This is a genomic window from Thalassolituus sp. UBA2009 (genome assembly GCF_002335285.1).
GTDB classification, from domain to species: domain Bacteria; phylum Pseudomonadota; class Gammaproteobacteria; order Pseudomonadales; family Oceanobacteraceae; genus Venatoribacter; species Venatoribacter alkanivorans.
In genome coordinates this window covers 23,853-69,355 of record NZ_DDCJ01000101.1, presented here as the reverse complement: position 1 = coordinate 69,355, position 45,503 = coordinate 23,853, and the positions used below count along the sequence as shown (strand labels likewise).

Genomic DNA, 45,503 nt, shown 5'->3' with positions numbered 1-45,503 from the left:
CAGGGTTGGAATCTTGTCCCGCGCTGCCAGCGCCGCCAGATTCACTGCAGTAGTCGTTTTACCAACCCCGCCCTTCAGCTGATAAACAGCCATTGCCCGCATGATTAACTCCTTGTTAAAAATCCTGCCGCCCTGAGCGGTCAGTCAAAACTGACGTTACAGCCGCCCAGTCCACAATAGCCATTGGGATTTTTGGCCAGATACTGCTGGTGATAGCCTTCGGCCAGATAAAATGGCACATCAACCAGAATTTCGGTGGTGATATCCCCCATGCCGGAGGCATATAAGCGCTGCTGATAGTGCTCCCGGCTGGCCTCAGCCCGTGCCAGATCTGCGGCCTGCGACAGATAAATGCCGGAGCGGTACTGGGTGCCGATATCGTTGCCCTGACGCATGCCCTGAGTCGGATCATGACTTTCCCAGAACACCGCCAGCAGTTGCTCCAGCGTCAGCTGCTGCTCATCAAACCAGACCCGCACCAGTTCATTGTGGCCGGTCATACCACTGCAGACTTCCTCATAGGTCGGATGCTGCGTATGCCCGGCGCCATATCCCACCGCCGTTGAATAAACACCGGGCAGAGACCAGAACTTGCGCTCAGCCCCCCAGAAACAACCCATGCCCAGCAGAATCTCACTGACTCCGGCCGGACGTTCACCGGCGATAAGGTTACCGTTCACATAATGCTGCAGCGGCACCTGATACAGAGGTTCAGCCCTGCCCGGCAACGCCTGATCGGCTGTGGGGATAGACATCAGTTTTGGACGCCACATAATGCACCTCATTTCTCTGCGCTGATATGGCCTATTATGACCCGAAACGCATCCGATTATTCGCTCAAATTTCTGGGTACCGGCAGCGGCGGCCAACCCGACATGGGCTGCTCCGCCGCGGTACTGGAACTTAACCAGCAACCCGTACTGCTGATTGACTGTGGTTACGGCACCTTAAGTGCTTACCAGAAGCACTATAAACGCCTGCCGCAAGCGATCTTTATCACCCACGGCCATCTTGATCATATCGCCGATCTGGAGATTCTGACGGTTCAGGCACGACTGCAGGAGCACCCTCCCATACGTTTATATGTGCCGCTTACTCTGATTACCTTACTGCATCAGCGGCTGGCAACCTACCCGGGCGCCATGGCCGAAGGCGGGCACAACTTCTGGCAGTCGTTTCAGTTGCTGCCGGTGACCGATACTTTTATTCATCAGGATCTGACCTTCCGGCTGCACGCCACACGCCACCACCAGCCCGGCTCCAGCTATGCCCTGCATTTGCCCGGCGTATTGTTTTACAGTGGCGACACCCGCCCAATACCGGAAATTCTCTGCCATGAGATGAGCGGTCAGGAGCGGATCTTCCATGACTGCGGCCTTCAGCCCAATCCTTCCCATACCGGTCTGGACGATCTGGCGCGCGAATATCCACCCGCACTGCGTCAGCGCTTCGTGCTTTATCACTATGCCAATGAACAGGCCGCCGCAGCGCTGGAGCAGGCTGGCTATCAGGTCGCCCGCCCCGGCGACAGCATCAACCTTGGTACGGAAAGCAACGCATGAACACCAGCTCACAGCCACACCACAAAGAGCAGGACGAGCAGCAGCTGAATCAGGCCATCAGCACCATGCTCGACGATGCCCGCGTCAGCGCACAGCCACTGCCACAGTGTCCGCAAATCAGCCTCTGGCTGGTTGAACCGGAGAGCATGCGCCGGGCGTTCAGTCAGGAAGAAATCCTGCGAATTCAGACCTACCCCGCTTACTGGGCCTTCTGCTGGGCCAGCGGTCAGGTGCTGGCGCGGGAGATTCTTGCCAACCCGCACTGGGTCGCCGGTAAAAAGGTCATGGACTTCGGTGCCGGTTCCGGTGTGGTCGCCATCGCCTGTGTACTGGCAGGCGCGCGCGAAGTCATCGCCTGCGATATCGACCCTGATGCGCTGTTATCCTGCGCCGCCAATGCGCGGCTGAATAACGTCGGTTATCGCCTGCATCCGGACTTATTCGCCTTTGACGAAGACCTCGACCTGCTGATTGCCGCTGATGTGCTGTACGACCGCGCCAACCTGCCATTACTGGAAGTGTTTCGCCAGAAGGCGCAGCAAGTCATCGTCGCCGACTCACGCGTTAGGGATTTTCATTTTCCGCCTTATCAGGCCACCGGCCGCAGTGAATCCTTCACCGTACCTGACCTCGACGAACTGGATGAATTCCGCTGGGTAAATCTGTACCGGGCGTAAAAAGAAAAAGGCCGCGATTGCGGCCTTTTCTGTACCTCAGTATGCCGAATCAGGAAACCAGAGGAACGTTAGTCAGGGTACGCTTACCTTGACCAGGCTTAACTTCCATTTTCTTCTGTACCGAGGCGGTATAGGTCTCGCTGGTAATGGTATCAACGTAAATCCATTCACAGCTGGATTTCGCCGGAGTAAATTCCACCAGCATATAACCACGCTGGGCGGAGTTGAGGTATTTAAGGTCATCGACCAGGGTTGTTACCGCCTGTTCGAAACCAGCCTGCATAGCCGTATCAGCGCCAAAACCGACATAGGTTTCAAAGCCCGGCGAGGTGACCGAAGAGGTCGCAAATTCTACCCCAACGGAACCCGCAGCATGCTGCACCTCTCCGCTGTCATTGGCGGTATACAGATCACTGGCCCAGGCGTTATGGGTATCCCCCGCCAGCACCACCAGATTCTTATTAAAGTACTGGGCACGACGCAGAATTTGTTCACGGGCCGGGAAATAGCCATCCCAGGCATCCAGATTGTACGGAGCCGTCGCCTCAACCCTTAAACGCTCCGCTGCAGTGACGGATGGATCGCCACCTAAAATACGTCCTTTGATCGTCGCCAGCTCGACAAGCAGTGCGGCAACCTGCGCTTGGGCTGCCGAGGCATCACCACCTGCTGAAATGGTTGCCTCAATCTGGCCAAGACCGACCAGCAGTTCCTGTGGAATAAAAATACGTCCCATCAGCACCTGCTGACCCAGCACCTGCCAGATGGCGTTATTATTAAATATTGAGCCAATGGCAAACTGCTGTTGTTCACTGCCCAGCAAGCCGCGCCCCTGATCGGCCAACGCTGCTTGAAAGGCTGCCGCATCAATAACGGGCTTACCATCCACAATCGTCGTGTAATCAGAGTAGGACAGCACTTTATCGCGGGCATACATACGCGTATCCAGCATGGTCAGGTTGACCAGATTGCCGAACTCAAAGGCGCGCCAGATTTTGGCGGTATCGCTGCCGCTGCGGATTGGCAGCCACTCGTGGTACGCCTGAATAGCTGCGGCACGACGTTCTTCAAAAGAGCCTTCGTCTTCATCATGGTTTTCAGCGCCACCTTTCCAGGTATCGTTGGCCAGTTCATGGTCATCCCAGACACAGATAAACGGCTTTTTCTGATGTGCCAGCTGCAGCGCGGTATCGGTACGATATTTGGCGTAACGGGCGCGGTAATGGGTCAGGGTCAGGGTTTCAACCAACGGGTCAGGGTCACGAACCTGAGCGGCAGCAGGTGGATACTCATTAGCACCGTACTCATAGATATAGTCACCCAGATGCACCACAACATCGGCATCGCTGTTAGCAATTTCGTTGTAGACGTTGAAGTAACCGGCGGGCAGGTTGGCGCAGGAGCACACCGCCAGTTTCACACTATCCACACTGCCGACTGGCAGAGTGCGGGTCTGACCAACCGGAGTGACAGCACCGTCTTTACCGGCGAACTGGTAGTAGTACAGCGTATCGGCATTCAGGCCGGTAACATCGACTTTCACGGTGAAATCGCGGCGGCTGTCGGTGTAAACAGAACCACTGGCCACCACGTTGCTCATGGCTTCGTCGGTTGCCACGACCCAACCTACCTGAGCTTCAGCACCAGTGTCGGATGGGGTTACACGGGTCCAGATGATCACGGCATCAGCCAGAGGATCACCAGAGGCCACGCCATGACCAAATACAAACACGGTCAGGTCACGTTTATCGTCGTCATCGTCACCAAAACAGCCGGTTAATGCGGCAGGAACGGAAACTGCGCCGGCACCGGCGGCAACAGACTTTAAAAAACTACGGCGGCTCAGATCAGCTCGGTTAGACATTAGGGCACCTTGTATTGTCGTATTTTATTGTGGGCATAGGACTACATTTCTGAGTCAGAAGTATTACAAGGGCAATGTCTTTTCCAGCGCAAAATACGGTTTGGCTCAATAAAGCACTGCGCTGTCCGCTTAGGTGAATACATTTGGTACATATGAACCACTTAAAGCGGAACAGATTCACAATCCGATGTTCCCCTGCTCTGCGGTAGCTCTGAACGGCCCGATCCAGTAAACTCCTGCTCCTTTATTTTCAGTCATGGTCCAGTGCGGATGCTCGATAAAAACGCCCTCTCGCAATTACAGTCGTTGAAGCAGGAAATCCAGTTGAGCACGCCCCACTTTGAGGGCCGGGTACGCTCTACCGGTGGCCGCTTTGGTTTCGTCAATACCGACGATGGCCAGCAGTTTTTTCTCGCCCCGGATGAAATGGATAAAGTCCTGCCCGGCGACCGTATTGAATTCCGGGTTGAACCCGCAGGCGAAGGCAAAGAACAGGCAATTATTGAAAAACTGCTGAGCACCGAGCTGAACGAATTTTTCGGCAAATACATTGTGCGGGGTAAAGGTCACTTCGTGGAGGCTGATCACCCTACTCTTAATCGCTGGATTTTTGTGCCGCCGGCCAAGCGCATGAATGCAAGTGATGGTGATCTGGTAAAGGCTCATATCAGCCAGCATCCATTCCCGAAAGGTAAAGCTCAGGCAGATATCGATACCATTATAGGTAAGCCAACCGACGCCCATATTGAGCAAACCTTTATCAAGGCCAAGTGGCAGTTGCCTACTGAGTTTGACGATGCCGTCAGCACTCAGGTCGCCGAGCTGACCGCTAAAGGGCTGGACGATATTCTGAGCGAGCGCACAGACCTGACTCATCTGCCCTTTGTTACTATCGACTCGGCAGGCACCCGTGATATTGATGATGCACTCTATGCCGAAGCCCGCAGTCAGGGCTGGGCTCTGTGGATTGCCATTGCCGATCCGGCGGCGTTAATTCAGCCCGGTACAGCGCTCGATCATGCGGCCCTGCAGCGCGCAACCTCGGTGTATTTCCCCGATCAGGTTGTACCTATGCTGCCAGCGGAATTATCTGAACAGCTCTGTTCTCTGCAGGCTGACCAGTTGCGTCCGGCCATGGCGGTTGAACTGCGCATCGGTGAAGCCGGTGAGATCGAACAGATTCATATCTATAACGCCACCATACGCAGCCGCGCCAAACTCAGTTACAACCAGGTTGCACAATTAATTGATGGCGAAAGCAGTGATATTCCGGCCGAACTGCATGGTCATCTGGTGCACCTGGATAACTGCGCCCGCGCACTGGCCGCCTTCCGTAAGAACCACTGTCTGGTGATGGAAGACCGCCCGGACTTTAAACTCATCACCGATGAGCAAGGCAAGGTTAAAGACATTGTGCGTATCGAGCGCAATCAGGCCCATCGTCTGGTAGAAGAATGCATGCTGGCCTGTAACCGTGCGGTTGCCGGTTGGCTGGCAGAAAAAGGCAGTGGCTTCTTTATTGAACACGCCGGTGTCCGTACCGAACGCCAGGGTGAAGTGGCTGCGTTATTAAAAGAACATCTGCCACTGGAGAAAAAACCCAGCCTCAACAGTCTGGAAGACTATGTCAGCCTGATGCAACAGGCGGATGCCAGCAACAGCGACTTACCATTGCGTATGATTATCAGCCGCCAGCTGGAGCGCAGTAATTTATCGCTGGATGCCAAGCCGCATATGGGTCTGGGCTTTGCGTACTACACCACCTTTACCTCGCCGTTGCGCAAGTACAACGACCTGCTGATTCACCGCATTGTAAAAGCCTTGCTGACAGACAGCAGCGTGCAACTGCCGGATGAAAGTATTCTGCTGAATATCCAGAATGCGCAAAGCAATGCCCGTATGGCCGCCAATCAGGCGGAAACCTGGCTGAAACTGCTTTGGCTCGCACAACAGGATAAAGAACAGCTGTACGACGCCAGCATTGTGCATATGAACTCAACCGGTTTCACCGTACGTCTGGACAATACCGGTATCGAAGGAACAATCGACCGTCGTAAGGCCGGTAACGGCTGGACATTCGAAACCAAAACCCTGACACACCGCAACGAAGAACAACGCTTTATCCTTGGCCAGTCGGTACGGGTAAAACTGACGGACGTACAACCTCAGGCTCGTATCGCCCGCTTTGTACTGGCATAGAAGCAGTTAGATAATAAAAAAGGGAGCTAAGCTCCCTTTTTTATTAATCGCTAATCACTGTAATGGATTAATCGATTTTCCAGGTACGAACAACGGCAAAACCGTGCAGCTCAATCCATTCGTCCAATTGACGTGGATTACGCTTAATTTTTTCGACTTTTTCCTGGGTAGCCGGATTACGGTAAGTACCTACCGGCAGCTTTGGTTTTGGCAGAGAAGATTCTTTCTCGGTTTTAACGGCTTTTGGTCCGCGTGGCGCAGTGCGGGCAAAATGCTTTTTCAGATTGTTATAAATTGACGAAGGGTTGTCCTGCTTGGCCATACCAACCAGCCAGGCTTCAATCTGCTCTGAGCGGGAAACGTACAGTTCTTCTTCCGTCAGACGATTCTGATTACACAGACGTTTAATGGTAACGTCGAACTCTTTCAGGCCTTCCAGCTTATGTTCCTGATCTTTACGCAGTTGCTCCAGCTCCTGAATTTTTTGCTGGTGCTGTTTAATCTGCTTATCAATATCAATGTCAAATACGCTCACTGCTTAACCTCTGTGTGTTAACGGCATAGTAATACGACTGATATCTGTAAATAGGATATCAATACTAAGAATAGGGTATTCACGCGGACTATTACGGCAAACGCCGTACAGTTCGGAGATATTACGTTCCGCCGTGATTATAGCGGTGCCGTCATATATTAAACAATCAATAAAACTCAACATATAAATGACAACAGACTGTTTTATAAACACATACGAATAACGCAGGAACTTATCGGTTAAAGCACCAATAAATTGCACGACCTTGTCATGAGACAATGGAATCTATGAATAAGCGCAGGGCCTCTTGTGCAATCAAATGATAAACATTATCATCTTTTCTGTTTACTCCTTCCCGCCGGATCAGCATGACATCGCAAACTCTTGATCAGCTCAGCGTTGGTACCCAGGCCCGTATCATCGGATTTACCGCCACCGAAGCCAACTTCCGCCGTAAACTGCTGGCCCTCGGGTTGATGCCGGGTGCTCAGATCGAAGTACGGCGCTTCGCTCCGTTAGGTGATCCGATGCAGATTCAGCTGCGCGGCGCCTCTGTCAGCCTGCGTAAGCAGGAAGCCTCCATTATTCAGGTAGAAGTCATCGTATGAACCGAGCTGTTATTGGTGTCATCGGCAATCCGAACTGCGGTAAAACCACCCTTTTCAACGCCCTGACCGGTGCCAAACAAAAAGTGGGCAACTGGCCTGGCGTAACCGTTGAGCGTAAAGAAGGCAATCTGGTATTGCGCGGTGTCAGCCATAAACTGGTCGACCTGCCCGGCACCTACGCCCTCGACAGTCACGACGATGAACTGTCGACCGATGAAAAAATTGCCCGCGAATTTGCCTTAAGCGGCGAAGCCCAGCTGATCATTAATATCCTTGATGCCAGCAATCTTGAGCGTAATCTGTTCTTAACCTCACAGCTGCTGGATATGGGCGTACCGGTTATCTGTGCCGTTAATATGCTCGATGTTGCCGAGCGCGAAGGTATTCATGTTGACACTCAGCTGCTGTCACAGCAGCTCGGTGTGCCGGTGGTACCTATTGTTGCCTCTACCGGGCGCGGTATCGAAGAGTTGTGCCGCATCCTGGCCCATCATCTGGAACATGCCACCGTTGCCACGCCACTGCTGCGTCTGGATAGCGACTTTGAGCAGGCCGTTAACCAGCTGAAAGAACAACTGCAGGAAGCCGTGGCCAATCCGTTCTGGAGCGCTACCCGCGTACTGGAAAACGACATCTACGCCAGCGAAGTGCTGCCGGTCGAACGCCGCACTGCCGTTCTGGCATTAGCCCAGCAACTGCGTCAGTCGCTGGAAAAACAGCATGGTCAGCCGATTGACGTATTAATGGCCAACAGCCGTTACCGCTCGATTCAGCATATTCTGCAGCAGTCACTGACGGTCAATACCAAAGGCCGGACACTGAGTGAACGCATCGACGACTGGGTACTGAACCGTTGGCTGGGTATACCGTTCTTTTTTGGCGTGATGTACCTGATGTTCACCTTCGCCATTAACATTGGCGGTGCCTTTATTGATTTCTTTGATATCGCCTTTGCCACGGTGTTTGTTGACGGCACACATTATCTGCTGGATGGCATCGGCGCCCCGCAATGGCTGGCAACCCTGCTGGCCGATGGTCTTGGTGGTGGTATTCAGCTGGTTGCTACCTTTATCCCGGTAATCGGCGGTCTGTACCTGTTTTTATCGGTGATCGAAGATTCAGGCTATATGGCCCGCGCGGCCTTTGTGATGGATCGCCTGATGCGCGCCGTCGGCCTGCCGGGTAAATCTTTTGTGCCGCTGATTGTCGGTTTCGGCTGTAACGTACCGGCGGTGATGGCCGCACGCACCATGGATACCCATAAAGACCGTCTGCTCACCATTGCCATGGCGCCTTTTATGTCCTGTGGTGCGCGCCTGTCGGTGTACGCCCTGTTTGCCGCCGCGTTCTTTACTGAAAACGGTGCCTTTATGGTGTTCAGCCTTTACGTGCTGGGCATTGTGATGGCCCTGCTGACCGGTATTGCGCTGAAGAACACGCTGTTCAAACCCGACCTGACCCCCTTCGTTATGGAGCTGCCGGCTTACCATATTCCAACGGTCAAAGGCATTCTGATCAAAACCTGGGAGCGGCTGAAATCCTTCTGTCTGCGCGCCGGTAAAACCATTATTACCGTGGTAGTGGTACTGAGCTTCCTTAACTCACTGGGCAGTGACGGTTCCTTCGGTAACCAGAATAAAGAAAATTCAGTGCTGTCGAAAATTGCTCATGTGATTACCCCGGTCTTTAAACCGCTGGGCGTACAGGAAGATAACTGGGCTGCCACCGTCGGTATTATCACTGGCATCTTCGCCAAAGAGGCTGTCGTGGGCACACTGGATGCGCTGTACAGCCCGGAGACCAGCGCCGACAGTGAATACTCGCTCAGCGCTGGCTTGCTCGAAGCACTGCAGACCATCCCGGATAATATTGCCGGCCTCGCCGATAACCTGCTTGATCCGCTCGGCCTGAGCCTGATCAGCGCCGACCAGGGTGAAGAACAGGGGGTACATACCACCACCTTCTCGACCATGGATGCGCTGTTTGGCAGCCAGCTGGCCGCTTTCTCCTATCTGGTATTTGTACTGCTCTATACCCCTTGTGTTGCGACCCTTGGCGCGATGGTCCGGGAAGCCGGTTTACGCTGGATGCTGTTTGTCGCTGGCTGGAGCACCGGGCTGGCCTATACCACCGCAGTGATTGTGTATCAGCTTGGCAGCCTCCCTCAGCACCCGCTCAGCTCTGTGCTGTGGGTAGGTGGCAGTATTGCTTTTATCGCTCTGAGTCTGTGGCAGATGCGCCGCTACGGCCAGCAGCACAGCGCCCGTCTGATACCTCTTACCCCCGTCTGATTTACAGATCATGTGCTGCGGTGACTGAGCTCACCGCAGACAGACCTTTTTTGACAAAAGTTCCCCTTCAACTAAGAAACAAGTTCTAGGCACTTCGCCATGCCTGCGTTAGAATGCGCGCGCTTTTTTTCGAGGAGTTCACAATGGAACTTATAGCCGACCAGGGACATTTATTTATCATCCTGGCCTGCATTTTCGGTGTATTTATGGCCTGGGGAATTGGTGCAAATGATGTTGCCAATGCCATGGGAACGTCAGTTGGTTCCAAAGCCATCACCATCAAGCAAGCTGTCTTTATTGCCATTGTCTTCGAATTTGCCGGTGCGTTTTTTGCCGGAGGCGAAGTCACCGCAACCATCCGTAAAGGGATCATTGATCCGGCGGTCATGTCGGGACACCCCGAGCTGCTGGTATTCGGCATGCTGGCTTCTCTGCTTGCGGCAGGAACCTGGCTGTTAATCGCCTCTTATGCAGGCTGGCCGGTATCCACCACGCATTCTATCGTCGGTGCTATTGTTGGTTTTGCCGCCGTCGGTATCTCCATGGAAGCCGTTGAATGGGGCAAGGTTGGCAACATCGCCGCCAGCTGGGTTGTATCCCCAGTGATTGCCGGCTCGATTTCTTACGTCCTCTACAAAAGCGTCAAACATTTTATTCACGACACCAAAGACCCTTTTGCTCAGTCCAAACGTCTGGTGCCGTTCTACATTATGCTGGTCGGCTTTGTTATCTCCATGGTAACCCTGCTGAAAGGCCTCAAACATCTGGGTCTGAAGCTGGATTTCACTGATGCTATCTGGATCTCCCTGCTGATCGGTGTTGGCGTTATGGCGATTGGCCGTTTCTTTGTCAGCCGCATCCATGCCGATCCGGAAGTGTCTGAAGAGATCCATCTGGCTAACGTTGAAAAAGTATTCGCTGTTCTGATGATCTTTACCGCCTGCGCCATGGCTTTTGCTCACGGCTCCAACGATGTGGCGAATGCCATTGGTCCGGTTGCCGCGGTATACAGTGTGGTCAGTCACAGTGGTGAAATTGCCGCCAAAGCAGCGGTTCCTATGTGGATTCTGCTGGTCGGCGCGGTGGGCATTGTGATTGGTCTGGTGACCTTTGGTCATCGTGTGATCGCCACCGTCGGTTCCGGCATTACCGAACTGACCCCTAGCCGTGGCTTTGCCGCCACCCTGGCTGCCGCCACCACCGTTGTTGTTGCTTCCGGCACCGGCCTGCCAATCTCCACGACTCATGTTCTGGTTGGCGCAATCCTGGGTGTTGGTCTGGCCATGGGTACCGATGCCCTGAACTACCGCAAAATCGGCTCTATCTTCGTTTCCTGGCTGGTAACCCTGCCTGCTGGTGCCTTACTGTCGATTATCTTCTTCTTTATCTTCCGCGCGATCTGGCTGTAACCAGCCTGCGGTTGATAGTAAAGCGCCTGTATGGCGCTTTTTTTTATGCCTGTAATCTGTCAGGCAGCGAACTCATCACCTCTCCTCACAACCCCCTTAAGACCGGCCAGTGCAGGTCACCTGCGGCCAGCTTCTGGGTTGAATAAAGCGGCTGTGGCATAACTGGATCATGACGCTCTCAAAAAAATATGGTACATATGTACCACCAATAAAAAGAAACATCAGTGATCAGCCCCATGCTTATAGCGGAACAGTCCATGACTCAAATGTATTTTCAGAATCTGACACGGGGTTTACAGCAGGCTGGTATCTGCACCCCCACACTGGTTATCGATAAAGAACGCCTGGATCGCAACATTGATCATTTGATCGATGTGCTTAACCGCGGCTTCGATTACCGCATTGTGGCTAAGTCGCTGCCTTCCATTCCAATGCTGCAATACGTGATGCGCCGCACCGGCACTCAGCGCTTAATGAGTTTTCATCTGCCGTTTCTGATGCATCTGGTTGAACATATTCCGGCTGCAGATGTATTGATGGGTAAACCCATGCCGATTGCCGCCGTACGCCATTTTTATCAATGGCACAGCCAGCAAACCAGCAGCATGTGCTTTGCTCCGGAACTGCAGCTGCAGTGGCTGATCGACAGTAACGAGCGCCTGCAGCAATACGCAGCTCTGGCCCAGGAGCTTAACCTGCGCTTGCGTATCAATCTGGAAATTGATGTAGGGCTGCACCGTGGAGGCTTTCAGCCTGATGAATTGTTTGTCCGCGCGCTGAAAACCATTGCCGCCTCTCCTCTGCTGACACTGTCAGGTCTGATGGGCTACGAAGCTCATATCAGTAAAATTCCGGCCTTTCTCGGCGGTAGCGAAAAAGCACTCGAACAGGCAAAGAACAGCTATCGCCAGTTCACCACACTGATTACAGACACCCTTGGCAGTGACGCTCTGGAAGGGCTTTGTCTGAATACCGGCGGCAGTTCAACCTATCCGCTCTACGAGCAGGACAGCATTGGTCTGGTTAACGAAATTGCCACGGCCTCAGCACTGGTTAAGCCGACCGATTTTGATGTATTCACACTGGAGCATCACCAGCCGGCGGTCTTTATTGCCGCACCGGTATTGAAGGTGGTTAAAGACCCGGAAATCCCGATGGCCAGTGGCTTATCCCGTCTGCTGCGGGTATTTGGCCGCCTGCCTCATCAGGCCTGTTTTATTTATGGCGGCAATTGGCTGGCGCAGCCCTGCTATCCTGCTCCGTGCCAGCGCGCCAGTATTTTTGGCCATTCCAGTAACCAGGAACTGTACGAGTTACCGGACGGCCATGACATTAAACCTGACGATTATCTGTTTTTCCGTCCGACCCAGAGCGAATCCGTATTCCTGCAATTCGGCAATATTGCTTTGTATGAGCAGGGCCGGATCAGCGAATGGTGGCCGGTATTCAGTTATCCGGACAAGTTCCCGCCCACCAGCCAGCTGCAGAGCCTGCCGGGCACAGAAACCCTGAATGCCTGACCAGCCATTATCCCTACAATAAAAATACCGAGGAATCATCGTGTCTGCTGTTATTACCCTGATTGCCTACCTGCTGGTACCAGCGCTGTTGGTTGTTCTTTGCCAGCGTGTCAGCTGGCTGGATAAAGCCGGCGTGGTTGTGCTGTCATTTGCCAGTGGTATTGCCCTGGCCGCCACCGGAATGTTGCCGGACCTGGCGGGTGCCGAAACCCTGAAGACCGTACAAACCAATCTGTCAGAAATTGCCATCGCACTGGCCTTGCCGCTGCTGGTGTTTTCCATTGATGTAAAAGCCTCATTCGGTATGGCCGGCGACACGATGAAAAGCATGGGTGTGGCCTTAATTGCCGTCATTATTGCCAGTGCCGCCGGGGCTTTTATTTATGCGGATTCGCTGGCCAACGTCTGGCAGATTGCCGGCATGTCGGTCGGCGCTTACACCGGTGGTGGGCCGAATATGGCCGCCATCAAGACCGCTATCGAAGCCGATGAAAATATCTTCACCACCATGATCACCTACGACATTCTGTTGTCGGCACTGTATCTGATGTTTGTGATGACACTGGCCAAGCCGATTTTCAGCCGCTTCCTGCGCCCTTACCGCAGTCAGGGCGAGCACGCTTATCACACTGAAGAAGAAAAGTTTGGTCATATGGCCGATGAAACCGCCAACGCCTACAAAGTGCTGGCCAATGTAAAAGCGCTGCCAAAGACCGCTCTGGCTCTGCTGCTGTCCGCCGTCAGCGTCGGTATCGCGGTGGGCGTGGCTTCACTGGTGCCGGGCAGTATGAGTTCTGCGGTGACCATCATTACCATCACCACGCTGGGCGTGCTGGCGTCTTTTGTGCCGGCCATCCGCAATCTGCCCAACAGCTTCCAGCTGGGGATGTACCTGATTCTGGTGTTCTGTTTCACCACCGGTACCATGACCGATACCAGTATTGTTACCAACCTGAACGTCGACCTGTTTGCCTATATCAGCATTATTCTGGTCGGTTCACTGATTCTGCAGGCCATCATTTGCCGCCTGCTGAATATTGATACCGACACGTTTTTAATCACCTCATCGGCCGCCATTATGTCGGTGCCTTTTATTCCGGTGATTGCCGGAGCGCTGAAAAACCGCGAGATCATTCTGCCGGGCTTTGCCGCGGCCATCATCGGCTATATCGTCGGTAATTATCTCGGTGTCGGCGTCGCCTTCTTTACCCGCTGGCTGCTTGGCGCCTGATATGTTCAGTCGGTGCGCGAACAGCGACCTGCAGAATAAAACCATCCTGATCGCCGGCGCTTCCGCCGGCATGGCCCGCCAGCTCGCGCTGTTGCTGGCACAGAGGCCTAACCGCTTTATTCTGTTTGCCCGCCGCCAGCACGAACTGCAGGAGCTGGCAGATCAGTTACGCGCACAGCAGTGTGAGGTACTGACAGTCTGCGGTGATGCCTGCCGGGAAGAAGACACTAACAATGCCGTATCTCTGGCAATGACTCAGTTCGGGCGTATTGATCTGGCGTTGCTGAATGTCGGTGCTGGTCCTGAGCAGCGTATGGCAGAAACCTCCGTTGCCGATATCCGCCAGTGTATGGAACTGAATTACCTGAGTCTGGCGAATTTTCTGCCGCCGCTGATCACTGCCATGTGCAGCCAGCAGGCGGATAAACGCGGATTACGTGGCACCATCGCTCATACCAATTCTCTGGCCGGATTCATTGGCTTACCCATGCAGGGGCCGTACAGCGCCGCCAAAGCCGCCGCCCGCTTGCTGATGGACAGCTGCCGGGTTGAGCTGGAACCTGAAGGGCTGAAATTTATTTCGCTGTATCCGGGCTTTGTGCAGACCGCACGGGTTAACCAGTACGATATGCCCGCCCCTTTTGCCATCAGCGAAAGCAAAGGCGCAGAACGGATGCTGCAGGGCCTTCTGAGTGGCCGTGACGACTATCTGTTTCCCGGCCCGTTAAGCTGGCTTATCCGTCTGGCACGTGTCCTGCCCAAATGCGTCAGTAAGCGGCTGTTGCGGCGCGTACTCTGAAAATGCACCGCGTACTCTGAAAATGCACCGCGTACTCTGAAAATGTGCCATATGCTCTGAAAATGTACCGTGTGCTCTGAAAATGTACCGTGTGCTCTGAAAAACGCACAGACAAACAAAGCGTTATACTGGCCACCTTATTCGTGGAGCCATTTATGACCAGTCCAACCTATCAGCGCCAGAATTTTCCCGACCGCATCGTACTGGAACCTTCAACACCAGCCGACAGCTGTATTATCTGGCTGCATGGTCTGGGCGCCAGCGGTGATGATTTTGTCCCGGTGCTGCCGCATTTGTTACAGGCTTTCAATACCACTCAGCCCCCCGTGCTGCGCGCCATTTATCCGCATGCACCACAGCAGCCCGTAACCATTAATGGCGGCATGGTGATGCCCAGCTGGTACGATTTACTGGCCACCAGCCCCAGACGTCAGATTGATGGCCAGCAACTGAGCGACTCCGTACAACGCATTCACACCCTGATCGATCAGCAAATTGCCGCGGGTATCGACAGCCGCCGGATTCTGCTGGCCGGCTTCTCTCAGGGTGGAGCCGTTGCTTATGAAACCGCCTTCAGCTATCCGCAACCACTGGCCGGGTTAATGGCGTTATCAACCTATATTGCCCGCCCGCTGCAGATAAACGCCGCCAATCAGCATCTGCCGGTGCTGATTGCTCATGGTGATTATGATGCCGTGGTCAGCCCGGAGCTGGGCGAAGAAGCCAGCTTATTGCTGGCACAGTCAGGTATCAATGCAGAAAGCCACCGTTACCCGATGGCACATGAAGTGTGTCTGCAGGAAATTCAGGATTGCGGCCGCTTTGGCGACCGCTGTTTAAGCACAAGGGTTTAGGTGCTATTTCGGGCTGAGCACAAACTCAGCCGCCAGGCTGGTCAGTTTGCCGGCCAGCTCCCGCTGCTCTTTCGCCGTTTTTCTCATAAAGTTAGACGTCGCGACGGTGTGCTCGGCAATTTTATAAATACTGCGCACACTGCCTGCGACTTCCTGATTGGTGGCCACCTGCTCTTCGGCCGCTGCGGCTACCTGATCGCTCATATCACGGATGGTTCGCACCGCACTGCGGATATGGCCCAGTTCCTCGTCCAGCGATGAAGCCAGTTTTACCGTGTTCTGTACCGCTTCCTGTGATGATTCTACCGCCACAAAGGCCTGTTTCGACTCCTGCTGAAAACGGCCGATAATGCTTTCAATTTCTGAGGTTGAATCCTGTGTACGCTGCGCCAGTGTGCGCACTTCATCGGCGACCACAGCAAAGCCCCGCCCCTGTTCTCCGGCCCGCGCAGCTTCAATAGCAGCATTCAGTGCCAGCAGGTTGGTTTGCTCGGCAATGGATTTGATCACATTCAGCACACCACCAATGGCACCGCTGCTGTCGTGCAGGCTGCGGATCACCGTCGATACCTGATTCATCTTTTCATCCAGCTGACCGATGTAATTCAGACTGCTTTGCACCGCTTCGCCACTTTTGTCAGCCGTGTGGTTAGCCGCATCCGACTGATCAGCGACCCGCTGGATATTGCCGGCAATTTCTTTGGTGGCAACCTCCAGCTGACCGATTGCGGTAACGACCTTCGCGGTTTCATTCTGCTGCAGATCCATTCCCTTGGTACTGAGTGAAATGGTGACGTGGTTCTGCATGGAAATCAGCGTCAGCTGCTCAGAGATCGCGGTGATGTGTTCTACCATCGATGCCATCCGCGCCATCATCTGATTACAGGCGCGTGCGGCTTCGCCCAATTCATCATCCAGCAATACCGGCACCCGCTGGTAAAGGCACAGATCATTTCCTGCGGCGGTCAGGCCGATATGCAGTTGTCGTATCTGCTGGTACAGCAGATACGACAACCAGAAGGCCAGCAATGCGGTAACACTGACGGTGATAACAGCAATCAGTATTCCCAGCCAGAATTCCTGCCGGGTGTCCTGCAGAATCCCGCTGGCATTATCCAGCAGCGCTTGCTGCTGCCCGTCTTCCAGAATTTTTAATGCCTCAATTCTCTCTGTCGCTGCCGCAAACCAGTCGGTGGGAGATACCCCGAAGCCGCTGTCGCCCTGCAGCGCTTTTTCACGTAAACGTGAGACGTTCTGCACTGCAGCTGACTGCTGGAATTGACGGTACGCTGCCAGAGCCTGAGCATCCGCAATGCGTTCAAAGCTCTGCAGAAATGCATCCTGCTCCGATACCAGACGAACAAAGCGGGCGAACAGTTGTGGAGTAAAAGCATCTCTGGCAAATACATTACTTAAAACCGCCCGCTCAATACCTGCCCGCTCTTTGCCCTGCAGAAAACTGTAATACGCCTGCAGCTGGCGCACGGTTTCACCATGGCCGGTAAATTCGCTGGCCAGTGCCGGTACAATCAGCAGCCGGTCTATGGTTTGGGTATAAAACGCCAGAACATCAGGCAACGCTGCGGTCTGCGCCAGTACACTCTGGCGCAATGTATTGAGCGTTTTCAGATTAGCCTGTGCATCATTGATGGCCTGATTCAGCTTGGGGTAAGTATTGAAACTCTGCTGTTGCAGAAAGTCGCTCCAGCCACGGATGCGCTCATCCGCTATGCGCTGTTGCTGCGGCAACGCCTGAGCAAACGTCTGTCCTTTACTGCCCAGAAAACCTGCGGACATACCACGCTCTTTCTGCAGTTCGTGCGCCAGCGCACTGTTCAGTGCTGAAATCTGCACCAGTGCCTGAATATCGGACAACTCCTGCATGTGATTCAGATTGCTGAGCAACCAACGCCCCTGCAACGACAGCAATGCCAGTAAAGGCACAGCAATTAACAGCAGTAATTTGCCTTTTACGCTTAATGATTTCAGCAGTCCCATGCTGAGTCTCCCTGTGAATCCGGTGTCTGGCATTCAGAATAGACAGATTGACAAAACTCACAGGTAGGGTGATTGACAGATACGACAAAAGCCTCAGATATCTGTACGAACTGGCGGGTATATATCCAGAAATAAGGCTGATATGGCTGGCGGAGAGTATTAATCTGACAAACCGGCTGAACGGGCGCAGTTACGGCCATCATGTTTGGCACGATAAAGCTGTTCATCGGCCATATTGAGCAGGTTTTCAATACTGGAAGTGGAATCCGGCAGCAGTGTCGCAACACCGGCGCTGATGGTCAGGTGCTCACCAGCAGACGACATGGCATGGGGAATATTCAGCGCCCGGACGGAATCCAGCAGACGCTGTGCCAGTAACGTGGCTCCGCCATTATCAGTATCGGGCAACAAACAGGCAAACTCTTCCCCGCCGTAACGGGAGAGGCTGTCATGCGGACGCTGTAATGCAGAACGCAGAGCATGGGCAACATCGCGCAATGCTTTATCACCGGCCAAATGCCCGTAGTGATCGTTATATTGTTTAAAATGATCAATATCGATAAGAATCAGCGACAACGGCTTCTTATCCCTCCGTCCCTGACGCCAGTGCAACTGCGCCTGCTCATCAAAACGACGACGGTTTGCCACACCGGTTAAGCCATCCTGCATTGCAATTGAATGCAGAATATCACGCTGCAATTTCACCACCACGTGAGTCCTCACCCGGACAGAAACGAGCGCAGGGTTGATTGGCTTGGTTATAAAATCGACGGCACCCACATCAAATGCCCGTACTTCGTCGACGACATCCTGCTGTGCGGTAACAAATATCACCGGGAAGTTTTCCAGCGTCTGGTCGGCCTTTAATGCTGTGCAAACCTCATAGCCATCCATATCCGGCATCATAATATCAAGCAGCATAATATCGGGTGGGTTCTCGCTGCACATATCCAGCGCCTGACGGCCACTGGTGGCCATAAAGACGTCAAATTCTTCTTTCAGGATTTCATGCAGCGTGCGGATAACCAGTGGCTGATCATCAACAATCAGCAAACGTGGTTTATGCGCCAGACCAGGGATTAACTCCGCCAGTGTCTTTCCTGAATTCATTCCCACTCCTGCACATCGGTTAATGTGTGCTGTGCTGCCCTGAAATCCAGCTGCTCAATCTGCTCCAGCAACTTACTGAATTTTAGTGTATTTCCGGGAAAACGCGCCCGCGGCCATTGTTCAATCAAGGCCAGTGCCGCCATATTGTTTTCCCGCAGCAGGATACCGAGCTGAGTTAACGCTGCGCGCCAGCGTTCGGCCGGCCAGTTATCACTCGTTTGCTGTTGTGGTTGTTGTTCTTTCTGCTGCTGAGCATCAGCAGAAGAAATCATCTCCACCAGCGCCTGATGTGAAACCTGCAGCAACTGCTCAAGCTCAGCGAGCAGAGCTTCACCATCGGAATCCTCGGCTGCAACATTATCTGCAGCACTTATTTCTTTAAATTGCTCTTCCAGCTCGCTGCTGCGCCGCGCCAGGGCAACAGCCCCCATGGTTGCGGCAGTACCCTTAAGGGTATGCAGGGTCGCGCTGCTGTCCTGCCAGAGCCGCTGCTGCCATTGCTGTCTCAGTGTCTGCAGCAGTGCGCTCATATCCGTCAGGAAGCGTTCGGTCATACTGGCCAGCAAACGGCGGTTATGGCCAAAGCGCCGTAACAGGGTGTCCATATCCTCAACTATAGTCATTGCCACAGGCTCCGGCGCTGAAGGGACCCCAACCAACTGCCGCAGAACATGTACCAGATCATCCAGATTGACTGGTTTACCTACGTGGGCATTCATTCCTGCAGCAACACAAGCCAGCCGGTCAGCTTCTGAAACATTAGCCGTCATCGCCACAATTGGCAGCCCGGCAAAGCGGCTGTCAGCACGGATACGCCGTGTGGCTTCCAGACCATCGATATCCGGCATCTGCATATCCATAATCACGGCGTCATAGCCCCTGTTCTGGCTGACAACCTTATTAACACCCGTTAAACCGCCTTCAGCCAGATCCACAACAGCCCCTTCTGCCTGCAGGAGTTCAAAGGCAATTTCACGGTTAATTTCATTATCTTCCACCACCAGAATTTGCAGGCCCGCAAGACGCTTCTCGCTTTCTGAAGGGAGCACAGAGGATGGTTCAGGCAGGCGCAGTGCACGGGCGACGGCCTCTGACAGCTGCACCGGAGTCAAAGGCTTGCTGAGAAATTCGCGGAATGGTGGATTGTCACTGCAGAGAACCTCACCCAGAAACTCCCGTCCATAGGCGCTGATCAGTATTACCGCCGGTGCCTGCTCAGCCAGAGCATCGCTGATGGCCTGAGCCACTTCCACTCCGTCAGCATCCGGCAGACGCCAGTCCAGCAGCACGGCCTGATAAGGTTTTCCCTGGCGATGAGCGGCAACAACCGCAGCCACTGCTGCGTTACCATCCGGTTCCAGATCAACCTGCCAGCCCAGTGAACGGCCATCGCGCTGCAGAAGTTCTGCACTCAGAGGGTGATCTTCCACCAGCAGAATCCGCGGTTCCGCTAGTGCCGGAGCGAAAACCGGCGGCTTATAAGGTTCGGCCAGCACAACAGGTAATTCCAGATCAAACCAGAAGCAGCTGCCTTTACCCAATTCGCTGCGCAGATTCAGTTCAGAGCCCATCATCGCAGCCAGACGTTTGCAAATCACCAGGCCCAGGCCGGTACCGCCAAAGCGGCGACTGGTTGAAACTTCTGCCTGGGTGAAACCTTCAAAAATACGCTGTTGATTCTCCGCAGAAATACCAATACCGGTGTCTTCAACTTCTATACGGAAGCAAACATCTGCAGCCACCATTTTCAGCTGCCGCACACGGACTCTGACGTATCCGTTCTGGGTGAATTTCAGCGCGTTACCAGCCAGGTTAATTAATATCTGTTGCAGACGATTGCTGTCTCCCAACAGGGTTTGTGGCAGCGACAGATCCAGATCAAATACCACCTCGACCGGCTTACTGCCCAGATTGCCAGAAATCACCACGGCCAAATTGCGCATGATTTCATCAAGGTTAAACGGGTGAATATCGAGCTGCAGTTTGCCCGCTTCTATCTTTGAGTAATCAAGAATGTCATTCAGCAGGCTGAGCAGCGAACCTGCTGCACTCTGTGACTTAGTGACATAGTCCCGCTGCCGTGCGCTGAGGCTGGTCTGTGCCACCAGTTTCAGCATGCCCAGTACAGCATTCATCGGAGTACGGATTTCATGACTCATATTGGCCAGAAACGCTGATTTTGCCGCACTGGCAGCATCCGCAGCATCTTTGGCTTCACGCAGGCGGGTTTCGTACTGCAACTGCTCGGTGATATCGCGGTTAATCCCGGTTACCCGCAATAAGGTGCCATTTTCCAAGCGCTCAACCGCGGCTCCGGCCTGAATACTGCGTTCACTACCATCCGGCAGCACAATGCGGAAAACCGGATCATAAACACCGCGGCCTTCGACTGCAGCCTGCAATGCTTCCTCTGTGCGGGCCAGATCATCCGGATGAAGGCGCATCCGCCAGTGTTCATAATTCAGACCATTGCTGCGCAGGCTGAGCGGTTGCTGGTACAGCTCAAACATACGGTCGTTCCATTGCAGCTCATTATTTTCCGGCGTCCAGGACCAGACCCCTAATTCGGCAACCTCAGTCGCCATTGCCAGCTGAGCGGAGGTTGCCGCCAGAACCTTCTGCTGCGCCCGTTCTTCACTGATATCGGTCATAATACCGACAACAATACGCTCCCCTCCCAGGTTCATGGCACCAAGGCTGATCTGTACCGGAAAGACGCTGCCATCTTTACGCCGGGCCTGAATTTCGCGGTTAATACCAATCACCCGGTTGCCGGTCATTTCACGGAAACGCTGCATATAAAGGTCGTGACGTGAGGCAAAAGGTTCTGGCATTAACAGGCTGACATTCTGGCCAATTACCTCCTCAGCCAGATAGCCGAACGTTTGTTCACCGGCCGGATTGAACGAGCGGATGGTGCCAAAACTATCGATGGTAATAATCGGATTAACTGCGGTATCAAGAATAGCCTGAGTAGTCACCAGACTTTTTTCCAATGCTGCTTCACTGGCTTTACGCGCGCTGATATCGACTGCAATGCCCAGATAACCAACGATCTCACCTGCAGTATCGCGCATCGTCGTTACCGACAGGCTGACCAGCAAACGCTGACCGTTTTTGCGTATGTAGGTCCATTCGCGGGTTTCGGCACCCGTCCGTTCCGATTGATGAACAAAGACGCGAAAGCCGCGAATTTCTCTGCCATATTCGCGCTCCAGTTCAACCGAACGGGCTTCAATCTCTTCTGCGGCGTGCAACACCGCCGGCGACTGAACACCGACAAATTCTTCCGCGCGATAGCCCAGCATACATTCAGCCCCCTGATTAAACAGAGTGACGATACCGTTCTTGTCGGTGGCAATAATTGAAACTTCAGAAGCGGAATCAAGCACGCTTTGCAGCAGCTGACTGAGGCGTTGTGCCTCGCCGGCACGCTCTTCCACCTGACGTTCCAGATTGGTGTTCAGCTCGAGGATTTTCGCCTGCGCGGCTTTTTGTCCGGAGATATCGCGGACGCTTTCCGACACCCCTACCACTTTACCTTCCGTGTTGCGGATTACGGCATAGGAAACCGACACATCCAACAATGAACCGTCGGCACGGCAGCGTTGTCCCTCCTTCGGCAGCAAGTGTTCCCCCTTTGAGGCAGCAACGCATACCTGATGCTCTTCTTCCTGTAATTCAGGTGGAATAATCAGCTCCATTAACGGGCGTCCCAGGGCATCCGCTTCAGCAATACCAAACATTCTGGCCGCTGCCGGATTCCAGCTTTGTACATGACCATGACAGTCCTGACTGATGATGCCATCGGCCGAGCTTTCAACGATGGAGGCCAACCTTCTCTGCTGCGCCAGAAACTCTCTGCGCCGCACGCGGCTGTTGATCTGCATCGCCAGCAGCGCACTGATAAGCACACTGATAAGAGAACCCAGGGCAAAAACAATCGCTGGTGAAGGCAGATTCAGTTCACGGATAAAAGAGGGATAAACCCTGAAGCGGAATTGCCAGTGGCGACCGTAAATGGTGCGCTCAATCTGATAGCCGCCAATATTTGCAACCGCAGCGGGGGTTTGGTTATTAAAAAAACTGACCGGTTGCTGTGCATCGGTAATATCGACAATTTCCAGCGCCAGCTTATGCTCGTGCAAGCGCAGATCTTCCATCACCTCTGCCATTAACAACGGCGCATAACTCCAGCCATAGCCAAACTGTTCACGCCCGGCCTGGGTCTGCGGCGTTTTACCGCCCTGATAGACTGGCATAAGAATCAGAAATGACTGTTGCGGGCTGCCGGTTGCCTGCACCAGCGTAATCGGTCCGGTTAGGCGTACCTCACCACTGAGCAGGGATGACCAGGCGGCTTCGCGGCGATTATGTTCTGACGCAATATCCAACCCGACCGCCGCGTCATTACGCTCTACCGGCTCAATATACTGAATAACAAAGCGTTCACCGCCATGAGGGGTGAGCTGGCGGATACGGAAGTCCGGCCAGCCATCAGCCTGAGCTGTCTGTATAAAACGTGTTTCATCAGCTTCCGCCACCCGGCGAATAAAGCCGAAGCCGCGGGCGCCGGGGAATTCTTCATCAACATCGCGGGTGGCACTGTAACGCTTTACCAGATCGCGGCTCAGGTCATCACCCGCAGTAAGAATGGCGCCGCGCATACCTCTGAGACCGTATTGATAAAGCTCAATGCGACGCTCTACCTGAGTGGTCAGGCCATGCGCCTGCCTGTTCAGCGAGTCGTGCAGACGCTCTGCATTTAACTGCCTGATTTTGACCGACAGAAACAGGCTGATCAGCAGCCCCAGCGTCAACGCCAGCAATACCCAGCGCCAGAGCTGGCGATGCTTCCCTTTGGTTATAACGTTCGGCACGCAGACGTCTCCTTATTGTCCCCCAAAAAAGCGCCTTCGCGCGCTATCGCCAAGCCTTTTAAGACTAGCTACCCCTGCAGGGATCACCAGCGGCTGAACCCTTTCCCACCTTCTGGTATCCTTGCGCCTCTTTTTTGCCAGAACGCCAATGCCAGCGTTCAGCCGCAATGTTCATCCGCAAACAGGAGCGTACCGTGATCACCATGTACGGCATTAAAAACTGCGACACCATCAAGAAAGCCCGTAAGTGGCTGGAAGACGCCGGTGTTGAATACCAGTTTCATGACTACAAGAAAGACGGCTTAAGCCCTGAATTACTCGATGGCTGGATCAGCGAACTGGGCTATGAGGCCCTGCTGAACAAGCGCGGCACAACATGGCGCAAACTGGCAGACGACATCAAAGACAATATTGATGAAAGCAGCGCCCGTGCAGTGATGCTGGATAATCCGTCCATTATCAAACGCCCGCTGCTGGATACCGGCAGCCGCAAAGTACTTGGCTTCAGTGTTACCGAATACACCGACCTGAACTTCTGAACTGACTTAATTAAATAGAACGCGCATCAGCGCCCGATCTGAGGAATGACTATGACAAACGCATTTGCCCTGGCCATTGGTGTCGGCACCAAAAACAGCAAAGGTGACTGGCTCGAAGTATTTTACCCGCAGCCACTGCTGAACCCGGCCGCTGCCCTGATTGACGCGGCCAAAAGCGCTCTGGGCTATGAAGAAGGCAACGTTGCCCTGGATGTTGACGGTGGCGAACTGGAAGCCTTTGCTGCGGCACTCGACAGCGCCGATCCGCTGCAGGCTGCCCTGGCCCGCGCCTGCACCGAAAGCGAAAAGCCGGTTGTGGTGACTATTCTGGCCGCCGATGAACAGGCTACATCCACGCCTGAGGTTTACCTTAAGCTGCACCTGCTGTCTCACCGTCTGGTAAAACCACACGGTCTGAATCTGGCCGGTATGTTCGGCCTGCTGCCCAACGTGGCCTGGACCAATAAAGGCGCAGTCGACCTGGATGAACTGCCGGCCGCACAACTGGAAGCCCGCCTGAACGGCGACCTGCTGAGCGTAAACAGCGTGGATAAATTCCCGCGCATGACCGATTACGTGGTACCGAAAGGCGTGCGTATTGCACACACCGCACGTGTGCGTCTGGGCGCTTACATTGGCGAAGGCACAACCATCATGCACGAAGGCTTTGTTAACTTTAATGCCGGTACTCTGGGCGTTTCTATGGTTGAAGGCCGCATCTCTGCCGGTGTTGTGGTCGGTGACGGTTCTGATCTGGGCGGCGGTTGCTCGACCATGGGCACACTGTCTGGCGGCGGTAACATCATTATTTCTGTCGGTGAAAAATGCCTGCTCGGCGCCAACGCCGGTATCGGCATCCCGCTGGGTGACCGCTGCACCGTTGAAGCCGGTCTGTACATCACCGCCGGTACCAAAATTCAGGTGCTGGACGATCAGAAAAACGTGGTTGAAGTGGTTAAAGGCCGTGATCTGGCCGGTAAATCCGACCTGCTGTTCCGTCGTGATTCCATCACCGGTGCCGTTCAGTGCGTTACCAACAAGAGCGCCATTCAGCTCAACGAAGAACTGCACGCCAACAACTGAGGCAGCAGTATTTAATGCGGCTGAGCGTTCTGCTCAGCCCGTTAATGAGCCGCAAACCAGTGCGGATGCTGCAGATACCAGCGCACGGTATCCAGCATCGCAGCGGCAAAATCATGCTGCGGCATAAATCCTAATTCCCTGCTGATTTTTCCGGCATTAATGGCGTAACGCATGTCATGCCCCGGCCTGTCCTGCACATGGGTAATCAGCTGTTGCGAACGTCCGGCGATGGCACTCAGGGCCTGCGGATAACGTTCTGCCAGCGAGGCATCGCGGGCAAACTCATCGTTGAGAAGGCCGCACAACAACTGAATAAACTGCAGATTGGTCTGTTCATTATGGCCGCCGATATTGTAATTGCTGCCTGCTTTTCCGGCGCCAAGAATACGATCGATACCTGCTGCGTGATCCTTTACATATAACCAGTCGCGTACCTGCTGACCATTACCGAATACCGTTAAAGGCCGCTCAAACAGAATGTTGGTAATCATCCGTGGCATCAGTTTTTCCGGATACTGGTAACGGCCGAAATTGTTGGAACAATTCGATAAACTCACATTCAGCCCGTAGGTTCTCGCCCAGGCATTTAACAAATGATCAGACGCCGCTTTGGTGGCGGCATAAGGATTACTCGGCTGATAACGGCTGTGCTCGCTGAAAGGTTCACCCTCTTCACCCAGATCACCGAACACTTCATCGGTTGAAACATGATGAAAACGATGCGGCAACACCGTATCGCCCGCCTTAAGCGGCTCTTCAATCCAGACCTGCCGGGCTGCCTGTAACAAATTCAGCATGCCGACAATATTGGTTTCGACAAATTGTTCCGGTGCACTGATCGAACGGTCGACGTGGGACTCTGCAGCAAAGTTAACGATCGTATTCAGGCGATAAAAAGCCAGTAAATATTCAACCAGGCTGCGGTCGTTAATACTGCCCTGCACAAATACGGTATTCGGCCGTTTTAACGCCTCAGCTAAATTGGCTTTATTACCGGCGTAACTGAGGATATCGAGCACCACAATAAAATCCTGCGGATGCTCTTCCTGCCAGTATTCAACAAAGTTGGCCCCGATAAATCCCGCACCGCCGGTTATCAGTAAACGTTTCATCAGAGAGATTCCAGACTACGCTGCAGGCTTGCGCGCCAGCAGACAGGTTGTCGTTGCAGCCGGGCATTTAATGCCGCCGGCTCCAGTGCGCTAAACGCAGGACGTTCGGCGAGAATCGCCGGATTATTTGCAGCATAGGCAACACTGCTGAGCGGGGTAATTTCGACCTTTTGTGTTAACAGCCCAAGGCTAAGCGCCTGCCGCTGTATTTCACAGGCAAATTCATACCAGCTGGCCACACCGCTGCCCGCCCAGTGATAAACACCCTGTAATTGCCCGTTATAAAGCAGCCACGCAGACTGCCAGATAACTTCAGCCAGCTCTGTTGCGGAAGTCGGTGACCCGTACTGGTCATCCACCACCTGCAGATCACGACCGGTCTGCATCAGGCCAAGCATGGTACGTAAAAAATTATGGCCATAATGGCTGTACAGCCAGGCGCTGCGGATAACCAGCAGATCGTCTTTTAAAATACCTACCGCCTGTTGTTCACCCGCTAATTTAGACTGACCGTAAATATTCAGCGGGCCGGTTTCAGCCTCCGGCGTCAGCGGTGTATTGCCGCCTGCGGAAAACACATAATCGGTGGAAAGATGCAGTAAACGCGCGCCCTGCTGACGACAGATTTCTGCCAGTACCGCAACGGCCTGAGCATTTACGCGGTACGCTTTTTCTGGCTGAATTTCTGCCTGATCGACGGCGGTAAACGCGGCGCAGTTAATCACCAGCTGTTGTCCGTCACAGGCCTGGCGCAATGCGTTGTCGTCGCAGATATCCAGTGCCTGATGATCACAGGCGCGCAGTCTGACCCAGTCCGGGCAGCTTGCCTGCAGACTCCGGCCCAGCTGACCACCGGCACCGGTCAGTAATACGTTAACCGGCGTCATACGAAATAATCAGCCTGTTTAAACGAGGTACCCCGTGCGTCTTTTTCAGACAATTTTGGCTCGCCCTGTAACGGCCAGCGGATAGCAAGATCCGCGTCATCCCAGCGCAGAATGCGTTCACTTTGTGCGTGATAATACCCGCTACAGCGATACAGACATTCGGCCCGTTCACTCAGGGTATAAAAGCCGTGGGCGAAACCCGGCGGCACCCATAACTGGTGGCGGTTGTCAGCGGATAATTCGAAGCCCTGCCAGCGGCCAAAGGTTGGCGAAGAGCGGCGCATATCGACAATCACATCAAACACACGGCCTGCCACCACACGCACTAATTTGCCCTGCGGTTGTTCCAGCTGGTAGTGCAGACCGCGCAAAACCCCCTGATGGGAAGCTGAATGGTTATCCTGCACAAAAACCGCGCCGCCGGTCAGATCGTCCAGCCATTCCTGACGGAAGGTTTCCATAAAGAAGCCGCGCTCATCTTCATAGAGTCTGGGTTCAATAATGTACACATCGTTAAAGACGGAAGACGGCGTCAGCATGGTGGTATCCACAAAAGAAAGCGGCAGCGGAGTAAATAAATACGAAGCGCGCGCGTTATAGCACGCGTCCGCGTAAACCAACAGCCTGCCGCGACCGGAAAGCATAAGGGTCAGGTTTATTCTACCTGCAGTGTACGCCGGTCTAACTCGCCCTGCGCATCCATCACCACCACTTCCTGTTCACCGGTCACGCTGAAGCGGTAGCTGAGGGTTTCGGCCTCACCACTGCTGCCAACGTGCAGCCCATTCACATACCAGTCGCGCTGGCCAAGACCGCCCTGAGCGTGCAGAGAAATTTCCGGTAAGGCAGCGCTGCCGCCGGCACGGGTACGGCTGGAGCGCAGAATCAGGCCATCCTGAATACCGGTAATCTGCAGTGGCTCCAGCGCCAGCGCCGGAGGCTCGCTGCAGCGCGGATCAACGGCGGGTAAACGGTTACGCAGGCGCTGACTGGCCGGCAGCCAGTGTTCCAGCGGTCGTGGCCAGAGTGCCAGCTGATGCGCTATGCGTGCGGGCACATCACAACTGCCATCAACCAGCAGGCCGCGCTCGCTGGTCCAGTAGGTTAACGGGTTACGCCATAAACCATCGCTGCGTTCATCGCGTAAGGTCGGCGGCAGCTGACGCCGTACCAGCCAGGCTTTATGGGTCTGGAAGCACTGATCGGCCGGCGTTTCCGCGGCACTCTTACCCAACGGCCAGCAAATGGTTTCCTGACTGACCTGCTCTGGCTGCGGCAACAGCTCAGGTTTATGTTCGATGCGGTCAAATAGCTGGAACAACACCGGCAGCGCACTGAGCGCACCATAATGTCCGGGCGATGGCGTACCGTCCGGACGGCCAAACCACACACCAATGGTATAAGCCGGTGTTACCCCAACCGCCCAGGCATCACGGAAGCCATAACTGGTACCGGTCTTCCAGGCGATGCTGCGGTCGTTATCCTGCAGGGCATAGCTGCGCGCACGGTCCGGACGCGGACTGCGCAACATATCATTCAGCACCCAGGCGGTTTCTGCCGAAAATAACCAGCGTGAGCCGGCAGCCGATGGTGACTCTTCCGTCAGATAACGCAGCGGCCACACCTGCCCCTGATTAGCGATGGAGGAATACAGCTGCACCAGCTGCGCCAGCGATAACCCACCACCACCCAGCGCCATACTCAGGTTGGCTTTACCGTCACCGGGAATACGGTAGCGTGCTCCGGCATTGGCAAGAGCGGCGGCAAAGTGCTCCGGAGTAACGGCTTCCAGCACCTGCACGACCGGTAAATTAAGCGACTGCCGTAACGCCTCAGTGGCCGACACCGGGCCGGAAAAATGGCGGGTAAAGTTTTCCGGCTGATAGTCGGTAAAATAACGCGGTACATCGCGCAATAAACTGGCGGAGTGAATCAGCCCGTCTTCTATCGCCAGACCATAAATAAAAGGTTTTAAGGTTGAGCCCGGCGAGCGCTGCGCCTGCACCATATCGACATGGCCAAAGCGTGAATCGTCGGCAAAATCGGCCGACCCGGCATAAGCCCGGACTTCGTGGCTGGCATTATCCAGCACCAGAATGGCGGCAGAATGACTGGGCGGAAAACGCTGAATTTCCTGCGCCAGATAATCTTCTATCTCGTACTGTAAATCGGCATCCAGCGTGGTTTTAATCAGGCTTTTATCGGCATTTTGCCGGCGTAATTCCCGCGCCAGTAACGGTGCCAGCTGCGGCGTATGCGGCTGATAGGCCAGCACAGGTTCCAGCAGCGCCTGCTGATAATCCGTCGCTGTAATCACGCCAAATTCCAGCATCCGCTGCAGCACTTTATTACGTGCATTTAACGCCCGCTGCGGATAGCGGTCGGGGCGCAGGCGTGACGGCGCCTGCGGTAATACCGCCATTAATGCCGACTCGGCCAGCGATAAGTCCAGTGCCGGTTTATCCAGATATAAACGGCTGGCCGCCCCTACCCCTTCAATCACGCCGCCCATGGGCGCGTAATTTAAATACAGGGTGAATATTTCCTCTTTGCTGTAATGCCATTCCAGCTGCAATGCCCGCAGTGCCTGTTCCAGCTTGCCGCCGACGGAACGGGAATGCGGGTGAAAACGCCGCGCCACCTGCATGGAGATGGTCGAACCACCGGATACCACACAACCGCAGCGCCAGTTTTGCCAGGCGGCACGCAGCAGCGCGAAAGGATTTATTCCGGGGTGATAATAAAACCAGCGGTCTTCATAATTCAGTAATGCATCTTTATAAAAAGGCGATACTTCGCTCAGCTCTACCGGATAACGCCAGACGCCATTGCTATCGGCAAAGGCACGCAACGGCCGTTCATGGCGATCAACCACCAGCTGGGCAAAATCATTCTGCGCGCCTTCTGTCTGGCGTTGTGGATCGGGTACGGCCAGTGGCCATAACCAATCGGCACTTTTTAACAGCAAACAAAAAAATACCAGCCACAGCAAAAAGCGGGCTGCCCTGTTCTGTGGCAGGCGGAAAAAACGTGCCGCGTTAAACGCGGCACGATTGGCGGGTATGTTACTCACTCAGAGGACTCTTCTGACTGACACTTCAACATCAGAGAATCAGGGCTGAGTAACAAACAGAATATCCGGCGTGGTACCCAGCGCACGGGTTTCCGGGTCGTACATATCTTCAACCAGCGGCACCGGCACCTGATAATTACCCGGCGTTACCGCCCGCACCAGATAAAATACCCGGGTGGTGCTGTAAGAATTGGCATCAATGGCGGCGACATAACGGTCGTCACGGTATTCCTGATGAGAAATACGCGAACGACGCTGCCATTCGGCCACCGGCTGAGTATCGATATTGATTTCATCCAGCTTGATCGATGCGCTTAAGTTCTGATTTTCCAGCTCCAGACCGGCCGGTAATAAATCCACCAGCAATAAATCAGGGCGGCGTTTATCCGCTTTTACTTCCAGCTGCACCAGCATCAGCTCACCGACTTTCATGCGCAGTGCACCGTCATCCGCAATAATTGCCTGACCATCGGTGGTGAAATAACGGCGCTGAATACTCACACCATTACTTTCTGCCGGCGGTGCCAGTTTGCTGTGGCCCTGATACATCAGTGTGGCGAATAACGGATCGCTGCTGGTATTGCTCAGGGTTACGCCATCACGCAGGCTGCTGCCACTTTCAAGCAGGTTAAATTCACCGGCCTGCTGCAGGGTTTTTAATACGCTGCCCATGCTCAGTTCACCACTCCACTCATCACCCGGCACACGATCCAGCTGCACTGCCGCCATAAAGACCGCATTACGTTCCTGGGTGCTCAGATAGGTACGGCGCTCCAGCATACGCGCCAGCGCTTCTGCACGGCTGAGCGCAAAACTCTGCTGCTGACGATACTGCAGTAACAGACGCACAACCTGCGCGGTATCACGCACGCGTGAACCGTAATCACCGAGGTAATAGTTTTCTTCACGCTGCACGGTTTTCAGTTTTTCCATTAACTGATCAGACAGCTGCTGGTCGCCCTGTAATTTCGCCGCCAGTGCCAGATGCAGTAATGGCAGGGCCGGTAAATCCAGACGCGCCTCACCCGCCAGGCGACGGATATCACTCAGCGATGCTTTTTTATGCCGCGCCAGAACATAAGCCGCGTAGCTCTGATAAATCTGACGGTAAAGTTCCGGACGATCATTCCAGCGTTCGCTGAAATTACCGCGGCCACGCAGATATTCCTGCAGACGGCTCAGGGTTTTACGCAGTACATCGGCATCAATACGTACACCTTCATCCTGGGCGTCGGTGAGGAAATCACCGGCATAAGCGGTTAACCAGTGCTGTTCATAATCGTCGTGGTTTGACCATAAGCCATAGCCGCCATGATTCATCTGGCGCTTAACAATACGATCCATACCGCTGGCCAGCGCGCTTTCACGCTTACGACCGCTACTGTTTTTCAGACCCAGATCCGACAGCTGGTCAGGTGTTGCATAAATCCACGGATAAGTGGAACTTAACGATTGCTCCAGACAGCCATACGGATAGCGCAACAGATATTCGAGCTGACTGCGCGGATTTAAATTCACGCGGTTATTAACGCTGAGCAGCGCTTCCAGCGACTGCGGAATCCAGCCATCCATCTCGCTGCCGTCCAGCACCAGACGTTCGCCCGGCTGCAGTACCATCTGTTTCTTTTTGGTCAGCGCCGGATGGGCGGCACGGCTGTTGAGTTTCCAGCTCTGGGTCAGTGAGTAATCACCGGCACCGGTTAACTGCAGGCCAATTTCAATCTGCCCTGCCGGAAACTCTGCACGCAGAGGTAATAACAGGGTTTGTTTTTCACCATCGGCCAGCGTCAGCTGCTGGGTTAATGGTGTGTTATCACGCACGACGGCCGGGCCAGTGAGGCTGAATTGCAGATTTAATACCTGCTGCTCACCACTTAAATTGGTAACGTCCAGCGCCACGCTGGTTTCATCACCCACGGCGACAAAACGCGGCAACGACAGCTGTGTAACCACCGGCGCTGCGACCGTGACTTCCTGCTCCAGACTGCCGAAACGTTCGTCATCAAAGGCCAGCGCCATTAACCGCAGACGGCCATTAAAATCGGGTAATTGCAGCGGAATGCGGGCAACGCCATTTTTCACCGCCACCTGACCGGAAAACAACGACACGATCTGTACTTCGGCGCGGGCTTTTTTACCACCACGGCTTAATTCCGGCGCATCACCACCAAAACGCTGAGTCGCCATGCGGTTGTTATTCAGTCCAATTAAATGGCTGTACATATCGTACATATCCACCAGATAACGGCGCGGGCTGAAGAACCAGGCAAAAGGGTCGGGGGTTTTAAAATCGGTGATCGACAGTACACCAACATCCACCGCCGCCAGGGTTACCCAGGCATTGTTAACGGCACCACCGTTACTGTCGCTGACTGTCACTTCGGTGACCACACGCTGATTCGGCGTCCACTTTTTCGGGGCATCGAGGGCAATATTCAGACGACGTGGTTCACGATCCAGTTTCAGATGCATCAGCCCCACCGAACGGGTCGGGGTAATGCGCTGTTTATTATCGGCCGGTTGTAAATGCAGTGCGCTGATATAAATATCGTGACGGTTCCAGGATTCATCGACCGGAATATCCAGCGTGGTGCCTTCAGCCGGCGTCGTAACCCGGGCACTCCACAACAGCTGATTACTTTCAATCAGCACCAGGGTTTCACCGGCCGCTGGCGGTACAATTTTCAGTTGTGCGACATCACCGGCGGCATAAGCAGCTTTATCCAGCGCCAGTACAACTTTATCCGGGCGTGCGCCCTGCTCGGCATCCTGAGCATCTTCCCAATACCAGTACCAGTCTTCACCGGCATCAAAGGTCATGCTGCTGATTAAACCGGTGCTTTTATCGGTAATTTCCAGACGATAGCTGCCGAAGCTGACCGGTACCGATACTTTTTCGGTATTACCGGCAGTGATGCTGCGTGTCAGTGTCAGTTCATTAAATTCGCGCTCGCTGGTTTCCACATACCAGCCGCGGTTGCTGGAATAGCGCCAGTGGTAACGGCGATTCTGATTTATTAACCGTACCTGCAGATTATCGGCCGCCAGTTTTTCACCTTTGGCGTTGGTTTTAACCAGTTCAAATTCGGCCTGTGAATTACGTGCCGCACGGTCACCAAACAGCGGGCGGATACCAACCAGTGCATTGCCGGGTAATACGCGGGCAACATGACGGCGCACCACCGGGCGACCACCGGATTCAAACAGGCTGCCGGTGACGGTAACGGCCAGCGGCGATTTGGCACCGTCCCAGCGGGAATCAATTTGCAGGGTGATTTTGCCGTCTTTATCCAGAACCGCACCGTTTTCAATAAACTGCTGATTCCAGTCGGTTTCACGTACATTGCCAAAATGGAAATCCGGCCACTGTTCAAAAGGATGCGCCAATGGTGATACACGGATGCTGGCATCAAAACGGTTACCCGCCGCCGGTGCACCGTATAAATATTCGCCCAGTACCGGAATATTCAGACGCTCACGGCTGGTGAAGTAACGGGTGGTATTTTGTCCGGGATTAAAGGTCAGCTTCAGACGCTCAGGCATAAAGTCTTCGACTTTAAACTGATACACCACGCGGTTTTTACTCACGCCTTCAACTTCTAAACGCCAGTTACCGGTCTGGGCATCGGCGGCCAGCGGATATTCATACTGGTAATAACCACCGGCTGCCGGCTGCCAGTTGATGTCTTTAACTTTCTGACCATCCGGGCGGATGATACGGCCTTTTAATGGCCGTGAATTAACACTCTTGCCATCATCGTCACGCAACAAAGCGCTGAAGGTGGCAGTCTCGCCGCCACGGTAAATATCGCGCGGTGCATAAATAAAGAGTTCGGCACTGTTGTATGGACGGTCGGCCAGACGGAAATCGGACAGGTCAAGCGCCGGAGTATTTAAATTCACCAGACTGACGGATTCATCTTTACGCACCACCAGCACCTGGCCGTAATCAATTTTACGGCGTACGCTGACGCGTCCTGCGGCACTGCTGGTTGCTTCAAAGGCAACACTGCCATTGCTGTTTAATAACTGAACCTGTGCGCCTTCGACCGGCTCCGGGCTGCCCAGAGTATTCAGGTAAACATCAAAGCCGTTGCCGTAATTGCGGATATGCACACCGATATCGGTAACCATAAAATAGGTGACGGCAAGCTGGTTATCGTACTGTCCGGGACGGGCCATCACCGCCAGATAAACACCCGGTTCACGCAGCGCCGGAATGTCCTGCAGTGGTAAATTAATCTGGCGGCGCTTGTTACGCTCGGCAGGCAGGGTAAAGCGGCCTTCGTGCACTAAATCGGAAAACTGTGGTAATTCATCCAGACGGTAATAGCTTTCGCTCTGGCCACGGTTTTTCCAGTTAACCAGACGCACCAGTTTATCCGGATTAACCCGGTGAAACGCCACATTGGCTTCGCTGACGTTTAAGGCATACAGTGGCAGACCGGTATGCAGATTTAATGGTAAGAAATGGCCATTACTGGCAAAAGCGAGACTGGCACTCAGCGAGCCGAATTTCACATCACCACGACTGGGTTTGTGCAGGGTTTCACCGTTAATCGCGCGGATACCGGAATCAACGGTTACCCAATAGCGGCTGTCCGGTTCAACACTTTCAAAATATGCGGTACGGCCATCATCGGATAACACCCAACCACCATTTACCGGCTCACGTTTGCTGTTATCCAGTTCGCGTTCAACCAATAAATAGCCCTGAAAGTTTTTGCTGCCATCCAGCGGCACAGAAAAGGTAATTCCTATGGCACTGCCATCGTCATAATTCTGCTCGCTGATATCCGCTACCTGTAAAGGTACGCCAGCATACAATTGCGCTGTCGATAAGGTGGCTGCTGCCGGCTCTGCTTTGCTGTTTGCGCTGCTGCCGTTGCTCTCTGCAGCCTGCCCGGTACTGTTATTGTCCACCGGGACATTGTTATCCGTTACAGCGGCGCTACTTTCGGACCGGTCGGCTGACTGGCTGCCCGGCTCAGTAGCAGTACTGCTGACGGCGGATGGTTGTGTGCCGGTATCGGTATCGTTATCGCTGCATCCTGCAAGCAATAGCGCAGAGGTAAAAATGGCGGCAAGCGCCAGACGCGGGCTGATCATGATGTTGTCCTCAGAGGTCCCTTCAGGGGCTGTAGTCCATGGATATTCAGTCGGATGGCAGAAAGCTGCCCGGAAAGCCTTTGTTTAAAAACAGCCGTTACAGGGCACAAAGCGCTTACTGATAAAGCGCGAAGTATATCTGAGCGACACCTGCCCTTCACCTGATAATTATGCTGAAAAGGCCATGGATAATAACCGTTAATGCCGCTTTGCAGCGACCTGCAACAGGCGCTCTTCTGCAACAATGGCACGGCCGACTGTACCGGCACCGGCTACACCCGCCGCATCTTCAAGGCGGACTTCAAATTCATAAAAATCTGCCGGTTTGCCAAGGTACTCAGCACTGACGGTTACCAGCGCTCCGGCCGGAACAGGTGCAATATGGGTGACATTCACATGAACTCCGACCGAAAGCTCACCCGCTTCTAATAATGGCGCCATCAGTCGTGCAGCCGCACGCTCCATTAAAGCAATCATACCTGCCGTTGCCAGCACCGCCGGCTGACGCTCTTCCGGGCTTCTACAGGCAGCATCGACAATAAAACCGGCAATAACATCAGCGGTAATTTCTGCTTCCAGCTCGTAACGGTCACCAATCTGCATAGGGGCTGCTCCGAAGGAAATAGGCGTTTTATCGCAGATTCGTTGCCATTCTCCAACACAATGTTGCAATTGCGGCCAGCGCAGCCGTCTATAGTTAGGGTCTGGCTTACTATTAATGACTTTGAGATTAACTTTGCCTTACCTCACTGCCCTCCGGCCCGCCGCCCTGCCCCTGCTTGCCCTGTTGAGTGCCTGGCTGTGCCTGCCCCATATGTCACGCTGGCATAGCGATTACGGCTTATTGTTACAGGCACTGCCCTATGCCTTAGGTGTATTGCTGCTTTTGTTAAGCCAGTTATTTAATCAGGGTCGTATCGGCCAGATGACCATTCTGACGCTGGCGACCTATGCTCTGGTGCAGCAACGCTTACAGGTTCAGCTGAGTGACGCCGACACTTACTGGGTATTTTTCTGGCTGTGCCTGCTGTGGCCAGTCAATGTGGCGCTGATCCGCTATTTACCCGAACGACGGCCACTGTCGCTGGGCGGCATGATATTTCCCGCAATCCTCGGCCTGCAGCTTCTGGCGTTAGCGGCACTGAGCGTCAGCGACTGGTATGCAGCCAGTCTGGACTGGACGGCTGGCTTCCGTGAACAGGCCAGCGCCGGCCTGTTGCCACTGCCTGCGTGGGTTACTTTTACTCTTGGCGCTGCGCTGATTATCAACCGCCTGCCACAACAGAGCGATACACCACTGGCCCTGCTGGCGCTTCTGCTTTTACATGGCTGGTTATTTTACCGGCTGGATGCCAGCCAGATTTCTGTACTGGTCAGCAGCCTGTCGCTGCTTTTATTGTTTGCCACCCTGCTGATCAACAATCACCACCTGGCCTTTATTGACGAACTCACTGGCCTTCCCGGTCGCAGGGCACTGATGAATGATCTGAAACACCGTCATGGCCGCTACCTGCTGGTGATGGCGGATATCGATCATTTCAAACAATTCAACGATACCCATGGCCATGATGTCGGCGATGACGTACTGCGTCTGGTGGCCGCCCAACTGAATAAAACCAGCGGTGGCGGACGCGCTTACCGTTATGGCGGCGAAGAATTTACCCTGATATTTCCGTCATCCGAGCTGAGCGAATGCCTGCCTTTTATTGAAGCAACCCGCGAGCGCATCGCCAGCTATCCGCTGATTGTGCGCAACCGTCAGCAACGCCCGGAGACCCAGCGTCAGGGCAAAAAACAGCGCGGCCAAAGCAATAACAGCAAAACCCTGAATGTCACCATGAGTTTTGGTGCCGCGCGGCGTAACAGCGGCGAAAGCATCGAAGAGTTAATGAAACGTGCTGACAAAGCGCTGTACAAAGCCAAAGAAAATGGCCGCAACCGGGTGGAAAAGGCGAAATAGAACCGGATCAGCGTTATCATAGGCGCTGATTCTTTTTGCCTGTTATCAGCATGAATAAAGAAAAACGCATCGAAATATTTTCCCGCCTGAAGGCCGAAAATCCGCATCCGGAAACGGAGCTGGAATACAGCACGCCGTTCGAACTGCTGATTGCCGTGCTGCTGTCAGCTCAGGCCACCGACGTCAGCGTCAACAAGGCAACACGCAAACTCTACCCGGTAGCCAATACCCCTGAAAGTATCCGCGCGCTGGGGGAAGAAGGTTTAAAGCAATACATCAAAACCATCGGCCTGTTTAACAGCAAAGCCAAAAACGTCATCAGGTTGTGCGAGATTCTGCTTGAACAACATGGCGGTGAAGTGCCGCAAACCCGTGAAGCACTGGAAGCCCTGCCCGGTGTCGGACGCAAAACCGCTAATGTGGTGCTGAACACGGCCTTTGGTCAGCCAACCATTGCCGTCGACACCCATATTTTCCGCGTCTCTAATCGCACGAAAATTGCGCCGGGTAAAAATGTTGATGAAGTGGAACAGCGCCTTATGCGGGTCGTGCCAAAAGAGTTTCAGCTTGATGCCCACCACTGGCTGATTCTGCATGGCCGCTATGTCTGCGTGGCGCGCAAACCCAAATGCGGCGCCTGTATTATCGAAGACCTGTGCGAATTCAAACAAAAGACATCAGACTAGGAGCTTCCCATGCGACTGTTACACACCATGCTGCGCGTCGGCGATATGGACCGCGCCATTGAGTTTTACACCAAAGTGCTGGGCATGACCCTGCTGCGCAAGCACGACAACGAAGAATACCAGTACACCCTGGCCTTTATCGGTTATCAGCCGGAAAACGAAGGCGCAGTGCTGGAGCTGACCTACAACTGGGGCACCAGCGAATACGATCTGGGCAGCGCTTACGGCCATATCGCCATCGAAGTAGATAACGCCGCCGAAGCCTGTGAGCGCATCCGTAATCATGGTGGCAATGTCGTGCGTGAAGCCGGCCCGGTTAAAGGCGGCACCACGGTGATTGCCTTTGTTGAAGACCCGGACGGCTATAAGATTGAACTGATCGAGAAACGCGCCGACGCCCATAATTTCTGAGCGGCGACGGTTTTATAGCTCAGGGCTGGTAGCGGAAATGCAGTACCTTTAAACCGCGTCCGGCCTGAGCTTCGATAAAGACCGGCGGATTGACCAGCCGTTCGACCAGCACACAATCCGGAGCATGCTGCGCCACCTCTGCCAGCAGAAAATCTTCGCCCAGATCCGGGGCATTCAGACACAGCAGGCAATCACCACCGGCGACCATCAGCTCCGGCAGTCGCCGCAGCAGCTTGGCGTAGTCACGGCGGATATCGACACTGCCTTTCTGAAACGTCGGCGGATCGCAGATCAGCAGATCGTAAGGACCGTGCTTTTTCAGCCGTCCAAAAGATTTAAAGATATCCACCCCTTCAAACACCACGCGGCTCAGATCGTGGTCATTCAGACGATGATTTTCGCGGCCATGACTCAGCGCCGCGCGGCTCATATCCACATTCACCACTTTACTGGCACCACCGGCCAGCGCCGCCAGCGAGAAACCACAGGTATAGGCAAACAGATTCAGCACCCGCCGCCCATCACTGTGCCCCCGCACCCAGCGGCGGCCATTGGCCATATCCAGAAACAGCCCGGTATTCTGCGAACGGTTAAGGTGCAGCCAGTAGTTCAGACCATCCTCTTTAATCACCAGCTGTTCCGGTAGTTGGCCGCACAGCAGGGTAAAAGGCGCGCCGGTACGACAACGGTGCTGCACCACCACACTGAGCTGACCGGCATGATCGGGACGGCAACGCTTAAGGCCTGCCAGCAACCGTTGTTCAAGCTCTGACAGCCAGGATTCGTCCACTTCGGCGTACAGGGTGACCAGTACCAGAGGCGCATACCAGTCAATATTAAGGTGCTCGAAGCCCGGCCAGGCATGCCCGCGGCCGTGGAAAAGTCGTTGTGCCTGATCGTCAGCAGGCCACTGAATATGCTGAAACACCGGGCTTTCCTGTGATTTTGGGCGCGCAAGTTTAGCAAAAGATCGCCACCTGCGCCTGTAACTGCCAGACAGTTGCAAATAGTTGCCAAACTGCCTTGCTAAGGCTTGGTAAGGGGGAATAAGTAAGATACTATAATCGCGCCTGTGCAGGTGTGCAGGTGTGTTGGCGAGTGCTCCATATTCGTAAGATATGCAAGATACTGGTCGATAGCGGCATTTATTGATTGTCTTCCCGGTTCGCCGGCCAGTATCGATGAAAATGCCAGAAGATATAGCAAGGCCGATCGTTGATTGGCGCATTACTCAGGAAATAAAGCATGGCAAATTTAGTTCAAGGCACCGTCAAGTGGTTCAATGACGAAAAAGGTTTCGGCTTCATCGAGCAGGAATCTGGCAAAGATGTATTCGTACATTTCAGTGCTATCAACGGCGGTGGTCGTAAGACTCTGCAAGAAGGCCAAAAAGTAACTATGGAAGTTACTCAAGGTCAGAAAGGCCCACAGGCGGAAAACGTAACTCCTCTGTAAGCCTTTCGCCTGATCTGACTTTCGGGTCAGATCAAGCATCTTCTGGCAGCCCACATGCACTCCGGTGTTTGTGGGCTGTTTCATTTCTGCCTCCCCTGCTTTCCTGCCGCTCACGGTACAGAATTGGCCTGCCCAACGCTTTCCTGCGGCGCAGAACCTGTTAATCTTGGGTCATTATCAGCTGATTGTTACTCCGATGATTGATCAGGGCGAACTCTTTGACATTCCCAGTCCTTGCCGCCGTATCTGCGAATTGAACAACCGCGGCTACTGCAAAGGCTGCTTCCGCAGCCGCGACGAACGTCTCTACTGGAATCAGTTCACAACCTTCCAGAAGCAACTGGTGGTGAATCTGTGTGAAAAACGCCGCCTTAAGGTGCTCAGCGCCAAACAACAAAGCGTCGCGGGTAACGAAGAAGAAATTGTCATACCGCAGCTGGATATGTTTGCCCCGCAGCGGGATATGCCTGTTGCACCAGCAGATACTGCCAGTCCGGACACCGACATCCGCGCAAGCATTGCTGAACCGGAACACAGGGCTACTACCGAAAGCCATCCTTCCGAAGCCGAAAAGCGTGAGCATGACGTGAATGTCAGCCTGTTCGAAGAGCCCATAAGTACTGACACAGACACGCCTGCCACCAGCGCAACAAAGAACACTGCACTGCAACAGACAATCACGGCGAACGACAGCAAAGAAGAGAAGGGAGAGAAGAAACCACGCGCCCGGTCACAGACCAGAACGCGCAAAGCCGATGATTCTCAGCTGGATATGTTCAGCTGAGCCAGCTCATTCTGTCAGCTATCTATGAACAAAGGGCGACATTCACCGCCAGATCACGCTTCCACTGCATGGTCATAGAGGTTGCCCGTGTTGGCTTATATTCAGCGCCAACCCAGCCTTTATAACCCGAGGTTTCGATACAGCGGAAAATAGCAGGAAAATCCAGCGTGCCACTGCCTGGCTCGCCGCGTTTCGGGATATCAGCGAACTGAATATGACCGATTTTCGCCGCATGCAGATTAATAAAATCGCAGACGTTATGCCCCATCAGCGCCATATGATAAATATCAAACTGCGCTTTAATCGCCGGATGATTCAGCTCGGCAATAATATCCAGCATCTGCTGGCCCGATGAAATAAGAAAGCCCGGCATATCGCGGGTATTAATCGCTTCAAAGGTGGTAGTGATACCAAAAGGCGCCAGGCTTTCAGCGGTTTTCAGCAGATTCTTTTTAAATGTATCGAGGTAAAAAACCCGTTTATTTTCGTCGTTACAACGCCCTGGCAACACATTCACACACGAGACTTTTAATGCCCGCGCATAGTACAGGCATTCAACCATCGCGGCTGCGTATTCGGCGGTTTTTCCCGGTACAGCAGCCAGCCCCTCACCGCCTTCCATTAAATCGCCGGCCGGTACATTAATCAGGACGCAGCGCAGATTATTTTCGCTCAGCGCCTGCTGAATGTGTTCTATCGGTGTGTCGTAAGGAAACTGGATTTCCACCGCCCCGAAGCCATCATGGTGCGCTGCGGCAAAACGCTGCAAAAATGGCAGCTCAGTGTACATCAGGGACAGATTTGCGGTGAGTTTCACCCTTGTTTCTCCGTATACATAGTCACCAGAGTGCAGGGATCCTTTTCTGCGTTACCCTGGCTTGCGTGCAGACGCATCAGCTCTGCACCCAGTCCGGCCATTGGAATGGCACTTTTCATTATTCTGGCCAGATCATTGGCCATATCCAGATCTTTTAACAGCGTCTTTACGTGCCACTTCACAGGGTCAAAATCGCGCTCTGCCATACGCGGGCCGGTCAGCTGCAGAGGCACTGAATCGGCAAATCCGCCTTTAAGAGCCGCCGGAATCTGTGCCGCATCGACGCCGGATTTTTCCGCCAGCGCCATCACTTCAGCCATGACCAGTACATTGCAACTTACCAGCATCTGATTACAGATCTTGGTCACCTGTCCCGCTCCCACAGGTCCCATACGGGTAACCCGCTGCGATAGCGGTGCCAGTAACGGGCGCAGCATGTCTATCAGCGTTTTGTCACCACCGGCCATAATCGCCAGAGTGCCCTGTTCCGCCCCGGCCACGCCACCGGAAACCGGCGCATCAACCCAGCGCATGCCGCAGGCCGCTTCCAGACGCTCGGCCATCTGCCGGGTCGCCGCCGGATCAATACTGGAGAAATCAATCAGCACCTGGCCGGTACGACCATGAGCTGCAATACCATCAGCCGCGAAAACAACAGATTCAACCGCCGCGGTATCGGTTACGCAGAGCATCACTACATCGCTTGCTGCCACAAGCTCAGCAACAGAAGCTGCAACCTGCGCTCCCGCCTGAAACAGAGCAGTGGTTTTATCAGGGTTACGGTTCCAGACCATAAGCGGATAGCCAGCAGCTAATAAACGCTGACTCATGGGTACACCCATCAACCCCATGCCAATAAAACCGATTCGTTGTTGCTGCATAACCTGTTCTCCCGAAGTCATCCAATAATATCAAAGACTTAGCGTTGCTGTATGTGGATTTATTGGCGCTTTCCGCCTTTTATGTGACATTTTTTACTGTCCGGAGCAGCAGTATTTTCCCACCAGGACAGATTCAGAAAATTACAATAAAGAATCACCACAGATTACCCGTTCCGGATTCCTCGCCTATGCTTTATTGCAGTGAAACCCAAAGGAAGTATAACTATGAGCATGGCTAACATTTTCGCTGAGTCCCAGACACTGCCCCATATTCCACGCGTCGTGCAGGAATTAATTGAAAGTTTCCGCGACGAAGACGTTAACGTTGATGACATCAGCAATAAAGTGGCGCTGGATCAGGCACTCACCGCAAAGGTTCTGCGTCTGGCCAATTCCGCCCATTATGGTGTGTCACGCACAGTTTCCAATCCCCACGATGCCATTATGCTGCTCGGCTTTAATACTCTGCGTACCATGGTACTGGCCTCTGGTGTCACTGGCGCTTTCAAGGCACCGGAAGGCTTTGATCAGAAAAAATTCTGGCGTGATTCTTTTGCTATTGGCGCGTTATCCAAGTGGATTGCCGGCTATGTTAAAGATTGCGACCGGGAAACTGCCTTTACCTGCGGCATGTTGCACTCCATCGGTACCTTGCTGATGCATATGGTGATTCCTGATGAACTCAAAAGTATTGATGACGCCGAAGCCCTGGGCGGTAAACGCCACACGCTGGAAACCAGCCTGCTGGGCTACAACTATGCGGATGTTGGCGCAGAGCTGGCCAAACGCTGGAAATTCCCGGAAGAAATGCAGCAAGCCATACTGCAGCAACATAATCCCGACAGTGACCAGCCTTATTCTCAGTTGGCGGGCGTAATTTACATCGCTAAATATCTGAAAGATGCTCACGAAAAAAACTGGACTGACGAGCAGATTATTGAACAGTTCCCTCTGGCCGTTGCCGAAGTGATTGGCATGGATACGACCCGGGCTTATGCGGATGTGGCGAAAACCACCTCACTGGAATCCGGCCTAGACAGCCTGCTGGAATAAACGCGGTCAGCGCAAAAGAAACAATAAATAAAAAGGCCCGGTTGGGCCTTTTTATTTATTTTATGTTTCTGATAATTCAGCTGAACCCACCTGCTGCAACGGATCTGCCGCAAACCACTGGCGGCTTAGCTCTACCCTCTCCGCTGCCGGCCGGAAAATATCAGCATCGGACAGAGCATCAATTTTGCGTAAGCGTGGTAACAGACCACAACCGTTAGCAACCTGAATGGTCAGTCCCGGACGGGCATTTAACTCAAGCAACATCGGGCCGTAACGACGGTCAAGAACCATATCGGTCCCCAGATACCCCAGACCCGTCTCCTCATAACAGCGTGCGGCCAATTCCAGTAACTGTCCCCATTGCGGAATAACCAGTTCTGATAATTCCCGTCCGGTATCCGGATGACGCTCGACACTTAAACCATCCTGCACCGCATTTAACGGCCGCCCGGTAGCAATATCCAATCCGACACCAACCGCTCCCTGATGCAGGTTTGCTTTGCCATCAGAACTGCGGGTAGAAAGACGCATCATCGCCATCACCGGATAACCACGGCAAACAATCACACGAATATCCGGCACACCTTCAAACGAATAACCACCAAGCTTGGGATCAAATTCGATCAGTTCTTCAATAATGGCAATATCCGGACTGCCGCCCAGACTGTACAGGCCAGACAGAATATTCGATACGTGACGCTGTAATTCCGCCAGGGTCACCAGAGTTCCGCTGTTTTTGACGTACTGCTCATCATCATACCGGCTGAGAACCAGAATGCCTTTACCACCACTGCCTTTCGCTGGCTTAATGGCAAAACCCGGAACATCACGCAACAGATCAGCAAGCAACGAAACATCGTGCTGACTCTGAATAGTGCCGATTAATGCCGGCGTGGTTATTCCTGCTTTTTGTGCCAGTAATTTGGTCTTCAGTTTATTATCAACCAGAGGATATAAACGGCGTGGGTTATAACGGCTGATATAGCTGATATTACGCCGGTTCATGCCCAGAATTCCGCGCCGTTCAAGACGCCATGGCAAGGTAAACACGTTAGTTCCCAAACGCCTTGAAGCGTTTCAGCTCCAACAGACGATAGCCGGTGTAAGAACCGATCAGCAGTACCAGTGCCAGCACAATAAACTGAATACCAATAAAGTTGAATGTTAAATGCCGCACCCAGGGGTCACTCATCGCCCAGTAAGCCAGCACAGCAGTCAACAGACTGCCACCGCCCTGCACCATTACCTCACGACCACCTTCTTCCTCCCACAGAATCGACATCCGTTCGATGGTCCAGGACAGAATAATCATCGGGAAAAAGGTAATTTTCAGACCTTCAGTCAGCCCCAGTTTATAAGACAGAACACTGAAAATACTGATAATGGCAATCACGGTAATAATCACAGCGGTAATCCGCGCCACCAATAATAAATTCAGACGGGATAAATAACCGCGGATAAATAATCCGGTGGCAACCACCAGTAAAAAACCGACCAGACCGGTAACCAGAGAAGTCTGAATAAATGCCAGAGCAATCAATACCGGCATAAAGGTACCCGATGTACGGATACCAATAATAATACGCAGAACACAGACGATCAGCGCACCAATCGGAATCAGCAGAATGGTTTTAAACATCGCCTGCTCTTCCACCGGCAGACTGTGAATCGAGAAATTCAGGAAATCATGCTGACTGGAGAGATTTTCAGCAATATTTGCGTAAGTGGACTCTTCCCGTTTCAGCATTGAGAAACGGATACTGGAATCGGTACCGCCGGTAACATCAAGAACCGGAGCCCCGCGCTGCTCCCACAATAATAACGGCGTATCAGCAGCCAACAATACCGAGGCGCTGCTCTTCTCACCAGGCAGCTCAAATATCTGGCTGTCGTTGCCATTCCACACCCGTAACAAAGGCGTCAGACTCTGGCGGCGACGGCCATCCTGCAGGTTAAGACCATACACTACCGATGCCGGCACACGTGCTTTATGCAACATTTCTACCCACAGTTCCGGCAGCTGATCGGCATAGTGGGTACGAAGTAATTCAATATGCTGTGCGGTTTCATCTTCACGGAAACGCTTTAATAATTCCCGCGTCAGGCTGTAGTTATC

General features: G+C 53.7%; 36 protein-coding genes. 18 read left to right on the top strand and 18 right to left on the bottom strand.

All coding sequences use genetic code 11. The annotated features are described in order from the left end of the window. Positions 1-102 (bottom strand): ParA family protein (locus B3P58_RS12810; RefSeq protein WP_414716573.1); only part of this gene is annotated, 102 nt, incomplete at its 3' end. A 38-nt stretch (positions 103-140) separates the two neighbouring features. Further along, positions 141-773 carry a peptide-methionine (S)-S-oxide reductase MsrA gene (gene msrA, locus B3P58_RS12805; protein WP_286717945.1) on the bottom strand — a complete coding sequence of 211 codons (633 nt, stop codon included), beginning with the start codon at positions 771-773 and terminating at the stop codon, positions 141-143. Positions 774-809: 36 nt separating this feature from the next. Between msrA and B3P58_RS12800 the strand changes: the two genes are divergently transcribed. Together B3P58_RS12800 and B3P58_RS12795 are read left to right on the top strand one after the other, a co-directional pair. Next, a complete protein-coding gene (locus B3P58_RS12800) occupies positions 810-1,562 on the top strand; it encodes an MBL fold metallo-hydrolase (RefSeq protein ID WP_286717942.1) in 753 nt (250 codons plus the stop codon). Further along, the gene (locus B3P58_RS12795) at positions 1,559-2,239 is read left to right on the top strand and encodes a class I SAM-dependent methyltransferase (RefSeq protein ID WP_286717940.1); all 681 of its coding nucleotides are present in this window, start codon (positions 1,559-1,561) and stop codon (positions 2,237-2,239) included. The genes B3P58_RS12800 and B3P58_RS12795 overlap by 4 nt, the downstream gene beginning before the upstream one ends. Positions 2,240-2,288: 49 nt before the next feature. Here B3P58_RS12795 and B3P58_RS12790 read toward each other — a convergent pair whose 3' ends face one another. After that, positions 2,289-4,103: an alkaline phosphatase D family protein gene (locus tag B3P58_RS12790; protein ID WP_286717939.1), complete on the bottom strand. Its 1,815-nt coding sequence runs from the start codon at positions 4,101-4,103 to the stop codon at positions 2,289-2,291. Between the two features lie 270 nt (positions 4,104-4,373). Between B3P58_RS12790 and B3P58_RS12785 the strand changes: the two genes are divergently transcribed. Beyond that, positions 4,374-6,302: a VacB/RNase II family 3'-5' exoribonuclease gene (locus B3P58_RS12785; protein WP_225690903.1), complete on the top strand. Its 1,929-nt coding sequence runs from the start codon at positions 4,374-4,376 to the stop codon at positions 6,300-6,302. A 67-nt stretch (positions 6,303-6,369) separates the two neighbouring features. Here B3P58_RS12785 and B3P58_RS12780 read toward each other — a convergent pair whose 3' ends face one another. Further along, positions 6,370-6,837: a hypothetical protein gene (locus tag B3P58_RS12780; RefSeq protein ID WP_145470064.1), complete on the bottom strand. Its 468-nt coding sequence runs from the start codon at positions 6,835-6,837 to the stop codon at positions 6,370-6,372. Positions 6,838-7,205: 368 nt separating this feature from the next. On the opposite strand from B3P58_RS12780, the gene B3P58_RS12775 reads away from it, so the two are divergent. The 7 genes from B3P58_RS12775 (at position 7,206) to B3P58_RS12745 (ending at position 15,549) form a co-directional block, all read left to right on the top strand. Next, a complete protein-coding gene (locus B3P58_RS12775) occupies positions 7,206-7,445 on the top strand; it encodes a FeoA family protein (RefSeq protein WP_145470063.1) in 240 nt (79 codons plus the stop codon). Further along, the gene (gene feoB, locus B3P58_RS12770; protein WP_225690904.1) at positions 7,442-9,736 is read left to right on the top strand and encodes a Fe(2+) transporter permease subunit FeoB; all 2,295 of its coding nucleotides are present in this window, start codon (positions 7,442-7,444) and stop codon (positions 9,734-9,736) included. The genes B3P58_RS12775 and feoB overlap by 4 nt, the downstream gene beginning before the upstream one ends. Positions 9,737-9,879: 143 nt before the next feature. Next, positions 9,880-11,145: an inorganic phosphate transporter gene (locus tag B3P58_RS12765; protein ID WP_145470061.1), complete on the top strand. Its 1,266-nt coding sequence runs from the start codon at positions 9,880-9,882 to the stop codon at positions 11,143-11,145. A 257-nt stretch (positions 11,146-11,402) separates the two neighbouring features. Then, positions 11,403-12,665, top strand: coding sequence for a DSD1 family PLP-dependent enzyme (locus B3P58_RS12760; RefSeq protein ID WP_225690905.1), 1,263 nt, complete (start codon positions 11,403-11,405; stop codon positions 12,663-12,665). Positions 12,666-12,705: 40 nt separating this feature from the next. Beyond that, a complete protein-coding gene (locus B3P58_RS12755) occupies positions 12,706-13,896 on the top strand; it encodes a DUF819 family protein (RefSeq protein WP_286717933.1) in 1,191 nt (396 codons plus the stop codon). Position 13,897: 1 nt separating this feature from the next. Then, a complete protein-coding gene (locus B3P58_RS12750) occupies positions 13,898-14,695 on the top strand; it encodes an SDR family NAD(P)-dependent oxidoreductase (RefSeq protein WP_286717932.1) in 798 nt (265 codons plus the stop codon). A 155-nt stretch (positions 14,696-14,850) separates the two neighbouring features. After that, positions 14,851-15,549 (top strand): alpha/beta hydrolase, encoded by a 699-nt coding sequence (locus B3P58_RS12745; protein ID WP_286717930.1) that lies wholly within the window; start codon positions 14,851-14,853, stop codon positions 15,547-15,549. A 3-nt stretch (positions 15,550-15,552) separates the two neighbouring features. On the opposite strand, the gene B3P58_RS12740 is transcribed toward B3P58_RS12745, so the two are convergent. The 3 genes from B3P58_RS12740 to B3P58_RS12730 form a co-directional block, all read right to left on the bottom strand. After that, on the bottom strand, positions 15,553-17,547 hold the full coding sequence (locus B3P58_RS12740) for a methyl-accepting chemotaxis protein (RefSeq protein WP_286717929.1): 1,995 nt from the start codon (positions 17,545-17,547) through the stop codon (positions 15,553-15,555). Positions 17,548-17,706: 159 nt separating this feature from the next. Next, on the bottom strand, positions 17,707-18,657 hold the full coding sequence (locus B3P58_RS12735; RefSeq protein WP_286717927.1) for a diguanylate cyclase domain-containing protein: 951 nt from the start codon (positions 18,655-18,657) through the stop codon (positions 17,707-17,709). Next, positions 18,654-23,537 carry a PAS domain S-box protein gene (locus tag B3P58_RS12730; RefSeq protein WP_286717924.1) on the bottom strand — a complete coding sequence of 1,628 codons (4,884 nt, stop codon included), beginning with the start codon at positions 23,535-23,537 and terminating at the stop codon, positions 18,654-18,656. Before B3P58_RS12730 ends, B3P58_RS12735 begins: the two co-directional genes overlap by 4 nt. A 203-nt stretch (positions 23,538-23,740) precedes the next feature. On the opposite strand from B3P58_RS12730, the gene B3P58_RS12725 reads away from it, so the two are divergent. Together B3P58_RS12725 and dapD are read left to right on the top strand one after the other, a co-directional pair. Further along, a complete protein-coding gene (locus B3P58_RS12725; RefSeq protein ID WP_255605610.1) occupies positions 23,741-24,076 on the top strand; it encodes an ArsC family reductase in 336 nt (111 codons plus the stop codon). A gap of 51 nt (positions 24,077-24,127) precedes the next feature. Next, positions 24,128-25,159, top strand: coding sequence for a 2,3,4,5-tetrahydropyridine-2,6-dicarboxylate N-succinyltransferase (gene dapD, locus B3P58_RS12720; RefSeq protein ID WP_286717921.1), 1,032 nt, complete (start codon positions 24,128-24,130; stop codon positions 25,157-25,159). A gap of 41 nt (positions 25,160-25,200) precedes the next feature. On the opposite strand, the gene rfbB is transcribed toward dapD, so the two are convergent. The 6 genes from rfbB to B3P58_RS12690 form a co-directional block, all read right to left on the bottom strand. Beyond that, the gene (gene rfbB, locus B3P58_RS12715; RefSeq protein WP_286717918.1) at positions 25,201-26,271 is read right to left on the bottom strand and encodes a dTDP-glucose 4,6-dehydratase; all 1,071 of its coding nucleotides are present in this window, start codon (positions 26,269-26,271) and stop codon (positions 25,201-25,203) included. Continuing rightward, on the bottom strand, positions 26,271-27,158 hold the full coding sequence (gene rfbD / locus B3P58_RS12710) for a dTDP-4-dehydrorhamnose reductase (RefSeq protein WP_286717916.1): 888 nt from the start codon (positions 27,156-27,158) through the stop codon (positions 26,271-26,273). The genes rfbB and rfbD overlap by 1 nt, the downstream gene beginning before the upstream one ends. Then, on the bottom strand, positions 27,155-27,697 hold the full coding sequence (rfbC, locus tag B3P58_RS12705) for a dTDP-4-dehydrorhamnose 3,5-epimerase (protein ID WP_286717913.1): 543 nt from the start codon (positions 27,695-27,697) through the stop codon (positions 27,155-27,157). Before rfbC ends, rfbD begins: the two co-directional genes overlap by 4 nt. 116 nt (positions 27,698-27,813) lie before the next feature. Then, positions 27,814-30,231, bottom strand: coding sequence for a penicillin-binding protein 1C (gene pbpC, locus B3P58_RS12700; RefSeq protein WP_286717910.1), 2,418 nt, complete (start codon positions 30,229-30,231; stop codon positions 27,814-27,816). A gap of 39 nt (positions 30,232-30,270) precedes the next feature. Next, entirely contained in the window at positions 30,271-35,340 is a 5,070-nt protein-coding gene (locus B3P58_RS12695) for an MG2 domain-containing protein (RefSeq protein WP_286717909.1), read from the bottom strand. A gap of 198 nt (positions 35,341-35,538) precedes the next feature. Next, on the bottom strand, positions 35,539-35,943 hold the full coding sequence (locus tag B3P58_RS12690) for a thioesterase family protein (RefSeq protein ID WP_286717907.1): 405 nt from the start codon (positions 35,941-35,943) through the stop codon (positions 35,539-35,541). 211 nt (positions 35,944-36,154) lie between these two features. Between B3P58_RS12690 and B3P58_RS12685 the strand changes: the two genes are divergently transcribed. Genes B3P58_RS12685 through gloA form a run of 3 tightly spaced genes read left to right on the top strand, consistent with a single transcriptional unit; the run spans position 36,155 to position 38,397 of the window. Then, on the top strand, positions 36,155-37,300 hold the full coding sequence (locus tag B3P58_RS12685; RefSeq protein ID WP_286717904.1) for a GGDEF domain-containing protein: 1,146 nt from the start codon (positions 36,155-36,157) through the stop codon (positions 37,298-37,300). 50 nt (positions 37,301-37,350) lie between these two features. Beyond that, positions 37,351-37,986: an endonuclease III gene (gene nth, locus B3P58_RS12680; RefSeq protein WP_145470044.1), complete on the top strand. Its 636-nt coding sequence runs from the start codon at positions 37,351-37,353 to the stop codon at positions 37,984-37,986. A gap of 9 nt (positions 37,987-37,995) precedes the next feature. Next, positions 37,996-38,397 carry a lactoylglutathione lyase gene (gloA, locus tag B3P58_RS12675; protein WP_286717899.1) on the top strand — a complete coding sequence of 134 codons (402 nt, stop codon included), beginning with the start codon at positions 37,996-37,998 and terminating at the stop codon, positions 38,395-38,397. A gap of 19 nt (positions 38,398-38,416) precedes the next feature. On the opposite strand, the gene B3P58_RS12670 is transcribed toward gloA, so the two are convergent. Beyond that, the gene (locus tag B3P58_RS12670) at positions 38,417-39,325 is read right to left on the bottom strand and encodes a class I SAM-dependent methyltransferase (protein WP_286717896.1); all 909 of its coding nucleotides are present in this window, start codon (positions 39,323-39,325) and stop codon (positions 38,417-38,419) included. Between the two features lie 317 nt (positions 39,326-39,642). On the opposite strand from B3P58_RS12670, the gene B3P58_RS12665 reads away from it, so the two are divergent. Both B3P58_RS12665 and B3P58_RS12660 read left to right on the top strand, forming a co-directional pair. Further along, the gene (locus B3P58_RS12665; protein WP_145470041.1) at positions 39,643-39,852 is read left to right on the top strand and encodes a cold-shock protein; all 210 of its coding nucleotides are present in this window, start codon (positions 39,643-39,645) and stop codon (positions 39,850-39,852) included. Positions 39,853-40,018: 166 nt separating this feature from the next. Next, positions 40,019-40,636: a DUF1289 domain-containing protein gene (locus B3P58_RS12660; protein ID WP_286717893.1), complete on the top strand. Its 618-nt coding sequence runs from the start codon at positions 40,019-40,021 to the stop codon at positions 40,634-40,636. Between the two features lie 22 nt (positions 40,637-40,658). Here B3P58_RS12660 and B3P58_RS12655 read toward each other — a convergent pair whose 3' ends face one another. Next, positions 40,659-41,453 (bottom strand): hydroxypyruvate isomerase family protein, encoded by a 795-nt coding sequence (locus tag B3P58_RS12655; RefSeq protein WP_225690922.1) that lies wholly within the window; start codon positions 41,451-41,453, stop codon positions 40,659-40,661. Next, on the bottom strand, positions 41,450-42,334 hold the full coding sequence (locus B3P58_RS12650) for an NAD(P)-dependent oxidoreductase (protein WP_286717890.1): 885 nt from the start codon (positions 42,332-42,334) through the stop codon (positions 41,450-41,452). Before B3P58_RS12650 ends, B3P58_RS12655 begins: the two co-directional genes overlap by 4 nt. Positions 42,335-42,559: 225 nt before the next feature. Here B3P58_RS12650 and B3P58_RS12645 point away from each other — a divergent pair, with 225 nt between their 5' ends. Next, the gene (locus B3P58_RS12645) at positions 42,560-43,387 is read left to right on the top strand and encodes an HDOD domain-containing protein (RefSeq protein ID WP_286717888.1); all 828 of its coding nucleotides are present in this window, start codon (positions 42,560-42,562) and stop codon (positions 43,385-43,387) included. A 60-nt stretch (positions 43,388-43,447) separates the two neighbouring features. Here the strand turns inward: B3P58_RS12645 and B3P58_RS12640 are convergent, their stop codons facing one another. Further along, on the bottom strand, positions 43,448-44,437 hold the full coding sequence (locus tag B3P58_RS12640; RefSeq protein WP_225690925.1) for an alpha-L-glutamate ligase-like protein: 990 nt from the start codon (positions 44,435-44,437) through the stop codon (positions 43,448-43,450). A gap of 1 nt (position 44,438) precedes the next feature. Then, positions 44,439-45,503: 7TM domain-containing protein (locus B3P58_RS12635; protein WP_286717885.1), on the bottom strand; the 1,065-nt coding region annotated here is incomplete at its 5' end.

Excerpts from the sequence above, each read along its gene's own strand:
- msrA (WP_286717945.1), bottom strand. The coding sequence starts at position 773 with ATGTGGCGTCCAAAACTGATGTCTATCCCCACAGCCGATCAGGCGTTG.
- B3P58_RS12800 (WP_286717942.1), top strand. The coding sequence starts at position 810 with ATGACCCGAAACGCATCCGATTATTCGCTCAAATTTCTGGGTACCGGC.
- B3P58_RS12795 (WP_286717940.1), top strand. The coding sequence starts at position 1,559 with ATGAACACCAGCTCACAGCCACACCACAAAGAGCAGGACGAGCAGCAG.
- B3P58_RS12790 (WP_286717939.1), bottom strand. The coding sequence starts at position 4,103 with ATGTCTAACCGAGCTGATCTGAGCCGCCGTAGTTTTTTAAAGTCTGTT.
- B3P58_RS12785 (WP_225690903.1), top strand. The coding sequence starts at position 4,374 with ATGCTCGATAAAAACGCCCTCTCGCAATTACAGTCGTTGAAGCAGGAA.
- B3P58_RS12775 (WP_145470063.1), top strand. The coding sequence starts at position 7,206 with ATGACATCGCAAACTCTTGATCAGCTCAGCGTTGGTACCCAGGCCCGT.
- feoB (WP_225690904.1), top strand. The coding sequence starts at position 7,442 with ATGAACCGAGCTGTTATTGGTGTCATCGGCAATCCGAACTGCGGTAAA.
- B3P58_RS12765 (WP_145470061.1), top strand. The coding sequence starts at position 9,880 with ATGGAACTTATAGCCGACCAGGGACATTTATTTATCATCCTGGCCTGC.
- B3P58_RS12760 (WP_225690905.1), top strand. The coding sequence starts at position 11,403 with ATGACTCAAATGTATTTTCAGAATCTGACACGGGGTTTACAGCAGGCT.
- B3P58_RS12750 (WP_286717932.1), top strand. The coding sequence starts at position 13,898 with ATGTTCAGTCGGTGCGCGAACAGCGACCTGCAGAATAAAACCATCCTG.
- B3P58_RS12745 (WP_286717930.1), top strand. The coding sequence starts at position 14,851 with ATGACCAGTCCAACCTATCAGCGCCAGAATTTTCCCGACCGCATCGTA.
- B3P58_RS12740 (WP_286717929.1), bottom strand. The coding sequence starts at position 17,547 with ATGGGACTGCTGAAATCATTAAGCGTAAAAGGCAAATTACTGCTGTTA.
- B3P58_RS12735 (WP_286717927.1), bottom strand. The coding sequence starts at position 18,657 with ATGAATTCAGGAAAGACACTGGCGGAGTTAATCCCTGGTCTGGCGCAT.
- B3P58_RS12725 (WP_255605610.1), top strand. The coding sequence starts at position 23,741 with ATGTACGGCATTAAAAACTGCGACACCATCAAGAAAGCCCGTAAGTGG.
- dapD (WP_286717921.1), top strand. The coding sequence starts at position 24,128 with ATGACAAACGCATTTGCCCTGGCCATTGGTGTCGGCACCAAAAACAGC.
- rfbB (WP_286717918.1), bottom strand. The coding sequence starts at position 26,271 with ATGAAACGTTTACTGATAACCGGCGGTGCGGGATTTATCGGGGCCAAC.
- rfbD (WP_286717916.1), bottom strand. The coding sequence starts at position 27,158 with ATGACGCCGGTTAACGTATTACTGACCGGTGCCGGTGGTCAGCTGGGC.
- rfbC (WP_286717913.1), bottom strand. The coding sequence starts at position 27,697 with ATGCTGACGCCGTCTTCCGTCTTTAACGATGTGTACATTATTGAACCC.
- B3P58_RS12695 (WP_286717909.1), bottom strand. The coding sequence starts at position 35,340 with ATGATCAGCCCGCGTCTGGCGCTTGCCGCCATTTTTACCTCTGCGCTA.
- B3P58_RS12690 (WP_286717907.1), bottom strand. The coding sequence starts at position 35,943 with ATGCAGATTGGTGACCGTTACGAGCTGGAAGCAGAAATTACCGCTGAT.
- B3P58_RS12685 (WP_286717904.1), top strand. The coding sequence starts at position 36,155 with ATGTCACGCTGGCATAGCGATTACGGCTTATTGTTACAGGCACTGCCC.
- nth (WP_145470044.1), top strand. The coding sequence starts at position 37,351 with ATGAATAAAGAAAAACGCATCGAAATATTTTCCCGCCTGAAGGCCGAA.
- gloA (WP_286717899.1), top strand. The coding sequence starts at position 37,996 with ATGCGACTGTTACACACCATGCTGCGCGTCGGCGATATGGACCGCGCC.
- B3P58_RS12665 (WP_145470041.1), top strand. The coding sequence starts at position 39,643 with ATGGCAAATTTAGTTCAAGGCACCGTCAAGTGGTTCAATGACGAAAAA.
- B3P58_RS12650 (WP_286717890.1), bottom strand. The coding sequence starts at position 42,334 with ATGCAGCAACAACGAATCGGTTTTATTGGCATGGGGTTGATGGGTGTA.
- B3P58_RS12645 (WP_286717888.1), top strand. The coding sequence starts at position 42,560 with ATGAGCATGGCTAACATTTTCGCTGAGTCCCAGACACTGCCCCATATT.